At 65.3% G+C, this 55,640-nt stretch carries 58 protein-coding genes (1 of these 58 running past the window's edge); 27 read left to right on the forward strand and 31 right to left on the reverse strand.

Features of this window, described 5'->3' with window-relative positions; all coding sequences use genetic code 11:
- From E4K65_RS39110 to hemJ, 8 genes are all read right to left on the reverse strand, one after another.
- Positions 1-215: transposase (locus E4K65_RS39110; protein WP_135178637.1), on the reverse strand; the 215-nt coding region annotated here is incomplete at its 3' end.
- Positions 216-371: 156 nt separating this feature from the next.
- Positions 372-1,259, reverse strand: coding sequence for a ParB/RepB/Spo0J family partition protein (locus E4K65_RS39115; RefSeq protein ID WP_167771512.1), 888 nt, complete (start codon positions 1,257-1,259; stop codon positions 372-374).
- Between the two features lie 154 nt (positions 1,260-1,413).
- Complete coding sequence (locus tag E4K65_RS39120; protein ID WP_027543795.1) at positions 1,414-2,280, reverse strand: ParA family protein; 867 nt, start codon at positions 2,278-2,280, stop codon at positions 1,414-1,416.
- A gap of 28 nt (positions 2,281-2,308) precedes the next feature.
- Positions 2,309-2,992 (reverse strand): 16S rRNA (guanine(527)-N(7))-methyltransferase RsmG, encoded by a 684-nt coding sequence (gene rsmG / locus E4K65_RS39125; RefSeq protein ID WP_430649050.1) that lies wholly within the window; start codon positions 2,990-2,992, stop codon positions 2,309-2,311.
- Positions 2,993-3,091: 99 nt separating this feature from the next.
- Positions 3,092-4,972 carry a tRNA uridine-5-carboxymethylaminomethyl(34) synthesis enzyme MnmG gene (mnmG, locus tag E4K65_RS39130; RefSeq protein ID WP_135178640.1) on the reverse strand — a complete coding sequence of 627 codons (1,881 nt, stop codon included), beginning with the start codon at positions 4,970-4,972 and terminating at the stop codon, positions 3,092-3,094.
- Between the two features lie 543 nt (positions 4,973-5,515).
- A complete protein-coding gene (gene mnmE, locus E4K65_RS39135) occupies positions 5,516-6,874 on the reverse strand; it encodes a tRNA uridine-5-carboxymethylaminomethyl(34) synthesis GTPase MnmE (protein WP_135178641.1) in 1,359 nt (452 codons plus the stop codon).
- A 315-nt stretch (positions 6,875-7,189) separates the two neighbouring features.
- The gene (gene rho / locus E4K65_RS39140) at positions 7,190-8,455 is read right to left on the reverse strand and encodes a transcription termination factor Rho (RefSeq protein ID WP_011083462.1); all 1,266 of its coding nucleotides are present in this window, start codon (positions 8,453-8,455) and stop codon (positions 7,190-7,192) included.
- A gap of 249 nt (positions 8,456-8,704) precedes the next feature.
- Positions 8,705-9,127 carry a protoporphyrinogen oxidase HemJ gene (gene hemJ / locus E4K65_RS39145; protein ID WP_135178721.1) on the reverse strand — a complete coding sequence of 141 codons (423 nt, stop codon included), beginning with the start codon at positions 9,125-9,127 and terminating at the stop codon, positions 8,705-8,707.
- Between the two features lie 519 nt (positions 9,128-9,646).
- On the opposite strand from hemJ, the gene E4K65_RS39155 reads away from it, so the two are divergent.
- From E4K65_RS39155 to dnaQ, 4 genes are read left to right on the forward strand one after another with little or no spacing between them, the layout of a single operon-like run.
- The gene (locus E4K65_RS39155) at positions 9,647-10,486 is read left to right on the forward strand and encodes a pyruvate, water dikinase regulatory protein (RefSeq protein WP_135178642.1); all 840 of its coding nucleotides are present in this window, start codon (positions 9,647-9,649) and stop codon (positions 10,484-10,486) included.
- Positions 10,487-10,494: 8 nt separating this feature from the next.
- The gene (locus tag E4K65_RS39160; RefSeq protein WP_135178643.1) at positions 10,495-11,103 is read left to right on the forward strand and encodes a Maf family protein; all 609 of its coding nucleotides are present in this window, start codon (positions 10,495-10,497) and stop codon (positions 11,101-11,103) included.
- A 23-nt stretch (positions 11,104-11,126) separates the two neighbouring features.
- Positions 11,127-11,726, forward strand: a complete 600-nt coding sequence (gene coaE / locus E4K65_RS39165; protein ID WP_135178723.1) for a dephospho-CoA kinase — start codon at positions 11,127-11,129, stop codon at positions 11,724-11,726.
- Positions 11,727-11,753: 27 nt separating this feature from the next.
- Positions 11,754-12,473 carry a DNA polymerase III subunit epsilon gene (gene dnaQ / locus E4K65_RS39170; RefSeq protein WP_135178644.1) on the forward strand — a complete coding sequence of 240 codons (720 nt, stop codon included), beginning with the start codon at positions 11,754-11,756 and terminating at the stop codon, positions 12,471-12,473.
- Here dnaQ and secB read toward each other — a convergent pair.
- On the reverse strand, positions 12,470-12,955 hold the full coding sequence (gene secB, locus E4K65_RS39175; RefSeq protein WP_135178645.1) for a protein-export chaperone SecB: 486 nt from the start codon (positions 12,953-12,955) through the stop codon (positions 12,470-12,472). The two genes, dnaQ and secB, sit on opposite strands and share 4 nt — an antisense overlap.
- Before the next feature lie 416 nt (positions 12,956-13,371).
- Here secB and E4K65_RS39180 point away from each other — a divergent pair, with 416 nt between their 5' ends.
- From E4K65_RS39180 to E4K65_RS39190, 3 genes are read left to right on the forward strand one after another with little or no spacing between them, the layout of a single operon-like run.
- Positions 13,372-14,079 (forward strand): Tim44/TimA family putative adaptor protein, encoded by a 708-nt coding sequence (locus E4K65_RS39180; RefSeq protein ID WP_027543785.1) that lies wholly within the window; start codon positions 13,372-13,374, stop codon positions 14,077-14,079.
- Positions 14,057-15,610: a murein transglycosylase A gene (gene mltA, locus E4K65_RS39185; RefSeq protein ID WP_167771513.1), complete on the forward strand. Its 1,554-nt coding sequence runs from the start codon at positions 14,057-14,059 to the stop codon at positions 15,608-15,610. The genes E4K65_RS39180 and mltA overlap by 23 nt, the downstream gene beginning before the upstream one ends.
- The gene (locus E4K65_RS39190; RefSeq protein ID WP_135178646.1) at positions 15,607-16,197 is read left to right on the forward strand and encodes a Smr/MutS family protein; all 591 of its coding nucleotides are present in this window, start codon (positions 15,607-15,609) and stop codon (positions 16,195-16,197) included. Before mltA ends, E4K65_RS39190 begins: the two co-directional genes overlap by 4 nt.
- Here E4K65_RS39190 and E4K65_RS39195 read toward each other — a convergent pair.
- The 5 genes from E4K65_RS39195 to hslV all read right to left on the reverse strand — a co-directional run bounded on the left by E4K65_RS39195 (position 16,194) and on the right by hslV (position 20,561).
- A complete protein-coding gene (locus E4K65_RS39195; RefSeq protein WP_135178647.1) occupies positions 16,194-17,318 on the reverse strand; it encodes a hypothetical protein in 1,125 nt (374 codons plus the stop codon). The genes E4K65_RS39190 and E4K65_RS39195 overlap by 4 nt on opposite strands.
- 222 nt (positions 17,319-17,540) lie before the next feature.
- Positions 17,541-18,845: an ATP-dependent protease ATPase subunit HslU gene (gene hslU / locus E4K65_RS39200; protein WP_135178648.1), complete on the reverse strand. Its 1,305-nt coding sequence runs from the start codon at positions 18,843-18,845 to the stop codon at positions 17,541-17,543.
- 52 nt (positions 18,846-18,897) lie between these two features.
- Positions 18,898-19,515, reverse strand: a complete 618-nt coding sequence (locus E4K65_RS39205; protein WP_135178649.1) for a DUF2585 domain-containing protein — start codon at positions 19,513-19,515, stop codon at positions 18,898-18,900.
- Complete coding sequence (locus E4K65_RS39210; protein WP_135178650.1) at positions 19,512-19,997, reverse strand: GNAT family N-acetyltransferase; 486 nt, start codon at positions 19,995-19,997, stop codon at positions 19,512-19,514. Before E4K65_RS39210 ends, E4K65_RS39205 begins: the two co-directional genes overlap by 4 nt.
- 3 nt (positions 19,998-20,000) lie before the next feature.
- A complete protein-coding gene (gene hslV / locus E4K65_RS39215; protein WP_027543778.1) occupies positions 20,001-20,561 on the reverse strand; it encodes an ATP-dependent protease subunit HslV in 561 nt (186 codons plus the stop codon).
- Between the two features lie 240 nt (positions 20,562-20,801).
- Between hslV and hisB the strand changes: the two genes are divergently transcribed.
- From hisB to coaA, 7 genes are all read left to right on the forward strand, one after another.
- A complete protein-coding gene (gene hisB / locus E4K65_RS39220; protein WP_027543777.1) occupies positions 20,802-21,395 on the forward strand; it encodes an imidazoleglycerol-phosphate dehydratase HisB in 594 nt (197 codons plus the stop codon).
- 65 nt (positions 21,396-21,460) lie between these two features.
- Positions 21,461-21,991, forward strand: a complete 531-nt coding sequence (locus tag E4K65_RS39225; RefSeq protein ID WP_135178651.1) for a DUF2628 domain-containing protein — start codon at positions 21,461-21,463, stop codon at positions 21,989-21,991.
- On the forward strand, positions 21,988-22,638 hold the full coding sequence (gene hisH / locus E4K65_RS39230; RefSeq protein WP_135178652.1) for an imidazole glycerol phosphate synthase subunit HisH: 651 nt from the start codon (positions 21,988-21,990) through the stop codon (positions 22,636-22,638). Before E4K65_RS39225 ends, hisH begins: the two co-directional genes overlap by 4 nt.
- Complete coding sequence (gene hisA / locus E4K65_RS39235; RefSeq protein ID WP_135178653.1) at positions 22,635-23,369, forward strand: 1-(5-phosphoribosyl)-5-[(5-phosphoribosylamino)methylideneamino]imidazole-4-carboxamide isomerase; 735 nt, start codon at positions 22,635-22,637, stop codon at positions 23,367-23,369. The genes hisH and hisA overlap by 4 nt, the downstream gene beginning before the upstream one ends.
- Before the next feature lie 10 nt (positions 23,370-23,379).
- Positions 23,380-24,153, forward strand: coding sequence for an imidazole glycerol phosphate synthase subunit HisF (hisF, locus tag E4K65_RS39240; RefSeq protein WP_135178654.1), 774 nt, complete (start codon positions 23,380-23,382; stop codon positions 24,151-24,153).
- An 89-nt stretch (positions 24,154-24,242) separates the two neighbouring features.
- Positions 24,243-24,563: a phosphoribosyl-ATP diphosphatase gene (locus E4K65_RS39245; RefSeq protein WP_011083482.1), complete on the forward strand. Its 321-nt coding sequence runs from the start codon at positions 24,243-24,245 to the stop codon at positions 24,561-24,563.
- Between the two features lie 26 nt (positions 24,564-24,589).
- Positions 24,590-25,546, forward strand: coding sequence for a type I pantothenate kinase (gene coaA / locus E4K65_RS39250; RefSeq protein ID WP_027543772.1), 957 nt, complete (start codon positions 24,590-24,592; stop codon positions 25,544-25,546).
- A gap of 33 nt (positions 25,547-25,579) precedes the next feature.
- On the opposite strand, the gene E4K65_RS39255 is transcribed toward coaA, so the two are convergent.
- The 4 genes from E4K65_RS39255 to E4K65_RS39270 form a co-directional block, all read right to left on the reverse strand.
- Complete coding sequence (locus E4K65_RS39255) at positions 25,580-26,209, reverse strand: histidine phosphatase family protein (RefSeq protein ID WP_167771514.1); 630 nt, start codon at positions 26,207-26,209, stop codon at positions 25,580-25,582.
- A 105-nt stretch (positions 26,210-26,314) separates the two neighbouring features.
- Entirely contained in the window at positions 26,315-28,540 is a 2,226-nt protein-coding gene (locus tag E4K65_RS39260) for an ATP-binding protein (RefSeq protein WP_167771515.1), read from the reverse strand.
- 212 nt (positions 28,541-28,752) lie between these two features.
- A complete protein-coding gene (locus E4K65_RS39265) occupies positions 28,753-29,220 on the reverse strand; it encodes a hypothetical protein (protein WP_092189199.1) in 468 nt (155 codons plus the stop codon).
- A 96-nt stretch (positions 29,221-29,316) separates the two neighbouring features.
- On the reverse strand, positions 29,317-30,672 hold the full coding sequence (locus E4K65_RS39270; RefSeq protein ID WP_135178656.1) for a YifB family Mg chelatase-like AAA ATPase: 1,356 nt from the start codon (positions 30,670-30,672) through the stop codon (positions 29,317-29,319).
- A 226-nt stretch (positions 30,673-30,898) separates the two neighbouring features.
- Between E4K65_RS39270 and E4K65_RS39275 the strand changes: the two genes are divergently transcribed.
- The gene (locus tag E4K65_RS39275) at positions 30,899-31,144 is read left to right on the forward strand and encodes a PilZ domain-containing protein (protein WP_011083489.1); all 246 of its coding nucleotides are present in this window, start codon (positions 30,899-30,901) and stop codon (positions 31,142-31,144) included.
- Between the two features lie 78 nt (positions 31,145-31,222).
- Positions 31,223-31,996: a tetratricopeptide repeat protein gene (locus tag E4K65_RS39280; RefSeq protein ID WP_135178657.1), complete on the forward strand. Its 774-nt coding sequence runs from the start codon at positions 31,223-31,225 to the stop codon at positions 31,994-31,996.
- Positions 31,997-32,031: 35 nt separating this feature from the next.
- Here the strand turns inward: E4K65_RS39280 and E4K65_RS39285 are convergent, their stop codons facing one another.
- The 7 genes from E4K65_RS39285 to rsmI all read right to left on the reverse strand — a co-directional run bounded on the left by E4K65_RS39285 (position 32,032) and on the right by rsmI (position 39,235).
- The gene (locus E4K65_RS39285) at positions 32,032-33,321 is read right to left on the reverse strand and encodes a CpaE/TadZ family protein (protein ID WP_135178658.1); all 1,290 of its coding nucleotides are present in this window, start codon (positions 33,319-33,321) and stop codon (positions 32,032-32,034) included.
- Positions 33,318-34,052 carry a CpaD family pilus assembly protein gene (locus E4K65_RS39290; RefSeq protein ID WP_135178659.1) on the reverse strand — a complete coding sequence of 245 codons (735 nt, stop codon included), beginning with the start codon at positions 34,050-34,052 and terminating at the stop codon, positions 33,318-33,320. The genes E4K65_RS39285 and E4K65_RS39290 overlap by 4 nt, the downstream gene beginning before the upstream one ends.
- A 56-nt stretch (positions 34,053-34,108) precedes the next feature.
- Positions 34,109-35,626, reverse strand: a complete 1,518-nt coding sequence (locus tag E4K65_RS39295; protein ID WP_135178660.1) for a type II and III secretion system protein family protein — start codon at positions 35,624-35,626, stop codon at positions 34,109-34,111.
- A 10-nt stretch (positions 35,627-35,636) separates the two neighbouring features.
- Positions 35,637-36,449, reverse strand: coding sequence for a Flp pilus assembly protein CpaB (gene cpaB, locus E4K65_RS39300; protein ID WP_135178661.1), 813 nt, complete (start codon positions 36,447-36,449; stop codon positions 35,637-35,639).
- A gap of 492 nt (positions 36,450-36,941) precedes the next feature.
- A complete protein-coding gene (gene gshB, locus E4K65_RS39305; RefSeq protein WP_135178662.1) occupies positions 36,942-37,886 on the reverse strand; it encodes a glutathione synthase in 945 nt (314 codons plus the stop codon).
- A gap of 10 nt (positions 37,887-37,896) precedes the next feature.
- The gene (locus E4K65_RS39310; RefSeq protein ID WP_027543763.1) at positions 37,897-38,298 is read right to left on the reverse strand and encodes a YraN family protein; all 402 of its coding nucleotides are present in this window, start codon (positions 38,296-38,298) and stop codon (positions 37,897-37,899) included.
- The gene (rsmI, locus tag E4K65_RS39315; RefSeq protein WP_135178663.1) at positions 38,285-39,235 is read right to left on the reverse strand and encodes a 16S rRNA (cytidine(1402)-2'-O)-methyltransferase; all 951 of its coding nucleotides are present in this window, start codon (positions 39,233-39,235) and stop codon (positions 38,285-38,287) included. The genes E4K65_RS39310 and rsmI overlap by 14 nt, the downstream gene beginning before the upstream one ends.
- Positions 39,236-39,598: 363 nt before the next feature.
- Here rsmI and E4K65_RS39320 point away from each other — a divergent pair, with 363 nt between their 5' ends.
- On the forward strand, positions 39,599-40,834 hold the full coding sequence (locus E4K65_RS39320; RefSeq protein ID WP_135178664.1) for a penicillin-binding protein activator: 1,236 nt from the start codon (positions 39,599-39,601) through the stop codon (positions 40,832-40,834).
- Between the two features lie 62 nt (positions 40,835-40,896).
- On the opposite strand, the gene hemW is transcribed toward E4K65_RS39320, so the two are convergent.
- The 3 genes from hemW to rph are packed head-to-tail and all read right to left on the reverse strand — an operon-like array spanning position 40,897 to position 43,398.
- Positions 40,897-42,051 (reverse strand): radical SAM family heme chaperone HemW, encoded by a 1,155-nt coding sequence (gene hemW, locus E4K65_RS39325; protein ID WP_135178665.1) that lies wholly within the window; start codon positions 42,049-42,051, stop codon positions 40,897-40,899.
- Positions 42,038-42,673, reverse strand: coding sequence for an RdgB/HAM1 family non-canonical purine NTP pyrophosphatase (gene rdgB, locus E4K65_RS39330; protein WP_135178666.1), 636 nt, complete (start codon positions 42,671-42,673; stop codon positions 42,038-42,040). Before rdgB ends, hemW begins: the two co-directional genes overlap by 14 nt.
- A gap of 11 nt (positions 42,674-42,684) precedes the next feature.
- Positions 42,685-43,398 carry a ribonuclease PH gene (gene rph, locus E4K65_RS39335; RefSeq protein ID WP_135178667.1) on the reverse strand — a complete coding sequence of 238 codons (714 nt, stop codon included), beginning with the start codon at positions 43,396-43,398 and terminating at the stop codon, positions 42,685-42,687.
- Between the two features lie 174 nt (positions 43,399-43,572).
- Here rph and hrcA point away from each other — a divergent pair, with 174 nt between their 5' ends.
- Together hrcA and grpE are read left to right on the forward strand one after the other, a co-directional pair.
- Positions 43,573-44,661, forward strand: coding sequence for a heat-inducible transcriptional repressor HrcA (gene hrcA, locus E4K65_RS39340; RefSeq protein ID WP_027543757.1), 1,089 nt, complete (start codon positions 43,573-43,575; stop codon positions 44,659-44,661).
- Between the two features lie 96 nt (positions 44,662-44,757).
- Complete coding sequence (grpE, locus tag E4K65_RS39345) at positions 44,758-45,375, forward strand: nucleotide exchange factor GrpE (RefSeq protein WP_135178668.1); 618 nt, start codon at positions 44,758-44,760, stop codon at positions 45,373-45,375.
- Between the two features lie 147 nt (positions 45,376-45,522).
- On the opposite strand, the gene pncA is transcribed toward grpE, so the two are convergent.
- A complete protein-coding gene (gene pncA, locus E4K65_RS39350; protein WP_135178669.1) occupies positions 45,523-46,245 on the reverse strand; it encodes a bifunctional nicotinamidase/pyrazinamidase in 723 nt (240 codons plus the stop codon).
- A gap of 261 nt (positions 46,246-46,506) precedes the next feature.
- Positions 46,507-47,448: a hypothetical protein gene (locus E4K65_RS39355; RefSeq protein ID WP_167771516.1), complete on the reverse strand. Its 942-nt coding sequence runs from the start codon at positions 47,446-47,448 to the stop codon at positions 46,507-46,509.
- A 397-nt stretch (positions 47,449-47,845) separates the two neighbouring features.
- Here E4K65_RS39355 and dnaK point away from each other — a divergent pair, with 397 nt between their 5' ends.
- The 8 genes from dnaK to E4K65_RS39400 all read left to right on the forward strand — a co-directional run bounded on the left by dnaK (position 47,846) and on the right by E4K65_RS39400 (position 55,210).
- Entirely contained in the window at positions 47,846-49,747 is a 1,902-nt protein-coding gene (dnaK, locus tag E4K65_RS39360; protein ID WP_011083506.1) for a molecular chaperone DnaK, read from the forward strand.
- A gap of 245 nt (positions 49,748-49,992) precedes the next feature.
- Positions 49,993-51,126 (forward strand): molecular chaperone DnaJ, encoded by a 1,134-nt coding sequence (gene dnaJ / locus E4K65_RS39370; RefSeq protein ID WP_135178672.1) that lies wholly within the window; start codon positions 49,993-49,995, stop codon positions 51,124-51,126.
- Positions 51,127-51,214: 88 nt separating this feature from the next.
- The gene (locus tag E4K65_RS39375; protein ID WP_135178673.1) at positions 51,215-51,814 is read left to right on the forward strand and encodes a class I SAM-dependent methyltransferase; all 600 of its coding nucleotides are present in this window, start codon (positions 51,215-51,217) and stop codon (positions 51,812-51,814) included.
- 57 nt (positions 51,815-51,871) lie between these two features.
- Positions 51,872-52,450, forward strand: coding sequence for an NADPH-dependent FMN reductase (locus tag E4K65_RS39380; RefSeq protein WP_135178674.1), 579 nt, complete (start codon positions 51,872-51,874; stop codon positions 52,448-52,450).
- Between the two features lie 6 nt (positions 52,451-52,456).
- Positions 52,457-53,170, forward strand: coding sequence for an orotidine-5'-phosphate decarboxylase (gene pyrF / locus E4K65_RS39385; protein WP_135178675.1), 714 nt, complete (start codon positions 52,457-52,459; stop codon positions 53,168-53,170).
- Positions 53,171-53,244: 74 nt separating this feature from the next.
- Positions 53,245-53,556, forward strand: a complete 312-nt coding sequence (locus E4K65_RS39390) for a DUF1330 domain-containing protein (RefSeq protein ID WP_135178676.1) — start codon at positions 53,245-53,247, stop codon at positions 53,554-53,556.
- Between the two features lie 191 nt (positions 53,557-53,747).
- Positions 53,748-54,563 carry a 4-hydroxy-tetrahydrodipicolinate reductase gene (dapB, locus tag E4K65_RS39395; RefSeq protein WP_167771517.1) on the forward strand — a complete coding sequence of 272 codons (816 nt, stop codon included), beginning with the start codon at positions 53,748-53,750 and terminating at the stop codon, positions 54,561-54,563.
- A gap of 23 nt (positions 54,564-54,586) precedes the next feature.
- Positions 54,587-55,210, forward strand: a complete 624-nt coding sequence (locus E4K65_RS39400; protein ID WP_135178678.1) for a 2,3-bisphosphoglycerate-dependent phosphoglycerate mutase — start codon at positions 54,587-54,589, stop codon at positions 55,208-55,210.
- Positions 55,211-55,366: 156 nt separating this feature from the next.
- Here E4K65_RS39400 and E4K65_RS39405 read toward each other — a convergent pair whose 3' ends face one another.
- Positions 55,367-55,640 carry the 3' end of a methylated-DNA--[protein]-cysteine S-methyltransferase gene (locus E4K65_RS39405; RefSeq protein WP_135178679.1) on the reverse strand. Its footprint extends 623 nt past the window's final position, so 274 of the gene's 897 nt are visible here — the last part of the coding sequence; its start codon lies off the right edge, out of view; it ends in the stop codon at positions 55,367-55,369.

Raw genomic sequence — 55,640 nt, forward strand, 5'->3', positions numbered from 1 at the left:
AACTCCTTCGGCAAGGCTCGCCACTGGCAGCCGCTCGACAGAATATAGAAGATCGCCTGCACGATCTCGCGCAGATTAACCTCCCGCGGCCGGCCCAATCGCCGTCGCGGCGGCATCTTCCGGGCGATCAACGCCCACTCTGCATCGGTCAGATCACTTGTGTAACGCAGTCCACTGCGCTGATACTTGATACGAGCGGCTTTGGTCCACGGCATGGTGTCCTCCCTCGAATCTTTGCAAATCCGAAGGAATCACAGGCCCGCTAAAGCCGCTCACCTTTTTCGGTCAGGCTCTCAGGGTGAGGGAGATGGATTGCACATGCTGCACGAGATTCCGGGTCTCGCGTCGCGAGCCCGGAATAACGGCGAAGACTACAGCGCGCCCTTGGCCAGCCGCCTCATCACCTCGTCGAGCTGATCGAGGTTGCGGTAGTTGATCTGGACCGAGCCGCCGGGGTCGCGGTGATTGACGGTGACCTTGAGACCGAGCGCGTCGCTGACGCGCTTTTCGAGGTCGATCGTGTCTGGGTCCTTTTCCTTGCCCCCGGTGCTGCGCGCCTTCTGCGGCTTGCGCTCCGGCACGCCCTCTTCATGCGCGAGCGCCTCGGCCTGACGGACGTTGAGGCCTTCCGCGACGATGTGCCTGGCTGATGCGAGCGGATCGGGCACGCCGATCAGCGCGCGGGCGTGGCCGGCGGTCAGCTCGCCGCTCGTGATCAAGGCCTGCACTTCGGCCGGCAGTTTCGTCAGCCGCATCATGTTGGCGATGTGGCTGCGGCTCTTGCCGACGACCTTTGCGATGTCGTCCTGGCTGCGTTTGAACTCGTTGGCGAGCGCGTGATAGCCCAGCGCCTCTTCCATCGGGTTGAGGTCTTCGCGCTGCACGTTCTCGACGATCGCGAACTCCAGCGCGTCGCTGTCGCTGATGTCGACCGGCACGATCGGCACTTCGTGCAGGCCGGCCATCTGCGACGCGCGCCAGCGCCGTTCGCCGGCGATGATCTCAAAGCGATCCTGCGCACCCTTCACCGGACGCACCACGATCGGCTGGATCACGCCGTGCTGCCTGATCGAATCGCTGAGCTCCTTGAGCTCCGTTTCCGAAAATGCGCGGCGCGGGTTGCGCGGATTGGGCTTGATGAACTCGATCGGCACCTTGCGCTGCGCGCGCGGACGATCGACGTGCTGAGCCTCGCCGCCGACGTCACCGATCAGACTTGCAAGACCCCGGCCCAGTCGCGAACGCGCTTCGTCGGCCATCGCCAGCTCCCTTGGATTCACGGTGCAGCACTCCAGAACTGAATTTCGAATCGTAGGGTGGGTTAGCGAAGCGTAACCCACCATTGGTTTGTTCGAGGCGGCAGAATTGGTGGGTTACGCCTTCGGCTAACCCACCCTACGGGCCGATGTTGAATCAATGCGTCGTGCGCAGCTCGCGCTCGCGCTGGATCACTTCGGTGGCGAGTCGCAGATAGGCTTCGCTGCCGACGCATTTGAGATCGTAGACCAGCACCGGCTTGCCGTAGGACGGCGCTTCCGAGATGCGCACGTTGCGCGGGATCATGGTCTTGTAGACCTTCTCGCCCATGAACTGGCGGACGTCGGCGACGACCTGGTTCGAGAGGTTGTTGCGCGAGTCGAACATGGTCAGGACGATGCCGTGGATCGACAGGTTCGGATTGAGCGTCGAGCGCACCTGCTCCACCGTCTGGAGCAATTGCGACAGACCTTCGAGCGCGAAGAACTCGCACTGGAGCGGCACCAGGATCGCGTCGGACGCCGCCATCGCGTTCACCGTCAGAAGGTTGAGCGAGGGCGGGCAGTCGATCAGCACATAGGTGTAGTCGGCATCCGGCGAGACGTTGTTGTTGAGCGCGCCGATCGCATCGCGCAGCTTGAAAGCGCGGCCGGGCGTGGTGCCGAGCTCGAGCTCGAGGCCGGAGAGGTCCATGGTCGAGGGCGCGATGTGCAGCCGCGGCACCGCGGTCGAGACCACGGCTTCGCGCAAGCTCGATTCGCCGATCAGCACGTCGTAGGTCGAACAGGAGCGGTTGCGGCGATCGATGCCGAGGCCGGTCGAGGCGTTGCCCTGCGGATCGAGATCGACGATCAGAACGCGCTCGCCAATCGCAGCGAGCGCCGTGCCGAGATTGATCGCTGTGGTTGTTTTTCCCACACCGCCCTTTTGATTCGCCAGCGCGAGGATGCGCGGATGGCCCTGCGGGACCACAGCCTGTTCCTGGGCGGTCTGCTCTTGCTGCGGCTCGTCAATCACGCTCATCGCAATTCCCCATTCGCCCCTGAACGTCTCAGCTGCGCCGCTCGGCGGAAGTCAGCTCCACGATCCAGCCGTCACCCGTGCGGCTTTGGTGGAGCTGCGGCTGAATATTCCAATATTTAGCGGCTTCGGTCAATTCAGCCTCTACATCTTGACCCTTCGGAAATAGCGCCTTTGCGCCCTGGCGCATCAGCGGCTCCGCAAAGCCGATGAGTTGATGTAGCGGAGCCAGCGCACGCGCGGTGACGCAATCGACGGGGCCGGTGATTCTATCCACATTATCCCCGATCTCAGCGAGATGTACGACTCCCGGAGATGAGGTGATGCGAATCGCTTCGCGTAGGAACGCCGCCTTCTTGGCGATTCGCTCGACGAGATGGACACGCGCGCCCGGTGTCTCCGCCATGGCGCAGGCCAGGACGACGCCCGGAAATCCACCGCCGCTGCCAAGGTCGGCCCAGCGCCTGGCCGATCGGGCGAGATCGACGAGCTGAAGCGAGTCGGCGATGTGCCGCGTCCAGAGGTGCGGCAGGGTCGAGGGCGCCACGAGATTGGTCTTGGCCTGCCACTCCCGCAGCAGCGCGATGTAGCGATCGAGCCGGGCCTCGGTTTCACGTGAAACGGATGCGAGCTTCATCGCTGCGATCTTGTCGGCCGCTATGACCGAGTCCAACGACGGATCATTGGCGCTGGCCTTGTCGATTTTCGGTGTGATCGGTGCAGGTTCGGCTCGGCGCCGAGCGCCCTCACCCGCCGAGGGTTTCCCTGATGACGGTCTGCCGCCGGCTGGTCCGCGCTGTTTCACGTGAAACGCCTATGCAATTGCTTTGGAAGTCTTCCGTGCTTCGCGGCGAAGATACGCCGCGAGGATGCCGAGCGCCGCCGGCGTCATGCCGTCGATCCGGCCGGCCTGGCCGACGGTGAACGGCCGCGCCTTCTCCAGCTTGGCGCGGACCTCATTGGAGAGACCGGGGACCAGCTGATAGTCGACGTCTGACAGCACCAGCCCCTCGTCGCGCCGGAAGGCTTCGACGTCGGCGCTCTGGCGCTCCAGATAGACATCGTACTTGGCGTCGATCTCGAGATGGGTGGCGATCACAGGGTCGATCGCCGACAGCTCCGGCCAGATGGCGCGGACCTGGCTCCAGCCGATGTCCGGATAGGCCATCAGTTCGAAGGCCGAACGACGCTGACCATCGCGGTTCAGGGACAGTCCGTGCTTGATCGCCTCGTTCGGGGTGATGGTCAGGGACTTGGAGAGCGTCCGGGCCGCATTCAGGGCGTCCATCTTTGCGCGGTGATGCCGGGTTCGGGCTCCACCAACGCACCCGAGCGCGATCCCCTTCTCGGTCAGGCGCTGATCGGCGTTGTCAGCCCGCAGCGTCAGCCGGTACTCGGCCCTGGAGGTGAACATCCGATACGGCTCGCTGATCCCGCGGGTGACGAGGTCGTCGATCATCACCCCGAGATAGCCATCGGCGCGGTCGAACACCGTCAACGCGGCGCCACTCGCGGCCAGCGCGGCGTTCAGGCCGGCGACGATGCCCTGGCCGGCGGCCTCCTCGTATCCGGTGGTGCCGTTGATCTGCCCGGCCAGAAACAGGCCGCGCAGACGCTTGGTCTGGAGGGTCGGATCGAGCTCGCAGGGATCGATATGGTCGTATTCGATGGCGTAGCCCGGACGGACCATCTTCACCCGTTCAAGACCGGGAATGCTGGCGAGGATCGCGAGCTGGACGTCCTCCGGCAGCGAGGTCGAGATGCCGTTGGGATAAACGGTGCTGTCGTCGAGGCCTTCCGGCTCCAGGAAGATCTGATGGCCATCACGATCACCGAAGCGGACGATCTTGTCCTCGATCGAGGGGCAATAACGGGGGCCGGAGCTCTTGATCTGCCCGGAGTACATCGGCGAGCGATGGACATTGGCCCGGATCACGTCATGGGTCGCGGGCGTGGTCCGGGTGATCCCGCACTGAATCTGCGGGGTCGTGATCCGCTCGGTCATGACCGAGAACGGCTCCGGCGGCTCGTCTCCCGGCTGCATTTCGACCGCGGACCAGTCGATCGTGGTGCCGTCCAGACGCGGCGGCGTCCCCGTCTTCAATCGTCCCAGGGTGAAGCCGGCGCGCTCGAAGGAGCCTGAGAGACCCATCGCGGGGGCCTCACCGACCCGGCCGGCGGGCCAATTCTTCTCGCCGAGATGGATCAGACCGCGCAGGAAGGTGCCGGTGGTGACGACGATGGCCCCGGCCCCGAACTCGCGGCCATCGGCCAGGCGAAGTCCGGTCACCCGGCCCTCGACCACGATCAGCTCGTCGGCCTCGCCCTCGATGACGGACAGACCCTCGGTCTCCCGGATCGCGGCCTGCATCGCGGCGGCATAGAGCTTCCGGTCGGCCTGGGCCCGGGGGCCGCGGACCGCGGGGCCCTTGCGGCGGTTGAGAACGCGAAACTGGATGCCGCCGGCATCGCCGACCCGGCCCATGAGGCCGTCCAGCGCATCGACTTCACGGACCAGATGGCCCTTGCCGAGACCGCCGATGGCGGGATTGCAGGACATCGCGCCGACGGTGGAGAAACGATGCGTCACCAGGGCGGTCGTCGCGCCCATCCGGGCGGAGGCGGCCGCAGCTTCACAGCCGGCGTGGCCGCCGCCAATCACGATGACGTCGAAACTCTCTCGCTCTGTTCGCATGGGCCGACCTTCTAGCCCAGAGGCGGAAAAGCCGGAAGTGGAAACTCGATAAGGCGGTTGTTTCACGTGAAACGAGGCGTTCGGGGAGGACGAAGTGCGTTTTCGCTAAAACAACCCCATGCACAGTAGAGGGGGCGCTGAACAGACTGCTGTTTCACGTGAAACATGATGGGCCCGACTATGCGAAAAGGAGCGACGGCGGAATCATCATCAGTCGATCCTGGATATATCGACGGACAGCGAGATCGGTGCCACACGCGTCGTTGCGAGCGAAGCGAAGCAATCCAGTCTCCCTCCTCGGAGACAGTCTGGATTGCTTCGTCGCAAGGGCTCCTCGCAATGACGAGTTGGGGGTACGGGCGTCGCTTACAACAAGGATCGCTGGAGCGGCTAAATCGAATCCCGCGCTCGAGCCTGCGGGCCCAGAAGCTGTAGTGAGGGCCACCTACGTTTCATGTGGAACAGCACGGAACCGCCGCCGCCCGTTTCACGTGAAACAGCAAGGAATGGAACAAGTGCTAGTTCTACAATGAAGAACTAGCGCTACTTTCCGATGCAGAACTTCTGGAAAATCGCCCCAAGGACGTCTTCGACGTCCACCCGGCCTAGCAGCCGACCCAAGGCATAGGCGGCGGAACGAAGCTCCTCGGCCGCCAGTTCTTCGCCCTCTTCTACAAGCTCGAGACTCCGGCGCAAGCTCTCTGATGCCTGGCGCAACAGATCACGTTGGCGGGCTCGGGTCACCAATGCGCCCTCACTGGTTCCAAAGAACTCGGCGGCGAACGTCACGAGGCCGTCGACCAGCTGGCGGATCCCGTCGCCCTGGCTCGCCGAGATCCCGAACTCACCCAGTCGTCCGGCTTCCCCGCCCCCTCCGAGATCGATCTTGTTGCGCACGATCCAGACCGAGCCGCCGGACGGATGGCTCCCCTCGCCGGACGTCCACAGCGAACCCATCGCATCCGGATCGGCGGCCTGCTCACCCTCGACCAGCCACAGCACGAGGTCGGCATCCTCGGCTCGGGCTCGCGCGCGGCGCACACCCTCCTGCTCCACCGGATCATCGGTCTCACGAATGCCGGCGGTGTCGATGACAGTGACGGGATAGCCGTCGAGATCGAGCTGCACCTCGATCACGTCGCGCGTGGTGCCGGCATGCGGCGAGACGATCGCGACCTCGCGGCGCGCGAGCTGATTCATCAGCGTGGACTTGCCGACATTCGGCTCTCCGGCGATGGCGACCACCAGGCCATCGCGTAGACGTTCAGCTTGTCCCTGTGCCGCAAGGACTTCTGCAATTTCGCCGTGCAGCGCCTTGATCGCCTTGACCGCCGGCGCCATCAATTCCGCGGGCACGTCGCCCTCGTCGGAAAAATCGATGCCGGCCTCGATCAGCGCCGAGGCCTCGATGATGCGCTCGCGCCAGTCGCGCGCGCGGTTGCCGAGCAGCCCCTGCAATTGACGCAACGCCTGGCGGCGCTGGCGGTCGGTGTCGGCATGGATGAGATCGTCGAGGCCCTCGGCTTCGGTCAGGTCGAGCTTGCCGTTCTCGAAGCCGCGCCGCGTGAACTCGCCAGGCTCGGCCGCCCGCGTATTCGGAATTACAGAAATAGCGGCCAGGAGCGCAGCCAGCACCGCGCGGCCGCCATGGACATGGAATTCGGCGATGTCCTCACCGGTCGCGCTCGCCGGCCCCGGAAACCAGAGCACGACCGCATCGTCGATCGGCTGGTTCGCGGCGTCACGGAGCAGCCGGCGGCTCGCCTGCCGCGGTGCCGGCAGCTTGCCCGCCAGCGTTGTCATCACCCGGCCGGCCTGGGCGCCCGAGACCCGCACCACGGCGATCGCGCTCGGCGGACGGCCCGACGACAATGCAAAGATGGTCTGGTCTCGCGGATGCATCGCCTATTTGTCCAGCCGCCGGGGAAAACGCAAATATCCGTTTCGGCCGATACGCCTGGACCATTTTGCTGCACCATTCCCCGCAGCAAGAGCACTTATTGCATTGCAGCATCACCGCAGCATTCTGCTGCAAAAGTCTCCCGGCCTCGGCCAAGAGACCTTTTCTAGGTCAAGTATTATTTCGATATATCAACATCTTAATAGAAAATCGGATCAGGCGGCGATCCGCTCGCCATGCTGCACCCTCGCTGCAACAAGTCTGCACAAAAGAAAAGGGCGCCCGAAGGCGCCCTCAAATCCTTTGCTGCACTGCACTCAGGTGTTCATCGAGTCGAAGAACTCCGAATTGCTCTTGGTCGAGCGCAGCTTGTCGAGCAGGAAGTCGATCGCGTCCATGGTGCCCATCGGGTTCAGGATGCGGCGGAGCACGTACATCTTCTTGAGCACCTGCGGATCGGTGATGAGCTCCTCCTTGCGGGTACCGGAGCGCGAGATGTCGATCGCCGGGAAGGTCCGCTTGTCCGAGACCTTGCGGTCGAGGATCAGTTCGGAGTTACCGGTGCCCTTGAACTCTTCGAAGATGACTTCGTCCATGCGGCTGCCAGTATCGACCAGCGCGGTCGCGATGATGGTCAGCGAGCCGCCCTCCTCGATGTTGCGGGCGGCACCGAAGAAGCGCTTCGGGCGCTGGAGCGCGTTGGCGTCGACACCGCCGGTCAGCACCTTGCCGGATGACGGCACCACGGTGTTGTAGGCGCGGCCAAGACGCGTGATCGAATCGAGCAGGATCACGACGTCGCGGCCATGCTCGACCAGGCGCTTGGCCTTCTCGATCACCATCTCGGCGACCTGGACGTGGCGTACCGCCGGCTCGTCGAAGGTCGAAGACACGACCTCGCCCTTCACCGAGCGCTGCATGTCGGTGACTTCTTCCGGACGTTCGTCGATCAGAAGCACGATCAGATAGCATTCGGGATGATTGTGCGTGATCGAATGCGCGATGTTCTGCATCAGCACGGTTTTACCCGTGCGCGGCGGCGCCACGATCAACGCGCGCTGGCCCTTGCCGATCGGCGCGACGATGTCGATCACCCTTGCAGAAAGGTCTTTTCGCGTCGGATCGTCGATTTCCATGCGGAAACGCTGGTTCGGAAACAGCGGCGTGAGGTTGTCGAAATTGACCTTGTGCTTGGCCTTTTCCGGGTCCTCGAAATTGAGCGTGTTGACCTTCAGCAATGCGAAATAGCGCTCGCCCTCTTTCGGGCTGCGGATGTGGCCTTCGATGGTGTCACCGGTGCGCAGGCCGAAACGGCGAATCTGCGAGGGCGAAACGTAGATGTCGTCCGGGCCCGGCAGATAATTGGCATCGGGCGAACGAAGAAAGCCGAAGCCGTCGGACAGCACCTCGACGACGCCTTCGCCGACGATGTCGGTCTCAGCGAGCGAAAGCTGCTTGAGGATGGCAAACAGCAGCTCCTGCTTGCGCATGGTGCTGGCATTCTCGACCCCATTCTCTTCCGCGAACGAGACGAGCTCGGCCGGGGTCTTCGACTTGAGGTCCTGGAGTTTAATTTCCCGCATTGGGGTGGTCCTGTGGGGTAACCTTAGGGAGGGGGTGCGAGGAGGCTCTGAAATGCGGACGTGAGAAGATAGGGTCCGCAGGTCTGGCAAGGTGAGTGCCGGTGGGGGCTTCAAACCTGATGCGGTGTCCGGCCTCTGGAAAGCTCGGAAACAACCACATCCGCCTGCGTTGGGTGGGATATCGCTAATATAGAAAATCGCCCTTCACTGTGCAAGCCGAAGCGCTGAGCGATCAATCGAGATCGCTGCCTAGAACGGTTTCACGATCACCATGATGACGATGAAGATCATCAGGACCGTCGGCACCTCATTGATAATCCGATAGAATTTCTGACTTCGCGGACGCCGGTCGGCAGCGAAATCCTTGCACCAGCGCGAAAAAAAGCCGTGGACCGCGGACAGCGCCAGGACCAGTGCCAGTTTTACGTGCAGCCAACCGGATGCAAACCAATGGCCAGACCAGGCGAGATAGAGCCCGGCAAGCCAGGTGATGGTCATGGCCGGGTTGATGATCGCCTTGAGCAGCCGGCGCTCCATGATCTTGAACGTTTCCGACTGCCTGGAGCCGATTTCGGCCTCGCAATGATAGACGAACAGCCGCGGCAGATAGAGCATGCCCGCCATCCAGGAGATGACGGCGATCACGTGCAGCGCCTTGATCCACTCGTACATGCCGGCGGCCTCCCTTTCTTGTTTCAAAGCGTTTTCTCGCGGCGAACCGGAATCCGATTCGCTCGAAAACGCTTCTGCTCACCAAACGGTGGATGGAATGAGCCCGGTAAGAATTCATTCATAGATGGGAGCGCACACTTATCCGAGCGCTCGGCTTATCTAAACCTAAACTTTTAGAATCTTAAGGTTTGAGTCTTAGTGACGGTGGATTGGACTCACACAATTCCGTCCGCCACTTCGCCCGCGCTTGTTCACATCCATCAACATATCCCGCGCAGGCCTTACCCGTTTCGATAAGTCGTCCGGGCTCAAGGGCTTGCGTGCGCCTGTCGGCAGCTTATCAAGGGGGTTATCCGCGCAATCCCGCTCCTCTCCCGGCGGGCTGCCAGACTTGTTCTCACGGGCAGTGGTGTGAAGAAAATTGGCGGTTGTCCCGCCCCTGGTGTCGCGCAACCCTTTCCAAGGGGTTAAGCTCCACAGAAATCCACACACCACACCGCCCTCATACAAAGAGTTTTTGTGCCGACCTCGAACAATTATTTCCATCTGCACCTCGTGTCCGACTCCACCGGCGAGACGTTGATCACCGTCGCGCGCGCCGTCGCCGCGCAGTACGCGAACGTCACGCCGGTCGAGCATGTCTACCCGCTGGTGCGCAGCCAGAAGCAGCTCGACCGGGTGCTCGACGAGATCGAGGAGGCGCCGGGCATCGTGCTGTTCACGCTGCTCGAGAAGGATCTGGTCTCCCGGCTCGAGGACAAGTGCAAGGGGATCAATGTTCCGAGCCTGTCGATCATCGGCCCGGTGATGCAGCTGTTCGAGGCGTATCTTGGCGCCGCGACCACGGGGCGCGTCGGCGCGCAGCACGTGCTCAATGCGGAATATTTCAAGCGCATCGATGCGCTGAACTACACGATGATCCATGACGACGGTCAGCATGTCGAAGGTCTCGACGATGCCGACGTGGTGCTCGTCGGTGTGTCCCGCACCTCGAAGACGCCGACGTCGATCTATCTCGCCAATCGCGGCATCCGTACCGCCAACGTGCCGCTGGTGCCGGGCATTCCGGTGCCGGCGCAATTGGAGACATTGACGCGGCCGCTGGTGGTGAGCCTGCACGCGACGCCGGAACGTTTGATCCAGGTCCGTCAGAACCGCCTGCTCTCCATGGGCGCCGACTCCAGCAGCGACACCTATACCGACAGGCAGTCCGTCGCCGAGGAGGTCGCGTTCGCCCGCAAGCTCAGCGCCAAGCACGAATGGCCGCTGCTCGACGTCACGCGGCGCTCGATCGAGGAAACCGCCGCGGCGATCATGAAGCTCTACAGCGATCGCCAGCGCAACCGGCCCTCGGAATAGCTTTCGCGATGGGTCTGTGGCGCGGCAAATCTCCGTTGATCCTGGCTTCGCAAAGCAGCGCGCGAAAGATGCTGCTGGCGAATGCCGGGCTGGAATTCATAGCGATTACGGCCGATATCGACGAGCGCGGCATTCAGGCTGCGTCGAAGCTTTCGAGTCCGCGCGACATCGGCCTCTTGCTGGCGCGCGAAAAGGCCAGGGCTGTCTCGGCCAACCATCCGGGAAGCCATGTCATCGGCGCCGACCAGACCCTGGCTCTGGGCGATCGTCTCTTCAACAAGCCCGCCGGCCGCGCGCAGGCGATGGCGCAATTGCGCGATCTCGCCGGCAAAAGCCATGAGCTGAATTCGGCGGTGGCCGTGGCACATGACGGCAAGATCGTCTTCGAGGACGTCTCGGTGGCCCGCATGACCATGCGACGGATGAGCGAGGCGGAGCTTTCGGCCTATCTCGACGCGGCCGGCGACGCAGTGACGACCAGCGTCGGCGCCTATCAGCTCGAAGGTCTCGGCATTCATCTGTTCGAGCGCATCGAGGGCGACCATTTCGCCATTCTCGGCCTGCCGCTGCTGCCGCTGCTTGCGTTCCTGCGGCGCGAGCGGCTAGTTGCGGTGTGAATGACAGAGATGGCTGGGCGCTGATGCGGATCCTGGGACTGACCGGCTCGATCGGGATGGGCAAATCCACCACCGCGAAATTGTTCGCGGAGGCCGGCGTCCCCGTCTACGACGCCGATGCCGCCGTCCATCAGCTCTACGAGGGCGAGGCCGCGCCTGCCATCGAAGCCGCCTTCCCCGGCACCACCGCGAACGGCAAGGTCGATCGGACAAAACTGTCGGCGCGCGTCGTGCACGATCCCGCCGCGATCAAGCAGCTCGAGCAGATCGTTCATCCGATGCTCGGTGCCTCCCGGACGAAATTCTTTGCCGACGCCGAAGCCGCCAACGCGCCGGTCGTGGTGCTGGATATCCCGCTGCTGTTCGAGACCGGCGGCGAGAAGCGCGTTGACGCCGTCGTTGTGGTCTCGACCTCGCCGGAACTGCAGCGCGAGCGGGTGCTGGCGCGGGGCACGATGGATGAGGCCAAGCTCAACGCCATCATCGCCAAGCAGACGCCCGACGCGGAAAAGCGCAAGCGGGCCGATTTCGTAGTGGATACGTCGCACGGACTTGAACCGGTGCGGGCGCAAATTGCGCACATCCTGGCCGAGGTCGTTAAGATGCCGCAGCGGCGAGCCTGATTCGCCGTCCCACACGGCCTCCTGATCATGCGCGAAATCGTCCTCGACACCGAAACCACCGGCCTCGATCCGCTCCGCGGCGATCGCCTGGTCGAAATCGGCTGCGTCGAGATGTTCAACCGCATGCCGACGGGACAGACGTTCCACCGCTACATGAACCCCGAACGGGACATGCCGGCGGAGGCGTTTGCGGTGCACGGGCTGTCCGCCGAATTCCTGGCGACGAAGCCGTTGTTCCACGAGGTCGTCGACGAGTTCCTGGAGTTCATCGGCGATGCGCCGCTGGTGATCCACAACGCCTCGTTCGACATCAGCTTCATCAATGCCGAGCTCGATCGGATCAAGCGCGCCGCGATCCCGCGCGAGCGGCTGGTCGACACGCTGCTGCTGGCCCGGCGCAAGCATCCGGGCGTGTCCAACCGGCTCGACGATCTCTGCTCGCGCTATGCGATCGACAATTCCCACCGCACCAAGCACGGCGCGCTGCTCGACGCCGAGCTTCTGGCCGAGGTCTATGTCGATCTGGTCGGGGCGCGGCAGTCGCAGCTGCTGCTGGCTTCGGAAGGCGAGGAAATCCGCATCAATGCGGCTGGCGATGCGCCGCGGCGGCAGCGGCTGACACCGCTTGCGCCGCGGATTTCCGACGCCGAGCGCGACGCCCACAGGGCCTTCATCGCAACGCTCGGCGACAAGGCGATCTGGAACGAGTTTTTGCCCGCTCCAGCTGCCGCCAATCCGGCTGGTTAGGCCTGACCGGCCTGACCACCGGCGGCCATTTGCCGCTCCATGTTCTGGCGATAGAGACCGACGAAATCGACCGGGTCCAGCATCAGCGGCGGGAACCCGCCGTCGCGCACGGCCGTGGCAATGATCTCACGGGCGAACGGGAACAGCAGACGTGGGCACTCGATCATGACCAGCGGGTGCAGGTTCTCCTTCGGCACGTTGACGATCCGGAACACGCCGGCATAGGCGAGTTCGAACGAGAACATCACCTTGCCCGCGGTCTCGGCCTTGCCCTCGACCGACAGCGTCACCTCGAATTCCTGTTCGCTGAGGTTATTGGCGCCGACATTGATCTGGATATTGATCTGGGGCGCCTGGCCCTGCTGCTGGAGCGAGCCCGGCGCGTTGGGATTTTCGAACGAAAGGTCCTTGGTATATTGCGCCAGCACGTTGAGCTGGGGAGCCGGGGCCGCCTCGGGAGGGGTGCCGTTACCGTTGGTCATGAGAGTCTCTCCTTACCCGATTGGGGGCTGAATTTCGCGGCGGTTGGCTAACATAGGGCTACCTCGTTCCACAAGGACGAACGGTCCCGGATCGGGCGGCCGGGCCGCAGCCACAACTGTGACGTTCTGCCCAACCTCCCGGCCAAATCGCGCCTTAAACGATTGAAGATGCGCGATTTCCGGCCACGATCGGGTTTCCCCTTAAGCATAAAACGCGCTACACTCGGTGCTGTGCCAAAAGGCGCCATTGGCCGGGCAAGATTTCGTGCCTACATCCCACGGACCTGACGTGCGGACCCGAAATGGTGATGTAGACTTGCCGTTCCCGTATGGAACGGTCTACTGGCCGGATTGATTTTCCCGGCGACGACCTTCTAGGCGGCCCCTTCGAGAGAAGACCAGAAAGCGAATACCTCGTGGACATCTACACCATCATCTTCCTGGCGCTGGCGGTCTTCATCTTTTTGCGGCTGCGCAGCGTGCTGGGGCAGCGCACGGGCAACGAGCGGCCGCCGTTCGACCATACTGCCGCCCGCAACGCGCTGGGGGGTGCCCAGGACAAGAACGTCGTGACCATGCCGGGCAAGGTGATCGACCAGGCCCCGCTGGCGCCGACGGTCGAGCCGACCCCGCCCTCCGACCGCTGGAAGGGCCTGACCGAGCCGGGCACCGCGCTCGCGCAGGGTCTCGACGCCATCGTCGACAAGGATTCCACCTTCGATCCGCGCCATTTCATCTCGGGCGCCCGCGGCGCCTATGAGATGATCGTGCTGGCCTTTGCCAATGGCGACCGCCGCGCGCTGCGCGACCTGCTGTCCTCGGAGGTCTATGAAAGCTTCGACGCCGCGATCAAGGAGCGCGAGAAGAACGAGCAGAAGACCGAGACGCGCTTCGTCTCGATCGACAAGGCCGAACTCGTCGGCGCCGAGCTGCGCGACCGTACCGCCCAGCTCACCATCCGCTTCGTCTCGCAAATGATCTCGGCCACCCGCGACAAGGCCGGCAACATCGTCGACGGCAGCGCCGATACGGTCGCCGACATCACCGACATCTGGACTTTCGCCCGCGACACCACCTCTCGCGATCCGAACTGGAAGCTGGTTGGCACCGGAAGCGCGAATTAAGGTCTTCCTGAAGACCAGCGCGACGGCGCTTTGCGCGGGTGTCGTCGTGCTGTCGTCGTTTTCGCTCGGCGCCGAGGCGGCGCGGCGCCACTACCGCAGCCATCATCATCACCTTCCGGAATTGCCCGCCACCCCGCCGCGGGCCTTGCCCTATCCTCAGCTCCCCCTGCCGTTCGAGATTCCCGGCGCGCAATACCTGCCGCTGGCCTGGGCCGACGTGAAGGGCTGGAGCGAGGACGATCATCTCGCGGCCTACAAGACATTTCGCGCGAGCTGCCGCTCGATCAACGCGCAGACCGGCGCTCCCGAGCCCAAGAGCGAATACAAGGCGCTTGGGGCATCGCTGAGCGAGCCGTGCCGGGCCGCCAAGACGCTCGAGCTCAGCGACGACGCCAAGGCGAAAACCTTCTTCGAGGAGAACTTTGCGCCGCTGCGCATCTCCCGCCTCGGCGAGCCCGATGGCTTCGTCACTGGCTATTACGAGCCGGTGCTGGAGGGATCGCGGACGCAGACTGACGTCTACAATGTCCCGGTCTATCGCCGGCCCTCGAACCTGTTCGTGCGCGGCTACAAGCAGGATTCGGTCAGCCTGCCCAACAAGGGCCCGGTCTATCGCAAGATCGGCCGCCGCAAGCTGGTGCCCTATTATGACCGCGGCGAGATCGAGGACGGCAAGATCGCCGGCCGCGGGCTCGAGATCGCCTGGCTGAAGGACCCGACCGATCTGTTGTTCGCGCAGATCCAGGGCTCGGCGCGGATCAAATTCGATGACGGCACCACGCTCCGGCTCAACTATGACGCCTATAACGGCTATCCCTACACGGCCGTCGGGCGCATCCTGATCGAGCGCGGCATCATTCCGAGGGAAGAGATGTCGATGCAGAAGATCAGGGAGTGGATGGCGCAGAACCCCGATGGCGCCAAGGAGCTGCGCCGCCAGAACCGCGCCTACATCTTCTTCCGCGAGGTCAATCTCTCGGACAAGGACGAGGCGGTGGGTGCGCAGGGCATTCCGCTGACGGCCGGCCGCTCGATCGCGGTCGACAAATCGCTGCACGTCTATGGCACGCCGTTCTTCATCGAAGGCGAGCTGCCGATCGACTCCGAGCGCTCCAAGACGCCGTTCCATCGGCTGATGATCGCGCAGGACACCGGCTCGGCCATCATCGGCCCAGCGCGCGCCGATCTCTATTTCGGTGCCGGCGCGGATGCCGGCCGCGTCTCGGGCCGGCTGCGCCATCCCATGCACTTCGTGATGCTGGTGCCGAAGGGCCTCGATCCCACGGCGCGCGCCGCGCGGCTGCCGGTGCCAGATCCGCGGCCCTCGCAGAAGATCGCAAAGCTGTTTCCGCAAACCGAACCTGCTAAGGATCAGGCCAAGCCGGCGGCTCCGGCCGCAGCCGAGGCGCCAGGCAAAGGTGAGACGGTCGCTGTCGCCAGCCCTGTCCCGTTGCCGGTGCCGCGTCCCGTGATAGAGCCCGTTCAAGAGCCGCGGCGGCCGGTGAAAAATCGTTCCCATCGGCAGCAATGAAGCGATCGTCCCGTCCGCCCGTACTGGAGCCTCGCCCCTCGCCGCGCCGCCGCGCGCTGAGCGAGGATGAGCGCGCGCTGTGGGATACGGTCGCAAAACAGGTCAAGCCGCTGCGCAAACATCGTGCGCCGAAGGCGCAGGCTGTGCCGCGGGCCGAGCTATCACCCGCCGCGCCGGCTACGCGGCCAGCACCATCGCCGCGTCCGGTTGCTGCGGCACCGGCGCCGCGTGCCGTCAAGCCGTCCGTCCCGCCTCTGGCGCCGCTCGGCAAACGCGAGCGCACAAAGCTGTCGCGCGGCCGCAGCGAGATCGAGGCGCGGCTCGATCTGCACGGCATGACCCAGACGCGCGCCCATCGCGCCCTCACCGGTTTCCTGCACCGCGCCCATCACGACGGCCTGACCTTCGTGCTCGTGATCACCGGCAAGGGCCGGAGCGGCGGCGAAAGCGGCGTGCTGCGTCGCCAGGTGCCGGAATGGCTGAGCCTGCCGGAATTCCGTGCCTTCGTGGTCGGCTTCGAGACGGCGCATATCGGCCATGGCGGCGAGGGCGCGCTTTACGTGCGGATCAGGCGGGCGAGATTCTAGAACGGCCGCACGATTCCGACGCGCGGGATCAGCGTGATGACCAGGCCGAAGATGTTTGTGTTCTGCTCCTCCGCCGGAATCAGCGGAGTCTCGCGGGCGGCCGGCAGCATCTTCACCGCATGCAGGATCAGGAACATGCAGACCGCCCAGTTCGAGATCCAGCGCGAATAGTCGAACACCATCGCGAACATCACGAGATAAGCGAGGCTGACGCCGATCAGCGCGGCGACGACGAGGCGCCGGTGCGTCTCGCTTGCGAGCGCGCCGACCAGGCTCGCAAAATAGCGCCACAGCGGCGTGTGCAGCCAGATCAAGAGCGCAAACACCGGCAAACCGAGGATGTTGTGCGGCAGGCGGCCCCAGGTGTCCGAAATCTCCTTCGCCAGCGGCTGGTACCAGATGTAGCTGAATTGCAAGAGGTCGGTGCGGGAGGGATCGGCCATCCGGGTCTTCAGATACGCGACGAAATCCGCTTCCGGGATCGGCATCGTTCCCAGGAATTGTGCCGCGAAGAACAGCGCGGAGACGAGGAGAAAGGCGATGGTGCCGAAGGTGACGTTGCTGCGATTGCAGCCGCGGGCGAGATAGTGCCTGATCACGACGATGGCGATGATCGTCGGCACGTACATCAAGAGATGGATGTGATGGATCAGCACGAGCACGATCGAGAACAGCGCCGCCGTTGCGACGAACAGCAATGAGCCCGCCGGCATCAGCAGCAGGATGATTGCCAGCGCGCAGCCATAGATGTCGAAATGGCCGAGCGTGTGCATGAAGTTCTTCAGGAAGAACGGCGAGCCCGCGAGGAAGACGAACAGCGGCAGCGTCCTGGCGGTGAAGCCGAAGGTTTTTTGAAACAGCCTTACGAACAGCGCCAGCGTCACCAGCCACGTCACCCCGCCGAGCGCGAACACCAGCCAGACCGGCACCTTCGCCGTGAACAGCGCGACGACCGCCCCGATCAGCGCGCGCTTGATGAAGCCGAAATGATAGTCGACGAGCAGGTGGTTGTAGGGGACGTAAGGCGGCAGCTGGATCTTGTGAACGAACACGCCGACGATGATTGCGGCGTTGATCGCGAGCAGCAGGCGCCAGGGGTTTTGCAGGACGCTAGCGGGCACGCGGCACCCGACGCGCACAAAACTCCGCTGTCGTCCCGGACGAGCGAGCTCCTGGCAACGCGTAGCGTTGTCCAGCGCGAGCGCAGATCCGGGACCCATAACCACCGCAGGTCGTTTGAGCCGAGATCAGGGCCGCCATCTTGCTTCAACAATATCCGCTGGTGGTAATGGGTCCTGGCTTTCGCCAGGACGACGGCGGATAGATAGCTGACCCCGGCCGAATTACAAAATGAACCGGCTGAGATCGGCGTTCTTGGCGAGGTCGCCGACGTGCTTCTGCACGAAATCGGCATCGACCCGGATGGTCTCGCCGTCGCGGTCGGGGGCGGTGAAGGAGATCTCGTCCAGCACCCGCTCCATCACCGTCTGCAGCCGCCGCGCGCCGATGTTCTCGACGGTGGAGTTGACGGCGACCGCGACGTCGGCGAGCGCGTCGATGGCGCTGTCGGTGATGTCGAGCGTGACGCCCTCGGTCTGCATCAAGGCGACATATTGCTTGATCAGCGAGGCCTCGGGCTCGGTCAGGATGCGGCGCATGTCGTCGCGGGTCAGCGCCTGCAATTCGACGCGGATCGGCAGGCGGCCCTGCAATTCCGGCAACAGGTCCGACGGCTTGGCGACGTGGAAGGCACCCGAGGCGATGAACAGGATGTGGTCGGTCTTCACCGCGCCGTGCTTGGTCGAGACCGTGGTGCCCTCGATCAGCGGCAGCAGGTCGCGCTGCACGCCCTCGCGCGAGACGTCGCCGCCGACGCGGCCGTCGCGGGCGCAGATCTTGTCGATCTCGTCCAGGAACACGATGCCGTTGTTCTCGACCGCACTGATCGCCTCCAGCGTGAGCTGCTCGGAGTCCAGCAGCTTGTCGGATTCCTCGTTGACGAGGATCTCGTGCGAGCTTTCCACCGTCAGCCGTCGCGTCTTGCTGCGGCCGCCCAGCTTGCCGAAGATGTCGCCGATCGAGATCGCGCCCATCTGCGCGCCCGGCATGCCCGGGATCTCGAACATCGGCATGCCGCCGCCGGACGACTGCGTCTCGATTTCGATTTCCTTGTCGTTCAGTTCGCCCGCACGCAGCTTCTTGCGGAAGGATTCCCGCGTCGCCGCGCTGGAATTGGCGCCGACCAGCGCGTCGAGCACGCGCTCCTCGGCGGCGAGCTGGGCGCGCGCCTGCACGTCCTTGCGTTTGCGCTCGCGCACCTGGGCGATCGCGACCTCGACGAGATCGCGCACGATCTGCTCGACGTCGCGGCCGACATACCCGACCTCGGTGAATTTCGTCGCCTCGACCTTCAGGAACGGCGCATTGGCGAGTTTTGCCAATCGCCGCGCGATTTCCGTCTTGCCGACGCCGGTCGGCCCGATCATCAGGATGTTCTTCGGCAGCACCTCCTCGCGCAAGGAGCCTTCGAGCTGCTGCCGGCGCCAGCGATTGCGCAGCGCGATCGAGACGGCGCGCTTGGCATCGGCCTGGCCGACGATGAAACGGTCGAGTTCGGAAACGATTTCGCGGGGAGAGAAGTCTGTCATGGGACCTTAGCTAGGGTCAGATGCGGGCCGGGACAAGTCGCTTTTTCGGCGGTCAGATGATCGGCGGCCCCGATTGCCATTGCTTCACGGCCTCGATCGGATGGATCAGCATCAAGATATTCAGCGTCAGATTGTCGCGAATATGGAGCGCCAGCAGGATCTCGAAGGCGAGCCCGAGCAGGACGGTCACCGTGACAGGCAGCACGCGCGCGGCAAGGAACCCCAGCGCCATGAACAGCGTGTCCGACACCGAATTGACGATGCTGTCGCCAAAATAGTCGAGCGAGATCGTGCCGGCGCGGTAGCGCTCGATGATGAATGGCGAGTTCTCGACGATCTCCCAGGCGCCTTCGATCAGCATGGCGACGATCAGCCGTGCCGGCCACGACAGAGGCAGCAACGGCAGGCGCGCGAACAGCAGAAAGGTCAATCCGTAGAACAGGAAGCCGTGCAGCACGTGCGAGAAGCTGTACCAGTCGGCGATGTGCTGGGAGTTTTCCGAGCTGTTCACCACGCCGTGCCACAGCTTGACGTAGCCGCAGGTGCAGATCGGCACCCGCCCCATCGCGAACAGGATCGAGGCCTGCAGCGCCAGCAGCAGCAGCGCGATGCCGACCCAGGCGAATGCTGGCACCGCGGCTTTGCTTTCGTGCGCGCTGGCCAGCGTCATGGCTCGCGCACCATCAACAGTGCCGGCCCGTCCGGCGTCTCGACCATGCGGTCGCGGACGAAGCCCGCCTTCTCGTAGGCGCGCAGGGCGCGCAGATTGAGCGGGTCAGGATCGGTGACGACGCGTGGCAGGCCTTGCCGCAGCTCTGCGTCGACGAATTGGCGGATGAAGGCCGAGCCGTGGCCGCGCGCGATCATGTCGCTTTCGCCGATGAACTGATCGATCCCACGCGTGCCCTCCGGTTGTGGCCCGAAGCCCGTATTCCAGGCGGTCAGGCGGTAGCACTGAAGATAGCCGAACGGCTTGTCGCCGGCCAACACGATGAACTGGTCCATCGCCGGCTCGTCGAGGTCGCCGCTGACCAGCGCAAACTGTTCGTCCGGATCGCCCCACCATTCCCGCACATGCGCCTCGCCCAGCCATCGCCGGATCAGCGGCAGGTCAGCCGCGGTCATCGGGCGGAAGGTGTAGGCGGGCGTCATGGCCTAGCCGGTCGCCAGGCTTTCGATGGTCACATTGCGGTTGGTGTAGACGCAGATGTCGGCGGCGATGTCGAGGGAGCGGCGGACGATGGTCTCGGCGTCCTTGTCGGTGTCGAGCAGGGCCCGCGCGGCCGCCAGTGCATAGTTACCGCCGGAGCCGATCGCCATCACGCCGGCCTCGGGCTCGAGCACGTCGCCGGTGCCTGTCAGCACCAGGGAGACGTCCTTGTCGGCCACGATCATCATGGCCTCCAGCCGCCGCAGGTAACGATCGGTGCGCCAGTCCTTGGCGAGCTCGACCGCGGCCCGGGTCAATTGTCCCGGATATTGCTCGAGTTTGGCTTCCAACCGCTCAAAGAGCGTGAAGGCGTCGGCGGTTGCGCCGGCAAAGCCGCCGATGACGTCGCCCCTGCCGAGCTTGCGAACCTTCTTGGCATTGGATTTGATCACGGTCTGGCCGATCGAGACCTGGCCGTCGCCGCCGACCACCACCTTGCCGCCCTTGCGGACTGTCAAGATCGTGGTGCCGTGCCAGCCCGGCGAGCTGTTCTGGGAATCCTGCATGAAGTACCTCATTGTCCGGCCTGATTTAGGCGGTCGGGAGCGAGGGCACAACGGGCCGCTCCGGGCCCAATTTCGCTCACCATAGGCAGAAGTAGAGGCCCGGCCAGCCGTTCCCGCAGTAGCGAAGGCGTCATGGGGCTGTTAAAAGACCCCCGTTTTCGGCCCCCGAGCATGATCCGGAAAAGTGGGCACCGGTTTTCCGACAAAGATCATGCTCAAATGAAGCGAAAGCTAGTTTTGATGCGCACCGCGACGATCAAGCGCAAGACCAAGGAAACCGACATCGAGGTCACCGTGAACCTCGATGGCACCGGCGTGTCCAATATCGCGACCGGCATCGGCTTTTTCGACCATATGCTCGATCTCCTCGCCCGCCATTCCCGCATCGACCTCACGGTCAAGGCGGTCGGCGACCTGCACATTGATCATCACCATACCACCGAAGACACCGGCATCGCGCTCGGCCAGGCGGTCAAGCAGGCGCTCGGCACCATGGCGGGCATCACCCGCTATGCCGGCGTGCACATGCCCATGGACGAGACGCTGTCGCGCGTCGTGATCGACATCTCGGGCCGCCCGGTCCTGGTGTTCAAGGTCGACTTCCCCCGCGACAAGATCGGCGAGTTCGACACCGAGCTGGTGCGCGAGTGGTTCCAGGCCTTCGCCATGAACGCCGGCGTGACTCTCCACGTCGAGACCCTATATGGCGATAACAGCCATCATATCGCCGAGTCCTGCTTCAAGGGTCTGGCGCGGGCGCTGCGGGCGGCGGTTGCGATCGATCCGAAGGCTGCGGGCGAAATCCCGTCCACCAAGGGCTCGCTCGGCGGCTGACATCTCCGTCTCGGTGGCAAACGCTGCCGGCGGCATCACTGAATTCTTGAGAACGGGGCATCACCATGCCTGTCTACACAGTTCATGCTCCCTTCCCTGCCGGAGCCGATCTGCGCGCGACCGACAAGTTCGTCTTCGTGCGCGACGGCTTCCATTACTGGGCGATGGTTTTCGGCCCGTTCTGGCTGCTGTGGAACCGGCTGTGGCTGGTGCTGATCGGCTGGCTGGTCTTCGTCGCCGCGTTCCATGCCGGACTGTCCAGCCTCGGCATCGGACGCGGCGCGATCCTCTTCTCCGATATCATCGTTGCGCTGCTGATGGGTTTTGAGGCCTCCAGCCTGCGCCGCTGGACGCTGTCGCGCGGCAAATGGCGGCTGCTCGATATCGTCGTCGGCGACGACGAGGACACCGCCGAGCGCCGCTTCTTCGAGCGCTGGAGCCAGAAGCAGCACGGCATCGTCAACGATCAATGGGCCGTCGATCGCGGCGGCCCGCCGCCGACCCGCAACACGCCGGGCCAGCAATTTTCGAACCCGCCGCCGCTTCCGGCCGGCGGCATCATTGGATTGTTTCCAGAACCGGGAGGGTCAAGATGAGCGTCGCCATCATCGATTACGGTTCCGGGAATCTGCATTCCGCCGCGAAAGCCTTCGAGCGCGCGGCGCGCAGTCTCGAAAATCCGCAAAAGGTCTTCGTCACCAGCGATCCCGACCAGGCCTACGGCGCCGACCGTCTGGTGCTGCCGGGCGTCGGCGCCTTCGCCGATTGCCGGCGCGGCCTGGACGCCGTCAACGGCATGGTCGAGGCGATCACCGAAGCGGTGCGCGTCAAGGCGCGGCCGATGTTCGGCATCTGCGTCGGCATGCAGCTGTTCGCCACCCGCGGCAAGGAGCATGTCATCACGCAGGGCCTGAACTGGATTGGCGGCGACGTCGAGAAGATCACGCCGCGCGACGAGAGCCTGAAGATCCCGCACATGGGCTGGAACACGCTCGACGTGCTGCGCGAGCATCCGGTGCTGAACAAGCTGCCGCTCGGCCCCAAGGGCCAGCACGCCTATTTCGTGCACTCCTACCACCTCAACGCCGCCAATGAGGCGGACGTGCTCGCGCGTGCCGATTACGGCGGGCCTGTCACCGCGATCGTCGCCAAGGACACCGCGATCGGCACACAATTCCACCCCGAGAAGAGCCAGCGCTTTGGTCTCGCCCTGATCTCGAACTTTTTGCGATGGAAGCCGTGATTCTCTTTCCCGCTGTTGATCTCAAGAACGGCCAATGCGTGCGCCTCGAGCAAGGCGACATGGCGCGCGCGACCGTGTTCAACCTCAATCCCGCGGCGCAGGCGCAGAGCTTTGCCGAGCAGGGCTTTGAGTATCTCCACGTCGTCGACCTCGACGGTGCCTTTGCCGGCAAGCCGGTGAATGCGCAGGCCGTCGAGGCGATGCTGAAGACGATCAAGATCCCGGTGCAGCTCGGCGGCGGCATTCGCGACCTCGCCACCGTCGAAGCCTGGCTCGAAAAGGGCATCACCCGCGTCATCATCGGCACCGCCGCGGTGCGCGATCCTGAACTGGTGAAAGCTGCAGCCAGGAAATTCCCCGGCCGCGTCGCGGTCGGGTTGGACGCCCGCGACGGCAAGGTCGCGGTCGAAGGCTGGGCCGAGACCTCGCAGGTGACGGTGCTGGAGATCGCGCAGCGCTTCGAGGATGCCGGCGTCGCCGCCATCATCTTCACCGACATCGCGCGCGACGGCCTGCTCAAGGGCCTGAACCTGGATGCGACCATTGCGCTGGCCGACGCCATCTCGATCCCCGTGATCGCCTCCGGCGGTCTCGCCTCGATCGAGGATGTCAAGGCGATGCTGACGCCGCGCGCATCGAGGCTCGCCGGCGCGATCGCCGGCCGCGCACTTTACGATGGCCGGCTCGACCCCGCTTCCGCCCTCACCCTGATCCGCAACGCGCGCGCCTAGGAGCCGACACATGTTCAAGGTGCGCGTGATCCCCTGCCTCGACGTCAAGGATGGCCGCGTCGTCAAGGGCGTCAATTTCGTCGATCTGCGCGATGCCGGTGATCCCGTCGAAGCCGCGATCGCCTATGACGCCGCCGGCGCCGACGAGCTCACGTTCCTCGACATCACCGCGACCCATGAGAACCGCGGCATCATGCTCGACGTGGTCCGGCGCACGGCGGAGGCCTGCTTCATGCCTGTGACCGTCGGCGGCGGCGTGCGCGAGGTTGACGATATCAAGACGTTACTGCGCGCCGGCGCGGACAAGGTCTCGATCAACAGCGCCGCGGTGTCGCGGCGCGAGTTCGTCAAGGAAGCCGCCGAAAAATTCGGCGAGCAGTGCGTGGTGGTCGCGATCGACGCCAAGCGGGTCAAGCGCCCGGGCGGCGACCGCTGGGAGATCTTCACCCATGGCGGCCGCAATTCGACCGGCATCGACGCCGTCGAATATGCCCAGGAAGTGGTCTCGCTCGGCGCCGGTGAAATCCTGCTGACCTCGATGGACCGCGACGGCACGAGGCAGGGGTTCGACATCCCGCTGACCCGGGCGATCGCCGACAGCATTCCCGTTCCCGTGATCGCCTCGGGCGGCGTCGGCAATCTTGACCACCTCGTCGACGGTATCCGCGACGGGCACGCCACGGCGGTGCTGGCGGCCTCGATCTTCCATTTCGGGGAATTCACCATCCGCGAGGCCAAGGAGCACATGGCCCGGCGCGGCCTGCCCATGCGCCTGGATGCCTGACGACTCCCGCTCCTGAAAATGCTACACAGGCCGGCGGGAATGGCCGCCGTGGCAAGTGTGCTGCCAAGTGTGTTTTTCGAGTAATTCCGATGCCGCGTTTCACGATCCACGATCTGGCCGAGACCATCGACGCCCGCGCGGCGGCCGGCGGCGAGGGTTCCTATACCCGCAAGCTTCTGGACAAGGGCGCCGAGCATTGCGCCAAGAAGTTCGGTGAGGAAGCAGTCGAAACCGTAATCGCAGCAGTCGAAAACGATCGCGCGCATCTGATCGCCGAGGGCGCCGATCTGCTCTATCATTTCCTTGTGCTCTTGAAGGCACGCGGCATAAAGCTGGAAGAGGTCGAGGCTGCGCTTGGCAAGCGAACCTCGATGTCAGGGTTGGAAGAAAAAGCTTCGCGTAAAGAGTGAGTAAGTCGCAACGGAAAGGCGGCGTCATGGATATCCGCGCACCCGAGCAGCAGTATAATCCGTACCGCGTCTATACGCGCGAGCAATGGGCGCGGTTGCGCGACGACACGCCGATGACGCTGGAGCCGGGCGAGTTCGACCGGCTGCGCTCGCTGCACGATCGCCTCGACTTGCAGGAGGTCGAGGACATCTATCTGCCGCTGTCGCGCCTGTTGTCGATCTATGTCGATGCGATGCAGCGCCTGTATTACGCGGAGCGCCAGTTCCTCAACATCCGCGACCGCAAGATGCCCTACATCATTGGCGTCGCCGGTTCGGTCGCGGTCGGAAAATCCACCACCGCCCGCGTGCTCCAGGCGCTGCTGGCGCGCTGGTCGCCGCGCCCGAAGGTGGACCTGATCACGACCGACGGTTTTCTGTACCCGAATGCCGTGCTCGACCGGCAGGGTATCATGCAGAAGAAGGGTTTTCCGGAGAGCTACGACCTGCCGCTGCTGCTCGGCTTCCTCTCCGACATCAAGGCCGGCCGCCGCCACGTCCGCGCGCCGGTCTATTCGCATCTGACCTACGACATCGTGCCGAACCAGTGGGTGGAGATCGACCAGCCCGACATTTTGATCGTCGAGGGCGTCAACGTGCTGCAAACCGGCAAGCTGCCGCGCGACGGCAAGGCGGTGCCCGTCGTCTCCGACTTCTTCGATTTCTCGGTCTACATCGATGCCGACGAAGCGGCGCTGCGGCGCTGGTACATCAAGCGCTTCCTGGCGCTGCGCGACACCGCGTTCACCAATCCCAAATCCTACTTCAACCGCTATGCGCTGTTGTCCGACGAGGAAGCCACCGCCACCGCGATCGCGATCTGGGAGCGCACCAACCTCGCCAATCTCGAGGACAACATCCTGCCGACCCGCCCCCGCGCGACGCTGATCCTGAAGAAGGGCCCCGACCACGTGGTCGAGAGCGTGGCGCTGCGGCGGTTGTAGTTGCGCCCGCGGAAGGCAGGCTTTGCTCTAACGTCACTTGCCGGCCTTGGCGATCCAATCCGCAGACTTGATGCGTCCCGCAAAGGTGGCAGGGCCGGAGTCGCTGGCCCGGTAAACGAAAGCTTCGCCTTCCTGGACGTCGCCGGCGTCCTTGCCAAAGGCATCGGCGATGTTCGTCTTGTGGGTGATCAGGAAGACGTTGGTACCCGCCTTCGGAGGCGCATCGACGAGCTGACGCACGGCCTGTCCGGCCTTTGCATTTGTACCGGTCGGGTTTGCCATTCCCGACGCGCTGGCGTTGCTGCTGTCCGTCAACGCATCGACCGGCTTGACCTCGCGGCCGGAGATCAGCTTGCCGGCCTCGATCGCGCGGTTCAGCCGGCTGGTGTAGACATCGCCGATCGGGATCGCGAGCTCCTTGATCGCTGTCCCGATCTGGCGCGCCGTATCCCTGCCCTTTTCACTGAGCTGACGTTGGGCGCTCATGTCGTCGAACTTGAAGGGATAGACGTCCTTTTGGCTGTCATCGGTGGCGGTGTGCCGAAAGACCACGACGTAGCCGCCTTGCTTGAGCGATGAGATCAGCTCCGGCGTATCGCCTGCGGCGGATCCGGAGAGTCCAGCGAAAAGGACAACGACTGCGAGGCGGCAAAGCAAGTTCATGCTCGAAATCCTCCATCGCAAATGCCCCCCGAGGATGGTGACGCGCAACGCGGTCGATTTCAATTATCGATTGTGGCCGAGATGAGGTTCCCGTGAAATTCTTGATCAGACCGCCAGATGCCGTGACGCGGCCAGTCCCGCCAGCGCTTCGTCCAGCTTCTCGCGGTCGAGCGGCTTGATCAAAAACCCGTTCATGCCGGCCTCGAAGCAGGCGTAGCGATCCTCCACCAGCGTGTTGGCGGTGAGTGCGAGGATCGGCGTGTGACGACCGCCGGTGGCGGCCTCATGGGCGCGGATGCGTTTTGTCGCTTCGATGCCGTCGAGCTGCGGCATCTGGATGTCCATCAGCACGAGATCATAGGGCGTGCCGGCCGAGCTGGCAGCGAGCCAGGATTCCAGCGCGGCCTCGCCATGGACGGCGATGACGACGCGGTGGCCGAGCTTTGTCAGCAGCGAGCGCATCAACAGCGCGTTGATCTCGTTGTCCTCGGCGACGAGGACCGAGAGCCCCTTTGCCGGAGCCGCGCTTGTGGATTCGACCGGGGGCTCCGGCGCAAGCTCGGGCGATGCGACCTCCGGGGTCAGCGCGAGGCGTGCGGCGAGCGAGGCCGCGCGCAGCGGCTTCACCAGAAAGCCGGTGAAGGCCGTCGACAGCTTTTCATGGCGCGAGCTCGACGTCAGCAGCACCAGCCGTTGCGGGGCATGGGCGCGGGCCACGTCGCCCAGCCGGTCGGCAATTGCAGGGCCGATCGCGCGATCGACCAGCACCGCCTGCCACGAGCGTTCCGGCAGCAGCGCTTCTGCCACGGCGGCGTCAGTCACGAGGCAGGTCTGGCCGCCCCAGCGCTCCAGGCGCCGTGCGATCAGCGAAGCCTCGATGCCCTCGGCAATCAGCAGGATCGACTTGCCCGTGAGGTTGGGACTCGGGAACGCGGTCTGCCCCGCGCCTCCTTGCGATGGCGCGAGCGGCACCGCGACCTCGAAGGTCGAGCCCCTGCCCGGTTCGCTCGTGAGTGTGATCCGGCCGCCCATGCGCTTGACGATGCGTTCGCTGATGGCAAGGCCGAGCCCGGTGCCGCCATAGGTGCGGGCGACGCGCTCGTCGGCCTGCTCGAACTCGCGGAAGATGCGTTGCTGCGCTTCGGTTGCGATGCCGATGCCGGTGTCGCGGACGAGGAAGCTGATCTCGTTCGGCCAGATGCCGGGCTCGACGATCAGGGCCACGCCGCCGCTCGCGGTGAACTTGATGGCGTTGCCGGCGAGGTTGAGCAGCACCTGGCGCAGCCGCGCGGCGTCGCCGACCACCTCGAGCGGCAGGCGCTCGTCGACATAGGCGGCGATCTCGAGCGTCTTCGCCTGCGCGCGCGGCGCGAGCAGCTCGGTGATCTCCTCGATCAGGGTCGAGAGCGCGAAGGGGCGTTGCTCGAGGTCGAGCTTGCCGGCCTCGATCTTGGAATAATCGAGCATCTCCTCGATCAGCGCCATCAGCGCTTCGCCCGAGGTTTTCACGGCCTTCGCGTAGGTCGCCTGCTCCGGCGTCAGCGTGGTGTCGAGCAAGAGGCCGCCCATGCCGATGATGCCGTTGAGCGGAGTGCGGATCTCGTGCGAGGCCATCGCGAGGAAGCGCGACTTGGCGCGGTTGGCGGCATCGGCCTGGTCGCGGGCGTCGGACAGCGCGCGCTCGGTCTCGGTGCGGTCGGTGACGTCGCGCCCCACACTCTGCAACTCGGCCGGCTGGCCGGCATCGAGGCGGACATAACCCTCGCGCCAGGCGATCCAGCGCGCGCCGAGCGGGGTTGCGATCTTCTGATCGTGAACGCGCGTGCCGTTGCTTTCGCGGGCATTGTCGCCCTGCTCCAGTACGTCGAAATCAAAGCGCGTGCCGACCAGTGCGCCGCGCGCCTGCCCTGCGAGTGCGCAATAGGCGTCGTTGGCGAAGGTGATGCGGCCGTTTGTGTCGCGCAGCACGATCAGGTCGCCCTGCTGTTCGAACAGGCTGCGGGCGCGCTCCTCAGCTTCCTTCAGCTCCCAATTGCGGTCGATCAGCGCCTCGTTATGGGCGGCGAGCTTGCGCAGCCGCTTGTTGACGAAGCGCAGCCGCATGCTCATCGTCGCCAGGCCAAGGCAGGCGAGGGCGAACAGGAAGCTCGCGCCGATCGCAAAGGCATTGGGATCGTAGCCGGAATTCTCGGCGCGGCTGCCGGAGACGAAGCCATAGGCGCCGCCGAACGTCGCCGAGAAGATCATGAAGGAGCGGATCGCGAAGGCGATTCTCGGATGCTGCCGCCTGAAGCGGCGCATGCGCACCTTGATCCGGAACGTCCGACCCATCGCCACCAATCCCGACTCTTGTCTTGAAACCCCGTGCTCGCCACGTGCGACGATGTCCCGCCGACCTTGCGAACAGCTTGAGGCCTTGGCGCCGCCTCCAAACAGGGTTGACGAGGTGTTAACGGCTCAGAGCATGATCCGGAAAAGTGTGCAGCGGTTTTCCGGAAAGATCATGCTCCAACACCAACCTGAAGCGTGATGATCATCGCGCTTCAGAGCGAGGCGGCCTGGAACGGGCGGTGACCGTCGTGGGCGCCGACGATCAGCGCCGCCGCCTCGCGCTGCGAGAACGTCTTCGAGCGCACATAGATGCGGTAATCGGCCGGCCCATCGGTGGAGAGATAGATCACCGGCCCGCCGTCGACCGGCTGCGCGGCAATCGTGATGAGCCGGGTCTGCGGATTGGCCTGGCAGGAATCCGGCTCGGAGCCGAGACCGTCGTCCACCACCGCGAAGTCCGCACCGTCCGCATCGTCGGTGATCTGAACCCTGACCGTGGCCCGCGTCGGATCGTCGGTGAAGGCGACATGGACGCCGGCGGTCCAGAACAGCGATGTCAGCTCGACGGAGGTGTCGCCCAGGGCGATGCAGGGATGCGAGACCGATCCGATCTCGCTGCGGGCAAACACCGCAGCCGCCAACAGGGGAACGACCGAGGCCAGGATCTTGAAACGCAACATGACACTCTACTCGCCAAGCCGTACGGGAACTTGTGGGCCTTATGGTTTGCAGAGCGTAAAGGAAACTCGTTACCGCCGGGTTGATGCGCGGAATGATCACGCCATCTGGCGCACATCCTCTGCGAGTGCGCGATAGGACAGCGCTTCGGCGAGATGCAGCCGGCCGATCCTGTCGGCGCCGTCGAGATCGGCGAGCGTGCGCGCCACCCGCAGCACCCGGTGATAGCCGCGCGCCGACAGCCGCATGGTCTCGGCGGCGTCGCGCAGCAGCTTGGCGCCTTGCGCATCCGGCTTGGCGATCTCTTCCAGCACCGAGGCCGGCGCCTCGGCATTGGTGCGGACCCGCGGCAGGCCGATCGCCGCGTAACGCGCAAGCTGGATGTCGCGCGCCGCCGCCACGCGCGCGGCGACCTCGGCTGATCCCTCCGCCGGCGGCGGCAGGATCAGGTCGGCTGCGGTCACCGCCGGAACCTCGATGCGCAGGTCGATGCGGTCCATCAAGGGCCCCGAGATGCGGGCCTGGTAGTCGCCGGTGCAGCGATCGATGCGGCCGCGCTTGCAGGCATAGCCGGGCTCGAACGCGTTGCCGCAACGGCAGGGATTCATCGCCGCGACCAGCATGAAGCGGGCAGGGTAGGTGACGCGATGATTGGCGCGGGACACCGAGACCTCGCCGTTTTCCAGCGGCTGGCGCAGCGAATCCAGAACGCGCGGATCGAACTCCGGCAATTCGTCGAGGAACAGCACGCCCTGGTGCGCCAGCGAGATTTCGCCGGGCTTGGCACGCATGCCGCCGCCGGTGAGCGCGGCCATGCTGGCGGAATGATGCGGCGAGCGGAACGGGCGCCGCGACGTCAGCGCACCGCCTTCGATCTCGCCGGCAACGGAGGCGATCATCGAGACCTCGAGCAGCTCGCCCGGCGAGGGCCGCGACAGCACCTGCGTGCCCTTGAAGTGGTTGGCGATCTGGATCAGCGATTGTGCGGCGATGATCTGGATGTCCGGGCTCGCCCAGGCCGCCTCGGAGCCGCAGGCGGTCGGACAGATCAGGCCTTCCTCGCGCACATTGGCGCCGATCGCGGCGGGAAGAACGCCGGCCACCGGCGCGATCGAGCCGTCGAGGCCGAGCTCGCCGAGCACGGTGAAGCCGGTCAGCGCATCCGGCGGAATCGCGCCGATCGCCGCCATCAGCCCGAGCGCGATCGGCAGGTCGTAATGGCTGCCTTCCTTGGGCAGATCGGCGGGGGCCAGATTGACGATGATCCGCCGCGCCGGCAGCGCCAGGCCTGATGCGATCAGCGCCGAGCGGACCCGCTCCCGCGCCTCCGATACCGCCTTGTCCGGCAGGCCGACGATGGCAAAGGCCGGCAGGCCCGGCGCGACCTGCACCTGCACGTCGACCGCGCGGGCCTCGATCCCCTCAAAGGCGACGGTAGAAACCCGTTGAACCATGCCGAACCAGCCTGCCCTCGTGCACAATCGAGGGTAGCAGAGCCGGCCAACCTTCGCAAGAACAATACGGGAACATATCTGGCGCCGCCCAAGCCCTAACCAATCGTAAGCGAGACGCGGACACTACGTCTCGAATGCGAGCGGCTGTCCTCAGCACATTCCAACGAATGTCCGCTACTCTTGGGGCTGCGGGATGAGCCGTGATCTAATGGGGTGAAGAATTCCAATGCTTGCAAATCGCCGGAGAAGCGAACGTCGGGTATGCAGCCGGCTGGCCAAGATCCATTTTGGCGCGGGCTCGCTGCCGCGGGATTGCACAATCACGGATATTTCGGATGGCGGCGTGAAAGTCGTGGCGGAATTCCTGGAAGTGCCGCCGCAATTCACCATCATCTTCGCACCCGACTATTCCCGCCAGTGCCGGCTGCGCTGGCGCATCGGCTGCGAATTCGGTGCCGAGTTCACCGATTAGGCTGCGGGGCTGACTTCCTTAACGGGAATTTAGCGTTAATCGGTAAGCATATCTGATCAGTCGCCGAGTGATCAGAGTATGCCCAAGCGTTTGTCCCGTGCCTCTCGCCCGGCGAGATATCTGTTTTCCGCGCTTCTGGTCATTGCCCTCGGCGGCTGTCAGACCACTGGCATCGAGGACATCACCGGCGCGCTCGGCGGCAAGTCGGACGCCGCAAGCAAGGCCGACGCCAGGCCGGACATGGACGCATTGCGCGAGCGTTTTCGCGCCAGGCCCAGCGATCCCAACATCGCGCTCGAATACGGCAAGGCGCTGCGCGAGACCGGCCAGCGCGCCCAGGCGGTCGCGGTGCTCGAGCAGGCCGTGCTCGGCCATCCCAGCAACAAGGCGCTGCTCGCCGGCTACGGCCGCGCGCTCGCCGACAACGGCAATTTCCAGCAGGCTTTCGACGTGCTGGGCCGCGCGCATTCGCCCGAGGATCCGGACTGGCGCATCCTGTCGGCGCAGGGTGCCGCGCTCGACCAGCTCGGCCGCAACGAGGAGGCGCAGCAATATTACGCCGCGGCGCTGAAGATCGTGCCCGACGAGCCGACCGTGCTGTCCAATCTCGGCCTGTCCTATATGCTGCAAAACAATTTGTCGAAGGCCGAACAGGTGCTCGGCCGCGCTTATCAGCGCAATCAGAACGATGCGCGGGTCCGCGCCAATCTCGCGCTCGTGCTGGGATTGCAGAGCCGCGAGGCCGAGGCTGAAATCCTCGTGAAGGCAGATTTGCCGCCGGACCAGGCCGCGGCCAAGGTCGCGGCACTGCGCCAGGTGCTGGCCAAGAAACAGCAAAGGGCGGACAAATAGTCCGCCCTCTTCCCGGCCTTTGCGAGTTCAGCTCCTTACGACGCCTTGCGATGCGGGGCCGATGCGCGGCCCGATCGGCCCTTCAGCCTCTTCAGGAGCGGTGCGAGCAGCGAGCGCTTCGGCTTCTTCACCTCGCCGCGCCCGGCGAGGCGGTTCGCCATGTTCTGGAACAGCTCGGTGGTGCGGTGGCTCTTGGAGACCTCCGCGATCATCTGGCCGTTGTTGGCCGCGGTGGAGAACAGTTTCGAATCGAACGGGATCACCGCGATCGGCTGGCTCTCCATGGTCTTGACGAACGACTTGACGTCGATCTCCGCGCGCTTGTGCATGCCGACCTGGTTGATGCAGTACAGCGGCGGCCGGTCGTTCGGCCGCGCCGCCTTCAGCACGGTCAGCATGTTCTTGGTGTTGCGCAAGTTCGCGAGATCGGGCTCGGCCACGATCACGATGTCGTCGGCGTTGATCAGCGCGCGCCGCGTCCAGCCCGACCATTGATGGGGGACGTCGAGCACGATGCAGGGCGTGGTCATGCGCAGCGTGTCGAACACCGCGTCGAAGGCCTCCGCGCCGAAATCGTAGACCCGGTCGAGGGTGGCAGGTGCGGCCAGAAGGCTGAGGCGCTCGGTGCATTTGGCGAGCAGGCGCTCCATCAGCGCCGTATCGGGCCGGTCCTGCGACAGCACCGCGTTGGCGATGCCCTGCACCGGGTCCTGGTTGTAGTCGAGGCTCGCGGTGCCGAAGGCGAGGTCGAGATCGATCACGACGGAATCGAGCGCGAGGTCGCGGGCGATGGTCCAGGCCACATTGTGCGCGACGGTGGACGCGCCGACGCCGCCCTTGGCGCCGACCACCGCGATGACACGGCCGGTGATGATGGCTTCGGACGCCGAGAACAGGCTGCAGATCGAACGGACCACGTCGAGCGTTTCGACCGGTCCCACCACATAGTCGTTGACGCCGCGGCGCACCAGCTCGCGATAGGGCGCGGTGTCGTTGGGGTTGCCGATCACGACCACGCGGGTGCCGGGATCGCAGACGCCGGCGAGATCGTCCAGGCCCTCCAGGATGTCGCGCGTGCCGTCGGATTCGATCACGATCACGTTCGGCGTCGGCATCGATTCATAGACTTCGATCGCCGCGGCGAGGCCGCCTTCCTTGGCGGTGACATGCGCCTTGGCGAGCCGGCGATCCTGCCCGGCCGCGGTCACTGCGGCGAGCGTCTGGTCGGTCTCGCAAAAGGCTTGCACGGAAATGCGAGGAACCGGCGCAATATGCTCCTCGGGGTGCCGCGGATGATCCGCTTCTTCGTCGTTGACGCTCGTCATCTGCCTGTATCGCTGAGCTTGGCCTTGTCGGCCTCGGGGTTGGGAGTCGCGACCGGCGTGCCCTTGCGATAGCGTTCGAAGGCCATGTCGCGACGTGCGGTATAGACCGGCGTTTCGGCACGCGGCTGCTCGAGGTCGGCGGGATTGTCGATCATCGCCGCGAGATTGCGCTGGCTGGCGCAGCCCAGATTGAAGTACGGGTGGTTCTCGTTGTAGCCGGGGTCGAGGATGGACGGACCGATGTCTTCGGGCCACAGCCCGCAGGGGCCGGCGACCGCGGCGATGCGGGAATAGCCGAGGCGGATGGTGGGTAGCAGTCCGGGATCCTCGGGCCGATAGGGATGCTGGACGATGGCACGCGAGGGCACGCCGGCGGATGCGAGCACGGAACGGATTTCCCGATAGGTCGCCGCGGCGGCACGCGAATTCGCGGCGTCGATCGGCACGTCGACGACGACGGACCCGGTGCCTTCGCGCACCCAGTCCCGGGCGATGCCCGCGACGTCGGACTGCTGTGCGGCCGAGAGGCCGCCTCGCGCCTTGCCGACGAAAATCACGATCGACTTCTTGGCTTCCTGCACCGCGATCGGATGGCGCTGGCGGTAATCGGTCGGCACCGTCTGGGTGACGATCTCGCCCGTGGTGTTGCACGCACCCAGCATGACGGAGAGCCCCGTCAGCGCCAGCGCGACGCTTAAGCCGCGACGTCGATCGGTCATGGTCTTCGTCATCGCTTGATCCCCTCTTGCCCCGATCCTTGCCCCGTTCCCCAAGCCGTCCCTCGGTCTCAGTCGATGATGAAGCCGAAATCGCCGCGGGCGCCGTCGATCGGATCGACGCGGCGCGCGATGCCATAGAGGCGGTTCATGCGGCCGAGCAGCGCCGTCTGCGCATCCGAGGCCGGCGCGAAGCCGTCGTCGGGCCGCGACAATTCCTTCTGGGCGACCGCGCGCACCACATAGGGCGTCACGATCACCATCAGCTCGGTCTCGTTGTTGACGAAGTCCTGGCTGCGGAACAGCGCGCCGATGATCGGCACCTGGTCGACGCCCGGCAGGCCGTTGATCGCCTGCTTGGTCTGCTGCTGGATCAGGCCGGCCATCGCCATCGAGCCGCCTGAGGGAATCTCGAGCGTGGTCTCGGCGCGGCGGGTCTGGATCGAGGGGATGGTGATCGAGCTGGTCTGGCCCGCGGACACCGCCTGCGTCACGGAGATGGCGTTCTGATTGGACAGCTCCGAGACTTCGGTCATCACGCGCAGGCTGATACGTCCCTCGCTGAGCACGACCGGCGTGAAGTTCAGGGAGATGCCGAACTTCTTGTAGGTGATCTGGGTGGTACAGACGTGGGTGACCGGATCGCAGGAATAGCCCGCAGGGATCGGGAATTCGCCGCCGGCGATGAAAGTGGCGGACTCGCCGGAGATCGCCGTCAGGCTCGGCTCGGCCAGCGTCCGCATCACGCCGGCGCTTTCCATCGCGCGCATCGTGGCGTTGACGGTGGCCACGCCTTTTGCCAGTCCGGTAAGGCCGAGCCCGTTGCTGGTTACGAGCGGGCCGCCAGAGACCGAGAACGGGTTGGAATTGTTGAAGTTCACGACCGCGGTGCCGGCATTCAGGCTGGCGCTGAGATCGACGCCCAATTGCTTGACGATGTCGCGGCGCACTTCGCCGACGACGACCTTGAGCATCACCTGGTCGCGGCCGCGCACGACGATGTTGTTGACCACCTTGTCGGAGCCGCCGACCAGCTTGGCGGCGACGTCGCCGGCCTGCTGCGCCTCGACCGGGCTCGACACCGAGCCGGTCAGCATCACGCTGTCGCCGACGCCTTCGATCTGCACGCCCGGCAGCGACTGGCGCAGCGCGGCACGCATGCCGTTGAGGTCGCGCTTCACGGCGATGTCGTAGGCGGCGACCTGCTGGCCGTCAGCGGTGAAGAACACGACGTTGGTCTGGCCGACCTGGCCGCCGATGATATAGGCGCGCTGGGCCGAGCGGATCACCGCGTTGGCGATCTTGGGATCGGCCACCAGCACGTCCTTGACCTCGCGGGGCAGGTCGATGACGACCGACTTGCCGACGCCGAGCGACAGGAAACGCGTCTTCGCCGGCGCGATCGTCCCGACCGACGCCACGCCGAGATCCGGCGCCTGCATCGGCGCCTGGTCGCCGACCGGCGTTTCGGCGGCGCCGACGAGGCTGGGCGCTGCGAGCAGCCCCAGCATCAACATCGCCCCCGTCCAGAACGTGCGTGCGCGATTCCCCCGAATGCGCAAGCCCGCCCGATCATCCCCGTAGTTCATTATGTCCCCATCACTTCTGTGACGTCAGTTGTCGCACCTGGACGCCGTAGCGGATCACGTTGACTCCGCCGGAACGCTTGATCGCCAAATCCTCGGCCGTGAGCTCGGTTGCGTTGGCATCGACGATGCTCCGCAGCGCAAGCTGGAGCGTGCCGCCCTGGCGCGCCGCGGCGAGCGTTGCGACCTGGTCCGGCTTGAGCTCGAGCGTGACGGTCTTGCCGAGCACGGCGTTCTGGCCGTCCTTTTCCTTCGGCGCCTGGTCGATCGCGAGCACGCGGACATTGCTCAGGATGACCTCGGACAGGATGAGGTCGTTGCCCGCGGTCGTGCTGTTGGCGTCGGGATTCTTCAGGCGGCGGGTCAGGACGATGTCGACGCGGTCGTTCGGCAGGATGAAGCCGCCGGCGCCGGTCTCGGCTGAAATCTCGGTGGAAACGGCGCGCATGCCCGACGGCAGAATCGCGGCCATGAAGCCGGAGCCTTCGGCCCTCACCAGCTTCTGCTCGCGGATCGGCTCGCCCTGCATCAACGGCACGCGCGCGATCGAGCCGGCGATCTGGGTCTGCGCCTCGGGCCTGCTGTCGCGGCGGATGAAAGCGCTGCTCGCGGTGGTCGACGGCCAGGTCTGCCATTGCAGGTCCTCGGCCTTCACGGCCTGGCCGAGCTGGATGTCGTTCTTCGCGACGAGAACCTCGACCGTCGGCAGCTTCTCGGCGACGGGAAGGGCGGGCGCGGGCCTGTTGTCATAACCGCTCGCCAGATACGCAGCGACGCCGCCGGCGCCCAGCGCGATGACGAGAACGACAATGCGTGCGGTATTCATACGCCTCTACTCTTACGCGGGGTACTCGAACCGCACGTGGCGGGTTCCCCTGTGTCGATGAGTAGGGAGTAAAAGTATAAGGGGTGTTGCGAGGTCGAATGCGATGAGCGGCCACGGCCCGAGTTCTGGGCAGATGGTGAACGGCGCGTTATTCGGTTGGCCAGCGGCCACCGTAGATTCACGCAGTGCCGGACGTTCGTTCGAACGATGCGCGCGGCGTCATGGTGAACGGGTGGTTAGTGGCTCGCAGGGCGCCGCGCCGCCATGCCAATAAGACGAAGCAATGCGCCACATCATCGGTGTCGTCCGGGCCTAGTGCGCAATTGCGCACGGGGGGCCGGGACCCATACCGCGTGATCTTTCGATTGTAGAAGACAGAAGTACCGACGACGAGTCTTCGCCAAACCACTCCCTGGGGTTATGGGTCCCGGCCTTCGCCGGGACGACCTTGGGGAGGGATCACGGACCATACGAGCGCGGTCGTTGTAAGCACTACTTCGCCCGCTTCTGCTCGATCGTGTCCCAGACCTTTGCCGCGACGTCCGGGCCACCGAGACGCGCAATCGCGCGGATGCCCGTTGGCGATGTCACGTTGATCTCGGTGAGGTTGCCGTTGATGACGTCGATGCCGACGAACAGCAGGCCACGCTCGCGCAGCGCCGGGCCGACGGTGGCGCAGATCTCGCGCTCGCGCGGGGTGAGCTCGGTCTCCTGCGCCGCGCCGCCGCGCACCATGTTGGAGCGGAGGTCGTCCGCCGCCGGCACGCGGTTCACGGCGCCGGCGAACTCGCCGTTGACCAGGATGATGCGCTTGTCGCCGTGCTTCACCTCGGGGATGAACTGCTGAATCACCCAGGCTTCCTTGAACGTCACCGAGAACATGTCGAACAGCGAGCCGAAATTCATGTCCTGCGGCATCACGCGGAACACCGCCGCGCCGCCATGGCCGTGCAGCGGCTTCATCACGACGGCGCCGTGCCTGTCCCGGAATGCGTTGATCTCATCCAAGTCGCGCGAGATCAGCGTCGGCGGCATCAGCTGCGGAAAGTTCATCACGAACAGCTTTTCCGGCGCATTGCGTACCGAGGCCGGATCGTTGACGACCAGCGTCTTCGGATGGATGCGCTCCAGGAAATGCGTCGAGGTGATGTAGGCGAGGTCGAACGGCGGGTCCTGGCGCAGCAGCACCACGTCGAAGCCGTTGAGCGCCTCGCGCTTCGGCTCCCCGAGGGTGAAATGATCGCCCGGCTCGTCGCGCACGGTCAGCAGTTGCACCGGCGCGACCAGCTCGTCGCCGACCATCGAGAGCTTGTCGGGCGTGTAGTAGGACAGGCCGTGGCCGCGCTTCTGCGCCTCCAGAAGCAACGCAAAGGTGGAATCGCCCTTGATGTTGATGCGGGCGATGGGGTCCATCTGGACGGCGACGTTCAGTTTCATGGTCTGCCTTTCAGGTCGAGGCGTCGAATGCTGCCAACACATGGCGCGGAAGTGACCGCGGCGCAATCAGCATGGCGTCGAATCGCAATTCGAATTCGGCATGCTCGGGATGCGCGACGAGCCAGCCTTGCGCGGCGTCGATGATGCGCTGCTGCTGGCGCGGCGTCACGGCAAAGGCGGCATCGTCCAGGCTCGCGCGGGCCTTGACCTCGACGAAGGCGATCAGGTTGCGGCGGCGCGCCACGATGTCGATCTCGCCATGCGGGGTGCGATAGCGCTTGGCGAGGATGCGATAGCCCTTGGCCATGAGATAGGCGGCGGCACGGCTCTCGGCCGAGATGCCGGTGCGGAACGCGGCAACGCGTTCGGGCGAGGCGACTTTCGGTTCCGCTCCGCCCTCAGTCTTCGCCATCGCCGCCCCGCAAATCTTTTGCGAGCTCGAGTGCGCGGGCATAGACCGCGCGCCGCGGCCGGCCGGACAGCTCGACGGCATGGGCCACGGCGTCCTTGACGCTGTGGGTGGCCAGCTGCGCGCGCAGGAGATCGTCGAGCGCATCCGATGTCAGCATCTCGGCGTCCGCCGCAGGCGGTGCGATCACCAGCACGAACTCGCCGCGCGTCTCCAGCGCATCCGCCTCGCGTGCCAGCTCGTTCAGCGTCGCGCGCGAAATCTCCTCGTGCAGCTTCGTCAGCTCGCGGCAGATCGCGGCCTCGCGCGCCCCCATGATCTCGGCGAGCTCGGCGAGCGTGTCCTGCACGCGGTTGCCGGATTCGAACATCACCAGCGTCGCATCGATGCGGGCAAGCTCGGCAAGGCGCGACCTGCGCGCGGCGGATTTTGCCGGCAGGAAGCCCTCGAAGAAGAAGCGGTCGGTCGGCAGCGCCGCGACCGACAACGCCGCCAGCACCGAGGACGGGCCGGGCAGCGCGTAGACCGCATGGCCGGCGGCGCAGACCTCGCGCACCAGCTTGAAGCCGGGATCGGAGATCAGCGGCGTGCCGGCGTCCGACACCAGCGCGACCGAGCCGCCTTGCGAAAGTCGCTCCAGGATCTTCGGGCGCGCGGCCTCGGCATTGTGCTCGTGATAGGGCTTGAGCTGCGCGGAAATGTCGTAGCGCTCGGTCAGGCGCCGCGTGATGCGGGTGTCCTCGCAGGCGATGACGTCGACCCCGGCGAGCGTCTGAAGCCCGCGCAGCGTGATGTCGCCGAGATTGCCGATCGGGGTTGCGACCAGATAGAGGCCCGCGGCCGCTTTCGGCGCCACGAGACGATGGGCATCGATGGAGAAGCCGCGCGGTGCGGCGTCTGTGCCTTCAGGCGTATTTATCGGGGCCGGCTTTGCGCGCATAATGAAACGAACTTAGGCATGATCCACGGGGCTGGGAACCGGTCCTCCGAAAAAGATCGTGCCGGGGCAAGAGGGCAAGCGAGGGGCGAGGCAGGAACTGAAGAGGACGGGAATGTGATCCATCCGGGATCACATTCGTGAGGGGATCAAGCACCAGCGCCATATTCGCGGCGGAAACGCCGCCTTGATGCTGGGTCACGAACGGCGGACAGCTAACCAGGAATTGATGTGCGGCTGCGTTAAGCGCTCATTATCCTTTTGTTTTGGTTAACTATTTGCCGACAATATGCCTGAATCCGCGGCTTCTGTCGCGGCAAGTTTGTTGTGACCGGCCGGCGACGGCAGGTCAGAAGAGAAGCTGTCATGCTGGGCCCGCGTCATCCAAAGTCTTCCCATCCGGGGCCCCTATCGTCGGGTGCGACCCGGCGGAGCGCGCTCGGTCTGTTGCTCGGCGCGCCGCTGCTGTCGGCCTGCGCCGGCGTGCAGCAGAGCCTCAGCCAGTTCTCCAATCCCTTCAGCAGCTCCTCCGCGCCCCCGGCTCAGCCGGCCGGCCCGCCGCAACAGGCCACGACCGCCGGCACCGGCGGGGTGAAGGTCGCCGTGATCCTGCCGCTCTCGGCCGCCGGCAACGCCGGCCTCGCCGCGCAGTCGATGCGCAACGCCGCCGAGATGGCGCTGGCCGAATTCCAGAATCCGAACATCCAGCTGCTGATCAAGGACGACAATGGCAGCCCGCAAGGCGCGCAGGCAGGTGCGCAGCAGGCGGTCGACGAGGGCGCCGAGATCATCCTGGGACCGCTGTTTGCGCAGTCGGTGCCGGCGGTGGCGCAGGTCGCGCGCACGCGCGGCATTTCCGTCATGGCGTTCTCGACCGATTCCAGCATCGCCGGCCGTGGCGTCTATCTGCTGAGCTTCCTGCCGGAGTCCGACGTCAACCGCATCGTCGAATATTCCGCCAGCATCGGAAAGCGCTCGGTCGCCGTGCTCGTGCCCGACAATGCCTATGGCAACGTGGTCGAGGCCGCGGTGAAGGCGGCGGTGCCGCGGCGTGGCGGCCGCATCGTTGCGTTCGAGAGATACGGTGCCGATCGCGCCACGCCGGCGCGCGCCGTGGCGCAGCAGCTCGGCAGCGCGGATGCGCTGTTCATCGCCGACGACGGCGATGCGGTGGTGACGGTCGCCGATGCGATGACGGCCGCAGGCGCGAACCTGCGCAACATCCAGCTGCTCGGGACCGGCCTGTGGGACAATCCGCGCGTCTACGCGAATGCGAACCTGCAAGGCGGCCTCTACGCCGCGCCGGATCCGGCCGGCTTCCGCGCTTTCTCCGGCCGCTACCGCACCAAATACGGCGCCGAGCCGATTCGCACCGCAACGCTCGCCTATGACGCGGTCGCCCTCGTCGCCGCGCTCGCGCGTACGCAAGGCACCACGCGCTTCTCGTCCGACGTGCTCACCAACCCCTCGGGCTTTGCCGGCATCGACGGCCTGTTCCGCTTCCGCGCCGACGGCACCAACGAACGTGGCCTCGCGGTGATGAAGGTGACAACCGGTGGCGGCGTCGCGGTCGCGGGCTCGCCGAAGAGTTTTGGGGCGTAGTTCGGGACGACGGTGCCGTAGGGTGGGTTACGCCTTCGGCTAACCCACCCTACGAAATCTCGCTACGCCGCCAGGTCCGCGACCACCGCGTCCAGTACCGGGAATCCGCTGCTCGTCACGCGCAGGCGGCCGCTGGTGTCGACGGTGATCGCACCTTCCTCGCGCAGCAGCGCGATGCGCTTGGGGTCGAGCGGGCGGCCGGAGAGGGCGGTGTAGCGCTCGGGGTCGATGCCCTCGGCGAGACGGAGTCCCATCAGCAGGAATTCGTCGGCGCGCTCCTCGCTGTTCAGGAGATCGTCGGTGACGACGCCATGGCCGCCGGTCTCGACCCGCATCAGCCAGGCTTCGGGGCGCTTCTCGGTGGCGGTGGCGTGCCTGATCCCGTCGATGTCGAGCCGGCCATGCGCGCCGGGGCCGATGCCGGCATATTCCTCGCCGCGCCAGTAGACCAGGTTGTGCCGGCACTCGGCGCCGCGCCGCGCGTGATTGGAGATCTCGTAGGCGGGCAGGCCGAGCCTGTCGCAGGTCTCCTGCGTGACGTCGTAGAGCGCGCGCGCGACCGCCTCATTCGGCGTCTTCAATTTGCCGGCCTGGTGCAGGCCGAAGAACGGCGTGCCTTCCTCGATCGTCAATTGATAGAGCGACAGATGCTCGGCCGCTTCATCGATCGCGAGACGCAGTTCATCGGCCCACATCGCCGGCGTCTGGTCGGGGCGGGCGTAGATCAGGTCGAACGAATAACGGTCGAACGAGCGGCGCGCGATGGCGACGGCATCAAGCGCTTCGCGCGCGCTGTGCATGCGGCCCAGGGCTTTCAGTGAAGCATCGTCGAGCGCCTGCACGCCGAGCGAGACGCGGTTGACGCCGGCGGCGCGATAGCCGGCGAAGCGCGTGGCCTCGACGCTGGTCGGGTTTGCTTCCAGCGTGACTTCGGCGTCCTTCGCCACCGTCCAGTGCTTGCCGATCGCATCGAGCACGGCGCCGACGGTCGCAGGCTGCATCAGCGACGGCGTGCCGCCGCCGAGGAAGATCGAGGTGACCTCGCGGCCGGGCGCGCGCTGCGCGGTCGTTTCGATCTCGCGCGCGAAGGCGGAGGCGAAGCGCGCTTCGTCGATCGCGGCGTGGCGGACATGGCTGTTGAAGTCGCAATAGGGGCACTTCGACAGGCAGAACGGCCAGTGCACGTAGACGCCGAAGGCTTCCTTAGCGCGGCTCAAGGCAGATCTCCGCCAGTTTCACGAAGGCACGGGCGCGGTGCGACAGGCCAAGGCCAAGCGGCGGCAGCCCGTGCTTCTCGATGCTTTCCATCTCGCCGAAAGTACGGCTGTGGCCGTCGGGCAGGAACATCGGATCGTAGCCGAAGCCGGCGGTGCCGCGCGGCGGCCAGACCAGCGTGCCGTCGACGCGCGCCTCGACCTCGTCGAGATGATCGTCGGGCCAGGCGACGCAGAGCGCGGAGACGAAATGCGCCTTGCGCTTGTCGGGCGTGGTCGCGCCGCGCTCCTGCAACACGCGCTCGATCCGCGTCATCGCCGCGGTGAAATCCTTGGTCGGCCCGGCCCAGCGTGCGCTGTAGATGCCGGGCGCGCCGTCGAGCGCGTCGACCACGATGCCGGAATCATCGGCGAAGGACGGCAGCTTGGTCGCCCGCGCCGCCGCGATCGCCTTGATCGCGGCGTTGCTGCGGAAATCGTTGCCGGTCTCGTCGGGCTCGGCAAGGCCGAGATCGCCGGCCGACACCGCCTCGATGCCGTAAGGCGCCAAAAGCTCCTTCATCTCGGCGAGCTTGCCGGGATTGTGGGTGGCGATGACGAGCTTTCCGGTGATTCGGCGGTGCATGGGCCTATTGACTACGCGACAGCCAGTTTCTGCAAGTCCACGAGCCGCGCGATACCCTTCTGGGCCAGCGCCATCAGCGCGAGGAACTCGTCTTGTGTGAACGGTTCGCGTTCCGCGGTGCCCTGCACCTCGATGATGCGGCCGTCGCCGGTCATGACGAAATTGGCGTCGGTCTGGGCTTCCGAATCCTCGGCATAGTCGAGGTCGAGCACCGGGGTGCCGTTGTAGATGCCGCAGGAGATCGCGGCGACGTTGTCGCGCAGCACGTTGGCCTTGACCATGTTGCGCGCCTTCATCCAGTTGACGCAATCGGCGAGCGCGACCCAGGCGCCGGTGATCGAGGCCGTGCGCGTGCCGCCGTCGGCCTGGAGCACGTCGCAATCGACCGTGATCTGGCGCTCGCCGAGCGCTTCGAGATTGATGATGGTGCGAAGCGAGCGGCCGATCAGGCGCTGGATCTCGACGGTACGGCCGCTCTGCTTGCCGGCGGAGGCCTCGCGGCGGGTGCGTTCCGAGGTCGCGCGCGGCAGCATGCCGTATTCGGCGGTGACCCAGCCGCGGCCCTGGCCCTTCAGCCACGGCGGCAGGCGGTCCTCCAGCGTGGCGGTGACCAGCACATGGGTGTCGCCGAATTTCACCAGGCAGGAGCCTTCCGCATATTTGACCACGCCGCGCTCCAATGTCACGGGGCGCAATTCGTCGGGCGCACGGCGGCTTGGCCGCATGGGAAATCCTCCAAAACTCACGGGAATAGGCTGTTCGCGGTGCTTGTAGGTGGGGTGAGGGTGAGCGGCAAGGCCTTTTCGGTCCCCAGGCAACTGTCGAGCAAGTGCAAGACCACGCTTGTCATGGACCTCCCGGATGGACAAATTACAAGCATCTGAGAGGAGTTGCCGTCTGTGGCCCATCACGATCCGATCCATCTGATCGCGCCGCGCGCAGGCCTCGCCCAGCTGAATGAGCGTTCCCGCGACATCTTTCGTCAGATTGTCGAAAGCTATCTCGCGACCGGCGAGCCGGTGGGCTCGCGGAACATCTCACGCCTGATCGCGATGCCGCTGTCGCCGGCCTCGGTCCGCAACGTCATGGCCGACCTGGAACAGCTCGGCCTGATCTATGCCCCTCATACGTCCGCCGGCCGGCTGCCGACGGAACTCGGCCTGCGCTTCTTCGTCGACGCCTTGATGCAGGTGGGTGACCTCAATGACGCCGAACGGCAGTCGATCCAGAGCCAGCTCACCTCCGTCGGTCAGGCGCAGTCGGTCGAGGCGGCGCTGGACCAGGCGCTGACCCGGCTGTCGGGCCTGACCCGCGCCGCCGCGGTGGTGCTGACGCCGAAATCCAATGCGCGGCTGAAACACATCGAATTCGTCCGGCTGGAACCGGAAAAGGCGCTGGTGATCCTGGTCGGCGAGGATGGCCAGGTCGAAAACCGCGTGCTGACGCTGCCGCCCGGAGTTCCCTCTTCTGCGATCACCGAGGCCGGCAATTTCCTCAATGCGCGGATTCGCGGCCGGACCCTGGCCGAGGCGCGGCTCGAGCTCGAGACCGCGCTCGCCGAAGCCCGTGCCGAGCTCGATCAGCTGACCCAGAAGGTGATTTCCGCCGGTATTGCCAGCTGGTCCGGCGGCGAGAACGAGGACCGCCAGCTCATCGTCCGTGGCCACGCCAATTTGCTGGAGGATTTGCACGCGCTGGAGGATCTGGAGCGGGTGCGCCTCTTGTTCGACGATCTCGAGACCAAGCGCGGCGTGATCGACCTGCTCGGCCGGGCCGAGACCGCCGAGGGTGTGCGCATCTTTATCGGTTCGGAGAACAAATTGTTCTCCCTGTCGGGTTCCTCCACCATCATCTCGCCCTATCGGGATGCCGCCGGCCACATCGTCGGCGTTCTGGGCGTGATCGGGCCGACACGGCTGAATTATGCCCGCGTGATCCCGACCGTGGACTACGCCGCCCGCATCGTCAGCCGCCTTCTGGGGGGCTGACCGGCGTTTCCTCCGATCACGGGCGCTTGATTTTCGTGAGCTTAGGCACGATATCCGGGCCAACAATCCCTTGAGACGAGTTCGAGAAGAGAGCCGATGACCGATCGAGACCGGCAGCCCGACGACACGACCCCGCCAACCGGCGAGCCCGTGGTGTCAAAACCCTACATCATGCCCGACGATCCGGAGCCCGGCTCGGTCGAGCTGTTGCAGCAGGAAGCCGCCGAGGCGCGCGACCGCATGCTGCGGACGCTGGCCGAGATGGAGAATCTGCGCAAGCGAACCACCAAGGAGGTCGCCGACGCCCGTCTCTACGGCATCACCGGCTTTGCCCGCGACGTGCTCGACATCGCCGACAATCTCCAGCGTGCGCTCGACGCGGTTCCGGCCGAGGCCCGTGCCGCGGCCGATCCCGGCCTGACCTCGCTGATCGAGGGCGTCGAGCTCACCGAGCGCTCGCTGCTCAATGCGCTGGAAAAGCACGGCGTCAAGAAGTTCGATCCGCAGGGCCAGAAGTTCGACCCGAACTTCCAGCAGGCGATGTACGAGGTGCCGGATGCGTCGGTGCCTGCGGGCACCGTCGTGCAGGTCATGCAGGCCGGCTACACCATCGGCGATCGCGTGCTGCGTCCGGCGCTCGTCGGTGTTGCCAAGGGCGGCGCGAAGGCTGCGCCCGCGGCGAACAACAACGAGTCGAGCGGCGCGGCCAACTAGCTCGCAGACCTCATGGTGAGGAGCCGCGCCCTTGCGCGGCGTCTCGAACCATGAAGGTCACGATTTAACAGCTCGGCCTTCATCCTTCGAGACGCGCGCGAAGAAGCGCGCTCCTCAGGATGAGGGTCTGGCAGTCGTTCGCGTCGACTACGCGCCGACCGTGATATCCGCAGACTGAATGCGCTTCACGCCGGCCTTGGCCATGTCGGCCCAGGCTTTTGCCAGCGAGCCCTGCGTGTCGATGCCGCGGCAGGCGTCTTCCACGACATAGACCTCAAAGCCCGCCTTGCGCGCGTCGAGCGCGGTCCAGGCGACGCAGAAATCCGTCGCGAGGCCAGCGACGAAGACGCGCTTGATCTTGCGGCCCTTCAGATAGCCGGCGAGGCCGGTCGACGTCTTGCCGTCGGCTTCGAGGAAGGCCGAATAGCTGTCGACGTCCTTGTGAAAACCCTTGCGGATGATGAGCTCGGCATGCGGGATCGCGAGGTCCTTCGACAGCGAGGCGCCGTCGGTGCCCTGCACGCAATGGTCGGGCCACAGCACCTGCTTGCCGTAGGGAAGGTCGACGGTCTCGAACGGCTTCTTGCCGGAGTGCACCGATGCAAACGAAATGTGGCCGGGCGTGTGCCAGTCCTGGGTCATCACTACGTTCGCAAACGCTTTCGCCATCTTGTTGATGACGGGAACGACCTGCTCGCCTTCCTTCACGGCGAGGCTGCCGCCGGGCAGGAAGCAGTTTTGCACGTCGATCACGAGCAGCGCGGAGGCATCGTCCGGCTTGATCGATGCGGCCGCAAAGAGCACGCTTGGAGCAAGGGCTACGAGAGCGCTTGTCCCAAGCGCCGCGAGGATTTGTCGTCGATCAAGCATCGTTCGCCTCCCTCCAGGATGATCCAATGGAGGCAAGCCTAGTTCCGTTCGTATACGAACAGAAGCCCGAAAATGCAGCCGGCCCTGTCCAGCGCTTGGGCGTGCTAGTTTCCCGTCGTCCCGGCGAAGGCCGGGACCCATACGCCGCAGCAACAGTTTTGCGAAGACTCGGAGTTACCAGCGCGCCCCGTAACCACTCCCTGTGGTTATGGGTCCCCGCCTTCGCGGGGACGACAGTTGAGTGTGTTGGAGCGCCTCGGGCTACCCCTTCGGCTGGATGCCGTCCCGCACGGCGCGGAAGCGGGTGAAGGCGGCGGACCACTGGTCGCGCGGGGCGCTGGCGATGATGCGCAGCGAGGCGCCGCCGCTTGAGAAGCGGATCCACTGCACCACGGTCACCGGGGTCTTGTCCTTGCCGCTGACGCCGTCGATCCGGGTCTCGAAACCCTGCTGGCCGTTGATGCGGATCGGTTCGGACATGGTGACGCGCGATTCGCGCACGCCGGGGATCTGGAGCGCCGCCTCCTGGGCGAAGCGGGCGCGGTCGTCGGCGGCTTGCGGGGTGGCGCCGATCAGGCCGAGGATCATGAACGGCTTCGATTCATAGCCCGTGGTCTCGTCGCCGTCGGCCAGGATGAGGCTGGAGCCCGGCGCCAGCGTGCGGATGCCCTTGAAGTCGGCAAGATCGGTGATCTTGAAAGGCATCAGCGCGATCTGCTCTTCGGCCGAGACCTGCTTGCGGGTGACGGCGCTCGCAAACATCTGCCGCACCGCCTCGTCGGTGTAGATCTTGGTCGCGTTCTCCGGGATCTGCACCGCGACATAGCCGGAGAAGCCGGCGCCCGGCACGATCATCGAATAGCGCTTCACCGGGGTCTCGCCGGCCTTGCCGCTCTCGGTGGTGAAATAGGCAAGGCCCGCGGGGGTCTCGATCTTGTCCTGCTTGACGCCGCCAGTGCCGGCCGGATTGGAATTGAAGGCGCTCGCGACCTCGCCATAGGCGGCCGGCGGCAGCTCGGTGATCAGCACCTTGACGGTACCGTCCTCGCTCTCGAAGCCGGGAAAGGTCTTGGCCGTGTTGAGGCCGATCAGCGGCACCATGCCAAGGCGCAGGCCGGGCGGGAAAACGGCGTCGGCGGCCACGGCCGGAAGCGCGGAGGCAATGAGGAGGGCGAGCGCGGCGAGGGGGCGGGTCAGCTTCATGGGCACTCTGATTGGTCCATATTGAGGCCGTTCGATGGTCGGCCACCGGGCCGCTTTGTCGCGCTCAGCAGCCTGGGTGCGGCGCTCCGGCCGGTCCGCCTTTTAACGGGTTTGGCCTTGCCGCAACAGGGCGGGACCGATCACGGCGGCGGGGTGCCGGCCAAGGACCGGACCTGTTAATAATTCCTCACCCGCAAGGGCGATACAGCCCGGATATGTTCTTCCAAAACCCAATGTTTTCACGGCCGAAACTTGCGTTCGGTCCTTGCGGGCCCCTCCCCCCCTCCTATATGAGCCTCAATCATCGCAATATCGCGGATGTTTGATCTTAGGGGGTTTCGGTTCGGGTGCCTTCTGGGCCCAGCCAGCCTGCCGCAAAAACAAGGATATCAGGACCATGGGAAAGGTCATTGGGATCGACCTCGGCACCACGAACTCGTGCGTCGCCGTAATGGATGGCAAGAACGCCAAAGTCATCGAGAATTCCGAAGGCATGCGCACGACGCCTTCGATCGTCGCCGTCACGGATGATGGCGAGCGCCTCGTCGGCCAGCCGGCCAAGCGCCAGGCCGTCACCAATCCCGAGCGCACCTTCTTCGCAGTGAAGCGCCTCATCGGCCGCCGCTACGACGACCCGATGGTCGAGAAGGACAAGAAGCTCGTTCCGTACAAGATCGTGAAGGCTTCCAACGGCGACGCCTGGGTCGAGGCCGATGGCCAGACCTACTCGCCCTCGCAGGTCTCGGCGTTCATCTTGCAGAAGATGAAGGAGACCGCGGAAGCCCATCTCGGCCAGAAGGTCGACCAGGCCGTCATCACCGTTCCCGCCTACTTCAACGACGCCCAGCGCCAGGCGACCAAGGACGCCGGCAAGATCGCGGGCCTTGAAGTACTGCGCATCATCAACGAGCCGACCGCGGCCGCGCTCGCCTATGGTCTGGACAAGACCAAGACCGGCACGATCGCCGTGTACGATCTCGGCGGCGGCACGTTCGATATCTCCATTCTCGAAATCGGCGACGGCGTGTTCGAGGTGAAGTCGACCAACGGCGACACCTTCCTCGGCGGCGAAGACTTCGACATGCGCCTGGTCGGCTATCTCGCCGACGAGTTCCAGAAGGAGCAGGGCATCAACCTGCGCAACGACAAGCTCGCGTTGCAGCGCCTGAAGGAAGCCGCTGAAAAGGCCAAGATCGAGCTGTCGTCGACGACGCAGACCGAGATCAACCTGCCCTTCATCACCGCGGACCAGACCGGCCCGAAGCATCTGACGATGAAGCTCACCCGCGCCAAGTTCGAGGCGCTGGTCGACGACCTCATCCAGAAGACCGTCGAGCCCTGCCGCAAGGCGCTGAAGGACGCCGGCGTCACCGCCGGTGAGATCGGCGAAGTCGTTCTGGTCGGCGGCATGTCGCGCATGCCGAAGGTCCAGGAAGTCGTGAAGCAGCTGTTCGGCAAGGAGCCGCACAAGGGCGTCAACCCGGACGAAGTCGTGGCGATCGGTGCCGCGATCCAGGCCGGCGTGCTCCAGGGCGACGTCAAGGACGTGCTGCTGCTCGACGTGACCCCGCTGTCGCTGGGCATCGAGACGCTGGGCGGCGTGTTCACCCGTATCATCGACCGCAACACCACGATCCCGACCAAGAAGAGCCAGGTGTTCTCGACCGCCGAGGACAACCAGAACGCGGTCACCATCCGCGTCTTCCAGGGCGAGCGTGAAATGGCGGCCGACAACAAGATGCTCGGCCAGTTCGACCTGATGGGCATTCCGCCGGCCCCGCGCGGCATGCCGCAGATCGAGGTGACGTTCGACATCGACGCCAACGGCATCGTCAACGTCTCGGCCAAGGACAAGGCCACCGGCAAGGAGCAGCAGATCCGCATCCAGGCCTCCGGCGGTCTGTCGGAAGCCGACATCGAGAAGATGGTCAAGGACGCCGAGGCCAACGCCGAAGCAGACAAGAAGCGCCGCGAGGCCGTGACCGCCAAGAACGAGGCGGACGGACTGGTGCATTCGACCGAGAAGGCGCTGGCCGAGCACGGTTCGAAGGTCGCCGAGACCGAGCGCCGCGCCATCGAGGATGCCGTCAGCGACCTCAAGGAAGCGCTGAAGGGCGACGATGCCGAGGCGATCAAGGCCAAGACCCAGACGCTGGCCCAGGCTTCGATGAAGCTCGGCGAGGCCATGTACAAGCAGCAGGCCGAGGCCGACGCCAAGAAGGACGCGGCCAAGGACGACGTCGTCGACGCGGAATTCACCGAAGTCGACGACGACAAGAACAACAAGAAGTCCGCCTGAGCCCCAAGAGGGTGATGATGCGGACGGCTTGGACCCCACACACCTATTCAGCCTCCCCCTTCGCGGGGGAGGCTTCCGTGTCGAGGTCGACGGGCGACGCTCCCGTTACGATCGATCAATTTCCAGCCGTTATTCTCAACGCTGCCATGCTGCCCTCTGCCGCGAAGCGGAGGGGTGCCTATATCGTTGCGTGGCAACGTTGCTTCGCCCCGGTTTGAATCGCGATTGGATAGACCGAGTTGAACATGTCCACGTCCACCAAGCGCTGCTACTACGAGACCCTCGAAGTCGAACGCGACGCCGACGAATCCAAGTTGAAGTCGTCGTTCCGCAAGCTCGCGATGAAGTTCCACCCCGACCGCAATCCCGGGGACGACACCAGCGAGGTCAAGTTCAAGGAAATCAACGAGGCGTACGAGGTCCTGAAGGACAGGGACAAGCGCGCGGCCTATGACCGTTTCGGCCATGCGGCCTTCGAGCAGGGCGGTCCTGGCGGCGGTGCCGGTTTCGGCGCGGGCTTCGCCTCCTCCTTCTCCGATATTTTCGAGGACCTGTTCGGCATGGCCGGACAGCGCGGCCGCGGCGGCCGCGAGCGCGGCGCCGACCTGCGCTACAACATGGAAATCACGCTCGAGGAAGCCTTTGGCGGCAAGACCGCGCAGATCGAGATCCCGGTCTCGGTCACCTGCGAGGCCTGCTCGGGCATCGGCGCCAAGGCCGGCACCAAGCCGAAGACCTGCTCGAGCTGCGGCGGCGCCGGCCGCGTGCGGCAGTCGCAGGGCTTCTTCACGCTGGAGCGGACCTGTCCGGGCTGCCAGGGCCGCGGCCAGATGATCGAGGACGCCTGCCCGTCCTGCTCGGGCCAGGGCCGTGTGACCCGCGAGCGGACGCTGTCGGTCAACATTCCCCAGGGCGTCGAGGACGGCACGCGGATCAGGCTCGCCGGCGAAGGCGAGGCCGGCGTCCGGGGCGGCCCGGCCGGCGACCTCTACATCTTCCTGTCGCTGGCCCAGCACCAGTTCTTCCAGCGCGACGGCGCCGATCTGCATTGCCGGGTGCCGATTTCGATGGTGACGGCCGCCCTTGGCGGCGAATTCGAGGTGCCGACCATCGAGAAGGGCAAGGCCAAGGTGAAAGTGCCCGCCGGGACCCAGTCCAACCGTCGATTCCGCATTGCATCAAAAGGCATGCCGATACTGCGCTCGCGCCAGACCGGCGACATGTACGTTCAGGTCGTGGTCGAAACCCCGCAGAATCTCACCAAAAAACAGCAGGAATTGCTGGCCGAGTTCGAAAAGCTCTCTTCCGGCAACACCCAGCCGGAATCCGAGGGCTTCTTCGCCAAGGTCAAGGATTTCTTCGGTAATCGGGCGAATTGACTCGTCTTGACCGTATCGCCTTCGGCCTATACGTCTTTATGACCATTTTCTGACACGCCGCGGTCACGCGGTCCCGTCCGGTCCAGACATGCCATTGCCATCGTCCGCGCGTGCGTTGAAGAAGCCTCGTCTCGATGACGAGGTGCGCTTTCTCAGATCGTGGATCGAAAAGCCCCTCCACATGGGCGCAGTGATGCCGTCGGGCAAGCTGCTGGCCCGGACCATGGCTCATTACGTCGACGTCAACTCCGATGCACCTGTGGTCGAACTCGGCCCCGGTACTGGCGCCATCACCTCGGCCCTAATCGAACGTGGTGTCGACCAGAAGCGTCTCGTCCTCGTCGAGTACAATCCCGGCTTCTGCGCGCTGCTGCGCGACCGCTATCCGCAGGCCAAGGTCGTGCAGGGCGATGCCTATCGCCTGCGCGACACGCTCTGGAACGTGCTGAGCGCGCCGGCATCCGCGGTCGTCTCCGGCCTGCCGCTCGTCACCAAACCGATGCTGACGCGGCTGCGGCTCATTCGCGATGCCTTCACGGCGCTCGCGCCCGGCGCGCCCTTCGTCCAGTTCACCTATGCGGTGGTGCCGCCGATCCCGAAATCGCTGCCCGGCGTGTCCACAGAGGCCTCGGAACGGATCTGGATGAACCTTCCGCCGGCCCGCGTCTGGGTGTATCGCAAGGATTAATTCCGCCGGCATTCGTCTTTGCGCGGCGGGCTCGTTTCGCCGAACGCATTGGATCGGATGTCCGCACCCAAAATCCTGGTCATTCCCGGCTCGCTGCGCACCGGCTCGCACAATGCGAAGCTGGCCGCGGTCGCCGCCTATGAATTCGCCCAGGCCGGCGTCGACGTCACCCGCATCTCGCTCGCCGATTTTCCGCTGCCGATCTACGACGGCGATCTCCAGGCCAAATCAGGCGTGCCCAAGCACGCGATCAACCTCAAGCGCATGATCGGCGCGCATCATGGCGTGCTGATCGTTTCGCCCGAATACAATGCCTCGGTGCCGCCGCTGCTGAAGAACGCGATCGACTGGGTCAGCCGCGTGCACGAGCTGCACGAGGCGCGTGGCGAGGTGTTCCGCAACCGCCCCTTCGCGCTCGCCGGCGCCTCGCAGAGCCGGCTCGGAACGGCCCGCGCGCTGCAGGCGTTGCGGCTGATCCTGACCTCCTGCCACGCCAATGTGATTGCCAGCCAGCTCACGCTCGCCTTTGCCGGAGAGGCCTATGACGATATGGACAGGCTCAAGAACGAGGGCGATATCGCCGCGTTAAAGGAGCTGGTCACGCAGTTGATCGACATTTCCCAACGCATGATGTGAGGTGACATGACGCCAGCCGAGATCGCCCCGAAGGACCGCCTGATCGTAGGCCTCGATCTGCCGAGCGTTGATGCCGCGGAGGCGATGATCGCAAGGCTCGGCGACAGCGTCACGTTCTACAAGATCGGCTATCGCCTCGCTTATGCCGGCGGTCTGCCGCTCGTTGCCAGGCTCGCCGACAAGGGCAAGAAGGTCTTTCTCGACCTCAAGCTGCACGACATCGGCAACACCGTGGCGCAAGGCGTCGAGAGCATCACCAAGCTGGGCGCGACCTTCCTCACCGTGCACGCTTATCCGCAGACCATGAAGGGCGCCGTCGAAGGCCGCGGCAGCTCGAGCCTGAAGATCCTCGCCGTCACTGTGCTGACCTCCTACAACGATGACGATCTGCACGCGGCAGGTTTCCGGCTCGGCGTCTCCGAGCTCGTCGAAGCGCGCGCGCAGCAGGCGCAGGTGCTTGGCATCGACGGGCTGGTGTCGTCGCCGGAGGAAGTGGGCGCCTTGCGCAAGATCGTCGGCCACCAGATGAGCCTCGTCACGCCCGGCATCCGGCCGGCGGGCTCGGCAAGTGGCGATCAGAAACGCATCATGACGCCGGGCCGTGCGATCACCGCGGGCGCCGATTATCTCGTCGTCGGGCGCCCGGTGGTGGAAGCCACCGACCCCAGGGCGATCGCCGATGCCATCCAGGCCGAGATCGCGCAGGCGCTGGGAGCATGATCCGGAAAAGTGTGCAGCGGTTTTCCGATCAGATCATGCTCAAATAGAGACAACAACACAGGGAGAGAAGAACAATGGCAAAAGGCTACTGGATCGGGCGCGTCGATGTGAGCAGTGACGAGGGCTACAAGCCCTATGCCGTCGCCAACGGTGCGATCTTCAAGAAATGGGGCGGCCGTTTTGTCGTCCGCGCCGGCAAGTTCACCACCGTCGAAGGCGCCAGCCGCACCCGCAACGTCGTGATCGAATTCCCGGACTACGAGACCGCGATCGCCTGCTACAACTCGCCGGAATACCAGGCCAACATCAAGGTGCGCCAGCCGCACTCGGTCGCCGACCTCATCATCATCGAGGGCTATGACGGCCCGCAGCCGTCGGACGGCTGAGGCACGCCGTCATTCCGGGGCGCCGAAGGCGAACTATGGTGCGCCGTTGCGCACCTGAGAATCTCGAGATTCCGGGTTCGGCCCTGCGAGCCGCCCCGGAACGACGGTGAACGTGGCGTCACTGCCGCCTGCTCCCCTCGGTTGCCGGAACTGCATCCCCCCGCTACAACGGCCCCGAAGAGGATCACATCATGTCCGACATGCGCTTGATTGTTGCTGGAGCCGGCGGCCGGATGGGCCGGGCGCTGACGCGGGCGATTGCCGAGAGCAAAGGCGCGGTTCTGGCCGGCGCGCTGGAGGCGCCGGGCTCCGAGCTGCTCGGCAAGGATGCCGGCGTGCTCGCCGGCCTGCCGGCCAATGGCATCAAGGTCTCGGCCGATCTCTGGGCGATGTCGAAGGAGGCCGACGGCATCCTCGATTTCACCGTGCCGGCCGCGACCATCGCCAACGTCGCGATCGCCGCCGAGCGCGGCATCGTGCATGTCGTCGGCACCACCGGGCTTTCGAGTTCCGACAACGCCGTGATCAAGAGCGTCACCAATCGCGCGGTCGTGGTGCAATCAGGCAATATGAGCCTCGGCGTCAATCTGCTTGCCGCGGTGGTCAAGCGCGTCGCCAAGGCGCTCGATGAAACCTTCGACATCGAGATCGTCGAAACCCACCACCGCATGAAAATCGATGCGCCCTCGGGCACCGCGCTGATGCTGGGGCAGGCGGCGGCGGCCGGCCGCGGCATCTCGCTCGACGATCACGCGGCGCGCGGCCGCGACGGCATCACCGGCGCCCGCCGGCCCGGCGACATCGGCTTCGCCTCCTTGCGCGGCGGCACCGCGGCCGGCGACCACAGCGTCAGCTTCCTCGGCCCGTTCGAGCGCCTGACGCTGTCGCACCAGGCCGAGGACCGCATCCTGTTCGCGCACGGCGCGCTGAAGGCGGCGCTGTGGGCGCATGGCAAGAAGCCGGGGCACTACTCCATGGCCGACGTGCTCGGCCTCGCCGACATCTGAACGAAAATAACGGAAAGTCATCAATGAGCGAACGTCTTCTCGTGCTCGTCCGCCACGGCCAGAGCGAATGGAATCTGAAGAACCTGTTCACGGGGTGGAAGGATCCTGATCTCACCGAGCTCGGCGTCACCGAGGCCAGGGAAGCCGGCCGCAAGCTGAAGGCGCAGGGACTCGTGTTCGACGTCGCCTACACCTCGGTGCTGACGCGCGCGCAGCACACGCTCGATCTCATCCTCGGCGAGCTCGGTCAGGAGGGGCTGCCCACGGAGAAGAACCTCGCGCTAAACGAGCGCGACTATGGCGATCTCTCCGGCCTCAACAAGGACGACGCCCGCAAGAAATGGGGCGAGGACCAGGTGCTGATCTGGCGCCGCTCCTACGACGTGCCGCCGCCCGGCGGCGAGAGCCTGAAGGACACGCTGGCGCGCGCGCTGCCCTATTACGTGCAGGAGATTTTGCCAAGCGTGCTCAACGGCAAGCGCACGCTGGTCGCCGCCCACGGCAACTCGCTGCGCGCGCTGATCATGGTGCTGGAAAAGCTGTCGCCCGAAGGCATCCTGAAGCGCGAGCTCGCGACGGGCGTGCCGATCATCTACCGGCTCAATGCGGATTCGACGGTGGCCTCGAAGCTGGACCTGGCGGGGTAGGCTTCTTCGCCTCTCCCCGCTTGCGGGGAGAGGCCGGATTGCATCGCAGATGCAATCCGGGTGAGGGGGAGTCTCCGCGAGTCCAACTGTCACCGTCCATGCGGAGACTCCCCCTCACCCCGATCCTCTCCCCGCAAGCGGGGCGAGGGAGAAGAATCACTGCACCCCCAGCTTCCCCGCCTCCCAGCCCAGCATCGCCTGCTTGCGGGTGATGCCCCAGTGATAGCCGGTGAGCGTGCCGCTCTTGCCGAGCGCGCGGTGGCAGGGCACGACGAAGGAGACCGGGTTCTTGCCGACGGCCGCGCCGACGGCGCGCGAGGCTTTCGGGCTGTTGATGTTGCAGGCGATGTCGGAATAGGACACCGCGCGTCCCATCGGGATCTTCAGCAGCGTTTCCCAGACCCGCACCTCGAAATCGGTGCCGATCATC

Origin of the sequence: Bradyrhizobium niftali, from assembly GCF_004571025.1 — a bacterium.
GTDB lineage: Bacteria > Pseudomonadota > Alphaproteobacteria > Rhizobiales > Xanthobacteraceae > Bradyrhizobium > Bradyrhizobium niftali.

Bases quoted from the DNA above. Each gene is read 5' to 3' on its own strand.
- E4K65_RS39375 (WP_135178673.1), top strand. From the start codon at position 51,215: ATGCCATTGCCATCGTCCGCGCGTGCGTTGAAGAAGCCTCGTCTCGAT.
- E4K65_RS39245 (WP_011083482.1), top strand. From the start codon at position 24,243: ATGCCGCGTTTCACGATCCACGATCTGGCCGAGACCATCGACGCCCGC.
- secB (WP_135178645.1), bottom strand. From the start codon at position 12,955: ATGACCAACGGTAACGGCACCCCTCCCGAGGCGGCCCCGGCTCCCCAG.
- hisB (WP_027543777.1), top strand. From the start codon at position 20,802: ATGCGCACCGCGACGATCAAGCGCAAGACCAAGGAAACCGACATCGAG.
- E4K65_RS39160 (WP_135178643.1), top strand. From the start codon at position 10,495: ATGGGTCTGTGGCGCGGCAAATCTCCGTTGATCCTGGCTTCGCAAAGC.
- pyrF (WP_135178675.1), top strand. From the start codon at position 52,457: ATGACGCCAGCCGAGATCGCCCCGAAGGACCGCCTGATCGTAGGCCTC.
- cpaB (WP_135178661.1), bottom strand. From the start codon at position 36,449: ATGAATACCGCACGCATTGTCGTTCTCGTCATCGCGCTGGGCGCCGGC.
- hslU (WP_135178648.1), bottom strand. From the start codon at position 18,845: ATGACAGACTTCTCTCCCCGCGAAATCGTTTCCGAACTCGACCGTTTC.
- dapB (WP_167771517.1), top strand. From the start codon at position 53,748: ATGTCCGACATGCGCTTGATTGTTGCTGGAGCCGGCGGCCGGATGGGC.
- dnaJ (WP_135178672.1), top strand. From the start codon at position 49,993: ATGTCCACGTCCACCAAGCGCTGCTACTACGAGACCCTCGAAGTCGAA.
- dnaK (WP_011083506.1), top strand. From the start codon at position 47,846: ATGGGAAAGGTCATTGGGATCGACCTCGGCACCACGAACTCGTGCGTC.
- E4K65_RS39280 (WP_135178657.1), top strand. From the start codon at position 31,223: ATGCCCAAGCGTTTGTCCCGTGCCTCTCGCCCGGCGAGATATCTGTTT.
- grpE (WP_135178668.1), top strand. From the start codon at position 44,758: ATGACCGATCGAGACCGGCAGCCCGACGACACGACCCCGCCAACCGGC.
- E4K65_RS39290 (WP_135178659.1), bottom strand. From the start codon at position 34,052: ATGACGAAGACCATGACCGATCGACGTCGCGGCTTAAGCGTCGCGCTG.
- E4K65_RS39270 (WP_135178656.1), bottom strand. From the start codon at position 30,672: ATGGTTCAACGGGTTTCTACCGTCGCCTTTGAGGGGATCGAGGCCCGC.
- E4K65_RS39210 (WP_135178650.1), bottom strand. From the start codon at position 19,997: ATGACGCCCGCCTACACCTTCCGCCCGATGACCGCGGCTGACCTGCCG.
- E4K65_RS39295 (WP_135178660.1), bottom strand. From the start codon at position 35,626: ATGAACTACGGGGATGATCGGGCGGGCTTGCGCATTCGGGGGAATCGC.
- gshB (WP_135178662.1), bottom strand. From the start codon at position 37,886: ATGAAACTGAACGTCGCCGTCCAGATGGACCCCATCGCCCGCATCAAC.
- coaE (WP_135178723.1), top strand. From the start codon at position 11,127: ATGCGGATCCTGGGACTGACCGGCTCGATCGGGATGGGCAAATCCACC.
- rph (WP_135178667.1), bottom strand. From the start codon at position 43,398: ATGCGGCCAAGCCGCCGTGCGCCCGACGAATTGCGCCCCGTGACATTG.
- hisF (WP_135178654.1), top strand. From the start codon at position 23,380: ATGTTCAAGGTGCGCGTGATCCCCTGCCTCGACGTCAAGGATGGCCGC.
- E4K65_RS39380 (WP_135178674.1), top strand. From the start codon at position 51,872: ATGTCCGCACCCAAAATCCTGGTCATTCCCGGCTCGCTGCGCACCGGC.
- E4K65_RS39400 (WP_135178678.1), top strand. From the start codon at position 54,587: ATGAGCGAACGTCTTCTCGTGCTCGTCCGCCACGGCCAGAGCGAATGG.
- E4K65_RS39265 (WP_092189199.1), bottom strand. From the start codon at position 29,220: ATGTTGCGTTTCAAGATCCTGGCCTCGGTCGTTCCCCTGTTGGCGGCT.
- mnmE (WP_135178641.1), bottom strand. From the start codon at position 6,874: ATGCATCCGCGAGACCAGACCATCTTTGCATTGTCGTCGGGCCGTCCG.
- hisH (WP_135178652.1), top strand. From the start codon at position 21,988: ATGAGCGTCGCCATCATCGATTACGGTTCCGGGAATCTGCATTCCGCC.
- E4K65_RS39390 (WP_135178676.1), top strand. From the start codon at position 53,245: ATGGCAAAAGGCTACTGGATCGGGCGCGTCGATGTGAGCAGTGACGAG.
- E4K65_RS39225 (WP_135178651.1), top strand. From the start codon at position 21,461: ATGCCTGTCTACACAGTTCATGCTCCCTTCCCTGCCGGAGCCGATCTG.
- dnaQ (WP_135178644.1), top strand. From the start codon at position 11,754: ATGCGCGAAATCGTCCTCGACACCGAAACCACCGGCCTCGATCCGCTC.
- E4K65_RS39260 (WP_167771515.1), bottom strand. From the start codon at position 28,540: ATGGGTCGGACGTTCCGGATCAAGGTGCGCATGCGCCGCTTCAGGCGG.
- E4K65_RS39275 (WP_011083489.1), top strand. From the start codon at position 30,899: ATGCTTGCAAATCGCCGGAGAAGCGAACGTCGGGTATGCAGCCGGCTG.
- mnmG (WP_135178640.1), bottom strand. From the start codon at position 4,972: ATGCGAACAGAGCGAGAGAGTTTCGACGTCATCGTGATTGGCGGCGGC.
- E4K65_RS39310 (WP_027543763.1), bottom strand. From the start codon at position 38,298: ATGGCGAAGACTGAGGGCGGAGCGGAACCGAAAGTCGCCTCGCCCGAA.
- E4K65_RS39255 (WP_167771514.1), bottom strand. From the start codon at position 26,209: ATGAACTTGCTTTGCCGCCTCGCAGTCGTTGTCCTTTTCGCTGGACTC.
- coaA (WP_027543772.1), top strand. From the start codon at position 24,590: ATGGATATCCGCGCACCCGAGCAGCAGTATAATCCGTACCGCGTCTAT.
- E4K65_RS39285 (WP_135178658.1), bottom strand. From the start codon at position 33,321: ATGACGAGCGTCAACGACGAAGAAGCGGATCATCCGCGGCACCCCGAG.
- rho (WP_011083462.1), bottom strand. From the start codon at position 8,455: ATGCGGGAAATTAAACTCCAGGACCTCAAGTCGAAGACCCCGGCCGAG.
- rsmI (WP_135178663.1), bottom strand. From the start codon at position 39,235: ATGCGCGCAAAGCCGGCCCCGATAAATACGCCTGAAGGCACAGACGCC.
- hemJ (WP_135178721.1), bottom strand. From the start codon at position 9,127: ATGTACGAGTGGATCAAGGCGCTGCACGTGATCGCCGTCATCTCCTGG.
- E4K65_RS39320 (WP_135178664.1), top strand. From the start codon at position 39,599: ATGCTGGGCCCGCGTCATCCAAAGTCTTCCCATCCGGGGCCCCTATCG.
- E4K65_RS39355 (WP_167771516.1), bottom strand. From the start codon at position 47,448: ATGAAGCTGACCCGCCCCCTCGCCGCGCTCGCCCTCCTCATTGCCTCC.
- rdgB (WP_135178666.1), bottom strand. From the start codon at position 42,673: ATGCACCGCCGAATCACCGGAAAGCTCGTCATCGCCACCCACAATCCC.
- pncA (WP_135178669.1), bottom strand. From the start codon at position 46,245: ATGCTTGATCGACGACAAATCCTCGCGGCGCTTGGGACAAGCGCTCTC.
- E4K65_RS39205 (WP_135178649.1), bottom strand. From the start codon at position 19,515: ATGACGCTGGCCAGCGCGCACGAAAGCAAAGCCGCGGTGCCAGCATTC.
- hslV (WP_027543778.1), bottom strand. From the start codon at position 20,561: ATGCAGGATTCCCAGAACAGCTCGCCGGGCTGGCACGGCACCACGATC.
- E4K65_RS39190 (WP_135178646.1), top strand. From the start codon at position 15,607: ATGAAGCGATCGTCCCGTCCGCCCGTACTGGAGCCTCGCCCCTCGCCG.
- E4K65_RS39120 (WP_027543795.1), bottom strand. From the start codon at position 2,280: ATGAGCGTGATTGACGAGCCGCAGCAAGAGCAGACCGCCCAGGAACAG.
- E4K65_RS39115 (WP_167771512.1), bottom strand. From the start codon at position 1,259: ATGGCCGACGAAGCGCGTTCGCGACTGGGCCGGGGTCTTGCAAGTCTG.